This window comes from Pseudomonas sp. WS 5412, assembly GCF_012985615.1.
GTDB classification, from domain to species: Bacteria; Pseudomonadota; Gammaproteobacteria; order Pseudomonadales; family Pseudomonadaceae; genus Aquipseudomonas; species Aquipseudomonas shahriarae.
Genome location: NZ_JAARMB010000005.1, coordinates 1 through 56759 on the forward strand (window position 1 = coordinate 1; position 56759 = coordinate 56759).

The 56759-nt window shown below is 61.1% G+C and carries 51 protein-coding genes and 1 pseudogene (1 of these 52 running past the window's edge); 15 read left to right on the forward strand and 37 right to left on the reverse strand.

Features of this window, described 5'->3' with window-relative positions:
- Window positions 1-117, forward strand: a pseudogene (locus HBR94_RS28590) (IS110 family transposase); the annotation flags it as partial.
- Between the two features lie 82 nt (window positions 118-199).
- On the opposite strand, the gene HBR94_RS08585 reads toward HBR94_RS28590, so the two are convergent.
- The 5 genes from HBR94_RS08585 to HBR94_RS08605 all read right to left on the reverse strand — a co-directional run bounded on the left by HBR94_RS08585 (window position 200) and on the right by HBR94_RS08605 (window position 7478).
- Window positions 200-1225, reverse strand: a complete 1026-nt coding sequence (locus HBR94_RS08585) for a putative 2-aminoethylphosphonate ABC transporter substrate-binding protein (protein WP_170044512.1) — start codon at window positions 1223-1225, stop codon at window positions 200-202.
- 26 nt (window positions 1226-1251) lie between these two features.
- Window positions 1252-2976 carry a putative 2-aminoethylphosphonate ABC transporter permease subunit gene (locus tag HBR94_RS08590; protein WP_170044513.1) on the reverse strand — a complete coding sequence of 575 codons (1725 nt, stop codon included), beginning with the start codon at window positions 2974-2976 and terminating at the stop codon, window positions 1252-1254.
- Between the two features lies 1 nt (window position 2977).
- The gene (locus HBR94_RS08595; protein WP_057440403.1) at window positions 2978-4042 is read right to left on the reverse strand and encodes a putative 2-aminoethylphosphonate ABC transporter ATP-binding protein; all 1065 of its coding nucleotides are present in this window, start codon (window positions 4040-4042) and stop codon (window positions 2978-2980) included.
- A 237-nt stretch (window positions 4043-4279) separates the two neighbouring features.
- Window positions 4280-5143, reverse strand: coding sequence for a LysR family transcriptional regulator (locus HBR94_RS08600; protein WP_057440404.1), 864 nt, complete (start codon window positions 5141-5143; stop codon window positions 4280-4282).
- 16 nt (window positions 5144-5159) lie between these two features.
- Window positions 5160-7478: a heavy metal translocating P-type ATPase gene (locus HBR94_RS08605; RefSeq protein WP_170044514.1), complete on the reverse strand. Its 2319-nt coding sequence runs from the start codon at window positions 7476-7478 to the stop codon at window positions 5160-5162.
- A gap of 85 nt (window positions 7479-7563) precedes the next feature.
- On the opposite strand from HBR94_RS08605, the gene cadR reads away from it, so the two are divergent.
- Window positions 7564-8013: a Cd(II)/Pb(II)-responsive transcriptional regulator gene (gene cadR, locus HBR94_RS08610; RefSeq protein WP_057440406.1), complete on the forward strand. Its 450-nt coding sequence runs from the start codon at window positions 7564-7566 to the stop codon at window positions 8011-8013.
- Between the two features lie 114 nt (window positions 8014-8127).
- Here the strand turns inward: cadR and HBR94_RS08615 are convergent, their stop codons facing one another.
- Both HBR94_RS08615 and lgt read right to left on the reverse strand, forming a co-directional pair.
- On the reverse strand, window positions 8128-9099 hold the full coding sequence (locus HBR94_RS08615) for a thymidylate synthase (protein WP_057960909.1): 972 nt from the start codon (window positions 9097-9099) through the stop codon (window positions 8128-8130).
- A gap of 51 nt (window positions 9100-9150) precedes the next feature.
- Window positions 9151-9963 carry a prolipoprotein diacylglyceryl transferase gene (lgt, locus tag HBR94_RS08620; RefSeq protein ID WP_057440408.1) on the reverse strand — a complete coding sequence of 271 codons (813 nt, stop codon included), beginning with the start codon at window positions 9961-9963 and terminating at the stop codon, window positions 9151-9153.
- A 213-nt stretch (window positions 9964-10176) separates the two neighbouring features.
- Between lgt and HBR94_RS08625 the strand changes: the two genes are divergently transcribed.
- Window positions 10177-10923, forward strand: a complete 747-nt coding sequence (locus HBR94_RS08625; protein WP_115129222.1) for an NRDE family protein — start codon at window positions 10177-10179, stop codon at window positions 10921-10923.
- A 100-nt stretch (window positions 10924-11023) separates the two neighbouring features.
- On the opposite strand, the gene ptsP is transcribed toward HBR94_RS08625, so the two are convergent.
- Both ptsP and HBR94_RS08635 read right to left on the reverse strand, forming a co-directional pair.
- Entirely contained in the window at window positions 11024-13303 is a 2280-nt protein-coding gene (gene ptsP / locus HBR94_RS08630) for a phosphoenolpyruvate--protein phosphotransferase (RefSeq protein WP_057960910.1), read from the reverse strand.
- A 22-nt stretch (window positions 13304-13325) separates the two neighbouring features.
- Window positions 13326-13805 (reverse strand): RNA pyrophosphohydrolase, encoded by a 480-nt coding sequence (locus HBR94_RS08635; RefSeq protein WP_053128161.1) that lies wholly within the window; start codon window positions 13803-13805, stop codon window positions 13326-13328.
- Window positions 13806-13948: 143 nt separating this feature from the next.
- On the opposite strand from HBR94_RS08635, the gene HBR94_RS08640 reads away from it, so the two are divergent.
- The gene (locus HBR94_RS08640) at window positions 13949-14605 is read left to right on the forward strand and encodes an HAD family hydrolase (RefSeq protein WP_169960097.1); all 657 of its coding nucleotides are present in this window, start codon (window positions 13949-13951) and stop codon (window positions 14603-14605) included.
- A gap of 112 nt (window positions 14606-14717) precedes the next feature.
- On the opposite strand, the gene HBR94_RS08645 is transcribed toward HBR94_RS08640, so the two are convergent.
- Together HBR94_RS08645 and ilvA are read right to left on the reverse strand one after the other, a co-directional pair.
- On the reverse strand, window positions 14718-15131 hold the full coding sequence (locus tag HBR94_RS08645) for a DUF2269 family protein (RefSeq protein ID WP_057960912.1): 414 nt from the start codon (window positions 15129-15131) through the stop codon (window positions 14718-14720).
- A 40-nt stretch (window positions 15132-15171) separates the two neighbouring features.
- Window positions 15172-16686 (reverse strand): threonine ammonia-lyase, biosynthetic, encoded by a 1515-nt coding sequence (gene ilvA / locus HBR94_RS08650; protein WP_057440412.1) that lies wholly within the window; start codon window positions 16684-16686, stop codon window positions 15172-15174.
- 136 nt (window positions 16687-16822) lie between these two features.
- Here ilvA and rpiA point away from each other — a divergent pair, with 136 nt between their 5' ends.
- Window positions 16823-17494, forward strand: a complete 672-nt coding sequence (gene rpiA / locus HBR94_RS08655; RefSeq protein ID WP_057960913.1) for a ribose-5-phosphate isomerase RpiA — start codon at window positions 16823-16825, stop codon at window positions 17492-17494.
- Window positions 17495-17856: 362 nt separating this feature from the next.
- Window positions 17857-19803 carry an autotransporter domain-containing protein gene (locus HBR94_RS08660; RefSeq protein ID WP_115129440.1) on the forward strand — a complete coding sequence of 649 codons (1947 nt, stop codon included), beginning with the start codon at window positions 17857-17859 and terminating at the stop codon, window positions 19801-19803.
- 7 nt (window positions 19804-19810) lie between these two features.
- Here HBR94_RS08660 and HBR94_RS08665 read toward each other — a convergent pair whose 3' ends face one another.
- The 4 genes from HBR94_RS08665 to HBR94_RS08680 all read right to left on the reverse strand — a co-directional run bounded on the left by HBR94_RS08665 (window position 19811) and on the right by HBR94_RS08680 (window position 24127).
- The gene (locus HBR94_RS08665; protein ID WP_057960915.1) at window positions 19811-20731 is read right to left on the reverse strand and encodes an SdiA-regulated domain-containing protein; all 921 of its coding nucleotides are present in this window, start codon (window positions 20729-20731) and stop codon (window positions 19811-19813) included.
- Window positions 20732-20851: 120 nt separating this feature from the next.
- Window positions 20852-21778 carry an SdiA-regulated domain-containing protein gene (locus HBR94_RS08670; RefSeq protein ID WP_170044515.1) on the reverse strand — a complete coding sequence of 309 codons (927 nt, stop codon included), beginning with the start codon at window positions 21776-21778 and terminating at the stop codon, window positions 20852-20854.
- Window positions 21779-22042: 264 nt separating this feature from the next.
- Entirely contained in the window at window positions 22043-22708 is a 666-nt protein-coding gene (locus HBR94_RS08675; RefSeq protein ID WP_170044516.1) for a fumarylacetoacetate hydrolase family protein, read from the reverse strand.
- A 24-nt stretch (window positions 22709-22732) separates the two neighbouring features.
- The gene (locus tag HBR94_RS08680) at window positions 22733-24127 is read right to left on the reverse strand and encodes an FAD-binding oxidoreductase (RefSeq protein ID WP_057960917.1); all 1395 of its coding nucleotides are present in this window, start codon (window positions 24125-24127) and stop codon (window positions 22733-22735) included.
- A gap of 205 nt (window positions 24128-24332) precedes the next feature.
- Between HBR94_RS08680 and serA the strand changes: the two genes are divergently transcribed.
- Window positions 24333-25562, forward strand: a complete 1230-nt coding sequence (gene serA, locus HBR94_RS08685; protein WP_029289418.1) for a phosphoglycerate dehydrogenase — start codon at window positions 24333-24335, stop codon at window positions 25560-25562.
- 63 nt (window positions 25563-25625) lie between these two features.
- On the opposite strand, the gene HBR94_RS08690 is transcribed toward serA, so the two are convergent.
- Window positions 25626-26063: a DUF4399 domain-containing protein gene (locus HBR94_RS08690; protein ID WP_057440418.1), complete on the reverse strand. Its 438-nt coding sequence runs from the start codon at window positions 26061-26063 to the stop codon at window positions 25626-25628.
- Between the two features lie 134 nt (window positions 26064-26197).
- On the opposite strand from HBR94_RS08690, the gene HBR94_RS08695 reads away from it, so the two are divergent.
- The gene (locus HBR94_RS08695; RefSeq protein WP_057440419.1) at window positions 26198-26827 is read left to right on the forward strand and encodes a transporter substrate-binding domain-containing protein; all 630 of its coding nucleotides are present in this window, start codon (window positions 26198-26200) and stop codon (window positions 26825-26827) included.
- Between the two features lie 34 nt (window positions 26828-26861).
- Here the strand turns inward: HBR94_RS08695 and HBR94_RS08700 are convergent, their stop codons facing one another.
- Window positions 26862-27356 carry a DUF523 domain-containing protein gene (locus tag HBR94_RS08700; protein WP_057440420.1) on the reverse strand — a complete coding sequence of 165 codons (495 nt, stop codon included), beginning with the start codon at window positions 27354-27356 and terminating at the stop codon, window positions 26862-26864.
- Window positions 27357-27358: 2 nt separating this feature from the next.
- Window positions 27359-27991 (reverse strand): 2OG-Fe(II) oxygenase, encoded by a 633-nt coding sequence (locus HBR94_RS08705; RefSeq protein WP_057440421.1) that lies wholly within the window; start codon window positions 27989-27991, stop codon window positions 27359-27361.
- Between the two features lie 131 nt (window positions 27992-28122).
- Here HBR94_RS08705 and HBR94_RS08710 point away from each other — a divergent pair, with 131 nt between their 5' ends.
- Window positions 28123-28875 (forward strand): DUF2059 domain-containing protein, encoded by a 753-nt coding sequence (locus HBR94_RS08710; RefSeq protein WP_057440422.1) that lies wholly within the window; start codon window positions 28123-28125, stop codon window positions 28873-28875.
- Between the two features lie 41 nt (window positions 28876-28916).
- Here the strand turns inward: HBR94_RS08710 and HBR94_RS08715 are convergent, their stop codons facing one another.
- A complete protein-coding gene (locus HBR94_RS08715; protein ID WP_170044517.1) occupies window positions 28917-29858 on the reverse strand; it encodes an alpha/beta hydrolase in 942 nt (313 codons plus the stop codon).
- A gap of 111 nt (window positions 29859-29969) precedes the next feature.
- Between HBR94_RS08715 and HBR94_RS08720 the strand changes: the two genes are divergently transcribed.
- Window positions 29970-30545 carry a DUF6436 domain-containing protein gene (locus tag HBR94_RS08720; RefSeq protein WP_170044518.1) on the forward strand — a complete coding sequence of 192 codons (576 nt, stop codon included), beginning with the start codon at window positions 29970-29972 and terminating at the stop codon, window positions 30543-30545.
- 27 nt (window positions 30546-30572) lie between these two features.
- Window positions 30573-32942, forward strand: coding sequence for a penicillin acylase family protein (locus HBR94_RS08725; RefSeq protein WP_170044519.1), 2370 nt, complete (start codon window positions 30573-30575; stop codon window positions 32940-32942).
- Window positions 32943-32967: 25 nt separating this feature from the next.
- Here the strand turns inward: HBR94_RS08725 and HBR94_RS08730 are convergent, their stop codons facing one another.
- Entirely contained in the window at window positions 32968-33933 is a 966-nt protein-coding gene (locus HBR94_RS08730; RefSeq protein ID WP_170044520.1) for a GlxA family transcriptional regulator, read from the reverse strand.
- A 258-nt stretch (window positions 33934-34191) separates the two neighbouring features.
- Between HBR94_RS08730 and HBR94_RS08735 the strand changes: the two genes are divergently transcribed.
- Window positions 34192-34833 carry an HD domain-containing protein gene (locus tag HBR94_RS08735; RefSeq protein WP_057960922.1) on the forward strand — a complete coding sequence of 214 codons (642 nt, stop codon included), beginning with the start codon at window positions 34192-34194 and terminating at the stop codon, window positions 34831-34833.
- Window positions 34834-34963: 130 nt separating this feature from the next.
- On the opposite strand, the gene HBR94_RS08740 is transcribed toward HBR94_RS08735, so the two are convergent.
- The 8 genes from HBR94_RS08740 to HBR94_RS08775 all read right to left on the reverse strand — a co-directional run bounded on the left by HBR94_RS08740 (window position 34964) and on the right by HBR94_RS08775 (window position 44205).
- Window positions 34964-35848: an ABC transporter permease subunit gene (locus HBR94_RS08740; protein WP_057440425.1), complete on the reverse strand. Its 885-nt coding sequence runs from the start codon at window positions 35846-35848 to the stop codon at window positions 34964-34966.
- Window positions 35845-36726, reverse strand: coding sequence for an ABC transporter permease subunit (locus tag HBR94_RS08745; protein WP_169851359.1), 882 nt, complete (start codon window positions 36724-36726; stop codon window positions 35845-35847). The genes HBR94_RS08740 and HBR94_RS08745 overlap by 4 nt, the downstream gene beginning before the upstream one ends.
- Before the next feature lie 35 nt (window positions 36727-36761).
- The gene (potA, locus tag HBR94_RS08750; protein ID WP_029289449.1) at window positions 36762-37904 is read right to left on the reverse strand and encodes a polyamine ABC transporter ATP-binding protein; all 1143 of its coding nucleotides are present in this window, start codon (window positions 37902-37904) and stop codon (window positions 36762-36764) included.
- A 67-nt stretch (window positions 37905-37971) separates the two neighbouring features.
- Entirely contained in the window at window positions 37972-39066 is a 1095-nt protein-coding gene (locus HBR94_RS08755) for a polyamine ABC transporter substrate-binding protein (RefSeq protein WP_057440426.1), read from the reverse strand.
- 241 nt (window positions 39067-39307) lie between these two features.
- A complete protein-coding gene (locus HBR94_RS08760) occupies window positions 39308-40420 on the reverse strand; it encodes a polyamine ABC transporter substrate-binding protein (protein ID WP_057440608.1) in 1113 nt (370 codons plus the stop codon).
- A gap of 178 nt (window positions 40421-40598) precedes the next feature.
- Entirely contained in the window at window positions 40599-41963 is a 1365-nt protein-coding gene (locus HBR94_RS08765; RefSeq protein WP_057960974.1) for an aspartate aminotransferase family protein, read from the reverse strand.
- Window positions 41964-42018: 55 nt separating this feature from the next.
- On the reverse strand, window positions 42019-43377 hold the full coding sequence (locus HBR94_RS08770; protein WP_029289457.1) for a glutamine synthetase family protein: 1359 nt from the start codon (window positions 43375-43377) through the stop codon (window positions 42019-42021).
- A 39-nt stretch (window positions 43378-43416) separates the two neighbouring features.
- Window positions 43417-44205 (reverse strand): gamma-glutamyl-gamma-aminobutyrate hydrolase family protein, encoded by a 789-nt coding sequence (locus tag HBR94_RS08775; RefSeq protein WP_170044521.1) that lies wholly within the window; start codon window positions 44203-44205, stop codon window positions 43417-43419.
- A gap of 278 nt (window positions 44206-44483) precedes the next feature.
- On the opposite strand from HBR94_RS08775, the gene HBR94_RS08780 reads away from it, so the two are divergent.
- Complete coding sequence (locus tag HBR94_RS08780) at window positions 44484-45860, forward strand: glutamine synthetase family protein (protein ID WP_170044522.1); 1377 nt, start codon at window positions 44484-44486, stop codon at window positions 45858-45860.
- A gap of 210 nt (window positions 45861-46070) precedes the next feature.
- Window positions 46071-46703, forward strand: coding sequence for a TetR/AcrR family transcriptional regulator (locus tag HBR94_RS08785; protein WP_057440428.1), 633 nt, complete (start codon window positions 46071-46073; stop codon window positions 46701-46703).
- Window positions 46704-46810: 107 nt separating this feature from the next.
- Here HBR94_RS08785 and HBR94_RS08790 read toward each other — a convergent pair whose 3' ends face one another.
- The 8 genes from HBR94_RS08790 to HBR94_RS08825 form a co-directional block, all read right to left on the reverse strand.
- Window positions 46811-47026, reverse strand: a complete 216-nt coding sequence (locus HBR94_RS08790; protein ID WP_003213899.1) for a TOBE domain-containing protein — start codon at window positions 47024-47026, stop codon at window positions 46811-46813.
- 27 nt (window positions 47027-47053) lie between these two features.
- Entirely contained in the window at window positions 47054-47860 is an 807-nt protein-coding gene (ssuB, locus tag HBR94_RS08795) for an aliphatic sulfonates ABC transporter ATP-binding protein (RefSeq protein ID WP_115129236.1), read from the reverse strand.
- A complete protein-coding gene (ssuC, locus tag HBR94_RS08800) occupies window positions 47857-48645 on the reverse strand; it encodes an aliphatic sulfonate ABC transporter permease SsuC (protein WP_029289469.1) in 789 nt (262 codons plus the stop codon). The genes ssuB and ssuC overlap by 4 nt, the downstream gene beginning before the upstream one ends.
- A gap of 9 nt (window positions 48646-48654) precedes the next feature.
- Window positions 48655-49803 (reverse strand): FMNH2-dependent alkanesulfonate monooxygenase, encoded by a 1149-nt coding sequence (gene ssuD, locus HBR94_RS08805; protein ID WP_057440430.1) that lies wholly within the window; start codon window positions 49801-49803, stop codon window positions 48655-48657.
- Between the two features lie 25 nt (window positions 49804-49828).
- The gene (locus tag HBR94_RS08810) at window positions 49829-50797 is read right to left on the reverse strand and encodes a sulfonate ABC transporter substrate-binding protein (protein WP_057440431.1); all 969 of its coding nucleotides are present in this window, start codon (window positions 50795-50797) and stop codon (window positions 49829-49831) included.
- Window positions 50798-50890: 93 nt separating this feature from the next.
- Entirely contained in the window at window positions 50891-51484 is a 594-nt protein-coding gene (gene ssuE, locus HBR94_RS08815) for an NADPH-dependent FMN reductase (RefSeq protein ID WP_057440432.1), read from the reverse strand.
- Between the two features lie 316 nt (window positions 51485-51800).
- On the reverse strand, window positions 51801-52439 hold the full coding sequence (locus HBR94_RS08820; protein ID WP_057440433.1) for a peroxiredoxin: 639 nt from the start codon (window positions 52437-52439) through the stop codon (window positions 51801-51803).
- Between the two features lie 281 nt (window positions 52440-52720).
- Window positions 52721-54046, reverse strand: coding sequence for an OprD family outer membrane porin (locus HBR94_RS08825; RefSeq protein ID WP_057960930.1), 1326 nt, complete (start codon window positions 54044-54046; stop codon window positions 52721-52723).
- A 369-nt stretch (window positions 54047-54415) separates the two neighbouring features.
- Between HBR94_RS08825 and tauA the strand changes: the two genes are divergently transcribed.
- A complete protein-coding gene (tauA, locus tag HBR94_RS08830) occupies window positions 54416-55402 on the forward strand; it encodes a taurine ABC transporter substrate-binding protein (RefSeq protein ID WP_170044523.1) in 987 nt (328 codons plus the stop codon).
- Between the two features lie 133 nt (window positions 55403-55535).
- Here tauA and argA read toward each other — a convergent pair whose 3' ends face one another.
- A protein-coding gene (argA, locus tag HBR94_RS08835) for an amino-acid N-acetyltransferase (protein WP_032858930.1) crosses the window boundary here: on the reverse strand, window positions 55536-56759 show its 3' portion. Its footprint extends 75 nt past the window's final position; 1224 of the gene's 1299 nt are visible here — the last part of the coding sequence; its start codon lies beyond the right edge, outside the window — the gene reads right to left on this strand; the stop codon is at window positions 55536-55538.

Sequence of the window (56759 nt, forward strand, 5' to 3'; positions counted from 1 at the left end):
ACGACTCAAGCCCTGGTCATCATTGGCCGCAAGCTGGCGCGCATCGCCTTTTCGCTCATGAAAAACCTGAGCGAATACCAGTCAAAAGCGGTTTTGGGGGCTTCCCCAAAACCATAGAATCTCCCACAGGATGAATTGTGAACACCTTCAAATGTGGGAGCTGGCTTGCCGGCGACGAGGCCATCAGCCCCAACGAATATTATTGACCTGCCACTTTCTCCGACTTGCCGTCATAGCGCTTACGCCATTCAGCCAGGATGTTATCGCGGTTTTTCGAGGCCCAGGCAAAGTCATTCTTGATCAGGCGCTGCTCATAGTCCGCCGGCAATTCTGTCTGCGGCTTGGCAATGCCCGGCTGGGCCAGCACGGCGAAGTTTTCCTTGTACAGCTCCATCGCTGCGGGGCTTGCAGAGAAATCGGCGAGCTTCTGTGCCGCTTCCGGGTGGGCCGTGCCCTTGATCACCGCAGTGGCTTCGATGTCCCAGCCCAGGCCTTCCTTGGGCAATACGATATCCAGTGGCGCGCCCTGGCGCTTGAGCTGCACCGCCGGGTATTCGAAGGAAATGCCGATTGGGAACTCACCGGAAGCCGCCAACTTGCATGGCTTGGAACCGGAGTGCACGTACTGGCCGATGTTCTGGTGCAGGTCATCCATGTACTGCCAGCCCTGCTTCTCGCCGAAGGTCTGCAACCAGGCGCTGACGTCGAGAAAACCGGTGCCGGACGACGCCGGGTTAGGCATGACGATCTTGCCCTTGTACTCAGGCTTGGTCAGGTCTTGCCAACTGATCGGCTTGCTCAGGCCCTGTTTCTCGGCTTCGACAGTGTTGAAGCAAATGGTCGCAGCCCACACGTCCATGCCGACCCAGGCCGGTGGGTTGGCGGCGTCGCGGTAGTTCTTGCCAATTTTGTCCAGATCCTTCGGCGCATAGCTTTGCAGCATGCCTTGCTGATCGAGGATCGCCAGGCTGGAGGCCGCCAGGCCCCACACCGCATCGGCTTGTGGGCGGGCTTTTTCTGCCAGCAGCTTGGCGGTGATGATGCCGGTGGAGTCGCGCACCCACTTGATCTCGACGTCCGGGTTGACCGCTTCGAAGGCTTTCTTGTAGGTCTTCAGCTGCTCGGCTTCAAGGGCCGTGTACACGGTCAACTCGGTCTTGGCAGCAAAGGCATTCAGGCTGAACGCGGTGAGCACAGCAGCGGCGAGGGCCAGGGGCTTGAACATGGTGCGTTTCCTTGTGTGGGGCAGAGTTATTGACCGGGCGCGGTTTGGCGCCAGGCCTGGGAGCGGCGCAACAAGCCGCGTGAGGCCCACGCCAGCAGCAGCGAGACGCCGGCTGAAGTGAACAGAATCAGGGTCGACATGGCCGCCGCGCCGCCCACGTTGCCGGCGTCGTCCATGTTCAGCACCGCCACCGCCGCAAGGATGGTGTCGGGGCTGTAAAGAAAGATCGCCGCAGATACGGTGGTCATCGCCGAGACAAACAGGTAGCGCAGGATATCCAACAGCGCCGGCAGGCAGATCGGCACGGTGACCCGCAAAAAGTGGCGGTACAGCGGCGCCTTGAGCGACAGCGCGGCGGCTTCGAACTCGGCGTCGAGTTGGCGCAGGGCGGTGGTGGCGGTCATTTGCGCGGTGGTCAAATAGTGAGCAATGGTGCACACCACCAGCAGCGTCATGGTCCCGTAGAGCACATGCAGCGGGTTGCCGTTGAGGTTGAAAAAGAACACGTAGCCCAGGCCCAGCACCAGGCCAGGCACCGCCATCGGCACAAAGCTGAGCATGCGCAGCGCCAGGTTCAAGCCCTTCTGCCCCTTGGTCTTTTCCATCAGGTAAGCGCCGGTGAAGATCAGCACGCTGCCAATCAGTGCGGTGCAGATCGCCATGGTCAGGCTGTTGCGATAGGCCAGCCAGCCGCCGCCAGCGGTGTCGTTGAACTGGTAGTGGTTGAGCGACAGCGACAGGTTGTACGGCCAGAACTTCACCAGCGACGAGTACACCGCCATGCCGAACACCAACAGCAGCACCGCGCAGATCAGCAGCACAATCGCCAGGTAGCAGCCATCACGCAGACGCGATGGCGCCGGCTGGAACACCTGGGCGCGGCCGCTCATGGAGTCGCCGTGGCGCCGGCGCAGCCAGGTATCCACCGCGAAACTGAGCAACGCCGGCAGCAGCAGCACCATGCCGATCAAGGCGCCGCGACCGAACTGCTGTTGGCCAACCACGGCCTTGTAGGCCTCCAGCGCCAGCACTTGATAGTCACCACCCACCACCACCGGTACGCCGAAGTCCGTGATGGTCAGGGTGAACACCAGGCAGAACGCGGCGAACACGGCCTGGCGCGTCGCCGGCCAGGTGATGCTGCGAAACGCCCGGGCCGGGCTGGCGCCCATGCTCGAGGCGGCATCGAACAACCGCGCATCCGCCAGGGACAGCGCCGACAGCAGGATCATCAGCGCATGGGGAAAGGTGTAGATCACTTCACCGAGGACAATCCCCCAGAAGCCGTAGATGTTGTCGGACAGCAGGCCGCGCAACATGCCCTGGTTGCCGAACAGGTACACCAGGGCGATGCCCGGCAGCATCGACGGCGCCATCAGCGGCAGCAACGACAGGCCGCGCCAGAGGGTCTTGCCGGGGATCAGCGTGCGTTGCAAGGCGTAGGCAAACAGGTAGGCCAGGGGTACGACAATGATCGCGACGCTCAGGGAGACCTTCAGGCTGTTGCCCAGCAGCCAGTGGAAGTTGGCGCTGGTCAGCAGCTCACGCGCCGCCACCAGGCCGCCGCCCTGGCCGTCTTCGGCGCTGAAACCGCGCCAGAAGATCGCCAGCAGCGGCAGCAGTACGGCGAGGCCCAACAGGCACAGCAGCAGTAGCTTGCCGCCCAGTACGAAGATACGGTCGCCGATTTGCGCACGGGCAGCCTGACGCGCCACACGGCCGGGTACTGGCAGGGTCATATCAGTGGCCATCTCAGGCAAACACCTGCAGGCTGCGCGGCGGCAGCGCCACCCAGATATCCTGGGCGCCCAGGCGTGGCATGGCTTCCGGCGCCAGTTCGGCCAGCAGCGGATGGCCGGGCAACTGGTCCAGTTCAAAGCTCATGCGGCAACGGTTGCCGAGGAAGGTGATCTCGCGGACCTTGGCCGGGAACAGGTTTTCTTCGTGTACCGGCGGGTTGACGCTGATCGCTTCCGGCCGGCAGAACAGGCGGCCCGACGCGGCCTTGCCGCTGTCTTCGGCCAGGCGCACATTCATCCCGCCAACCTGGGCGTGGCTGGCGCTGTTGCGGCTGAAGGGCAGCCAGTTGCCCTGGCCGACAAACTCGGCCACGAACGGGGTGGCCGGGCGGTCGTAGATCTCTTGAGGGGTGGCGTACTGCTCGACCTTGCCGTTGTTCATCACGGCGATGCGGTCGGCCATCAGCATGGCCTCGTCCTGGTTGTGGGTGACCATCAGGGTGGTGATGCCCAGGCGGCGTTGCAACTGGCGCAACTCGGTGCACAGGTGCTCGCGCACCCGGGCATCGAGGGCCGACATCGGCTCATCCAGCAGCAACAGCGACGGGGCCGGCGCCAGGGCACGGGCCAGGGCGACCCGTTGCTGCTGGCCGCCGGACAGTTGGCCGGGGTATTTCTTTTCGCTGCCGGTCAGGCCCACCAGCTCCAGCATCTGCGCCACGCGTTTGCGCACTTCATCGCGACCGCTGCCGGCCAGGCCGTAGCCGATATTGGCCTCGACGCTGAGGTTGGGGAACAGCGCGTAGGACTGGAACAGAATGCCGTAGTCCCGCGCCTGGGGTGCCAGTAGGGAAACGTCACGATCACCCAGGTACAACTCGCCGCTGTCCTGGCGCTCCAGGCCGGCGATGCAGCGCAGCAAGGTGGTCTTGCCGCAGCCCGAGGGGCCGAGCAGGCACACCAGTTCACCGGCGGCGACGTCCAGGGACACATGGTCCAGGGCAGTAAAGGCGCCAAAGCGCTTCTGGATACCACGCACCGTCATCGGCGCGCCGGGGTTGAGCTGGGCTGTGTTCATGGTGGCACCTCATCAAACTGATGAAGGCCATGCTAGGCAGCAAATGCGTCCCTGGTGTGGCAGGAAGGCAAAAGCGGGTGATAGTGGTATTGGTGGATTTGGGTAGGGGTAAAGCCATGGGGTGTTGGGTCTACCGCTATCGCAGGCAAGCCGGCTCCCACATTTGGAGCTGTGAATACCTTCACATGTGGGAGCTGGCTTGCCTGCGATGGCGATTTCAAAACCACCCAAAATCTTTCAGAGCGGCGACATTTCCTGCGCCAACCCCAGAAACGCCGCCGGCAACCGCGCACCTTTACGCTCCTTGAGGCAGTACAGGTATTCAGGAATCTGCGGCGCATTCTCGATGGTCAGCACCCGCAGTTGCGGGTCATGGGGCACTTCCTGGCGGGCGATGATGCTGATGCCGATATTGCGCAGCACCGCCTCGCGGATCGACTCACGGCTGCCGATTTCCAGCAGCGGCCCATAACCCACGCCAGCGCCTTTGAGCATCTCTTCGGTCAAGCGCCGGGTGGTCGAACCTGCCTCGCGCATCAACAGGGTATGCCCCGCCAGCGCACTGAGCGGCACATGTTCCAGCACGGCCAGCGGATGATTGCGATGCACCGCCAGCACCAGCGGGTCGGAGCCCAGCACCCGGCGGATCAGGCGCGGGTCTTCCAGCAATTGCGAGGAGGCGGCGACGTCCACCCGGTAATCATCCAGTGCTTCGAGGACCTGCTGGGAGTTGCCGATTTCCACTGCCACTTCCACGTGGGGCAAGCGTTCGCGGAAGGTTTTCACCAGGTCGAGGATGTAATAGGGCGCGGTCGCGGCGATGCGCAACGTGCCCTGGACCTGGCCGCTGTTGCGCAGGAAAAACTCGATATCCGCCTCCTGCTGCAACAGCGCCTTGACCATCGGCAACAGCCGCGCCCCTTCGTCGCTGACGGTGAGGCGGCGGCCACCGCGATAGAACAGCTCAACCGAGTACTGGCTTTCCAGATGGCGGATCTGGGTGGTCACCGTAGGTTGGCTCAGGCCGAGTTTTTTCGCCGCCTGGGTAATGCTGCCCAGGCGGGCGACCATGTAAAACGCCTTCAACTCGGCACTCAGCACACCACCCTCTCATCGACTATTTGCGCAACAGGCGCAGACCATTGAATACCACCAGCAGGCTCACGCCCATGTCAGCAAACACCGCCATCCACATGGTGGCCATGCCCATGAAGGTGACGGCCAGGAAGATCGCCTTGATCACCAGCGCCAGGGCGATGTTCTGCTTGAGGATACTCGACGTTTGTCGCGACAAGCGTATGAATGCCGGAATCTTGCGCAAATCATCGTCCATCAGCGCCACGTCGGCGGTCTCGATGGCCGTGTCGGTGCCTGCTGCGGCCATGGCAAAGCCAATTTCGGCGCGGGCCAGGGCCGGGGCGTCGTTGATGCCATCGCCGACCATGCCGACCCGGTGGTTTTTCCCGTACAGATCCTCGATAGCCTTGAGCTTGTCGGTGGGCAACAGATCGCCCTGGGCCTGGTCGATGCCCACCTGGGTGGCAATTGCCTGGGCGGTGTGGGTGTTGTCGCCGGTGAGCATCAGGGTCTTGATGCCCAGGTCGTGCAACTGCTGGATGGCTTCGCGACTGCTGTCCTTGACCGTATCGGCCACGGCGAACAGCGCCAGCGGGCCGGATTTGTCGAGCAGCAGCACCACGGACTTGCCTTGTTTTTCCAGGGCGAAGAGTTTTTCTTCAAGGGCCGGCGAGCACAGGCCCAGCTCTTCCACCAGGCGGTGGTTGCCCAGGTGATAGACCTCACCGTTGATCTCGCCACGGACCCCGCGCCCGGCCAGGGCCTCGAAGTTATCCACAACCTGCAGCAGGAGTTTTTTATCCACAGCCGCATTGGCGATCGCCAGCGACACTGGGTGGTCGGAACGCGCGGCCAGGCTGGCGGCCAGGGCCGGCGCGTTGTCTTCTACATTGGGGAACAACGCCAGGTAGTCGGTCTGCACCGGCTTGCCGTGGGTGATAGTGCCGGTCTTGTCCAGGGCCAGGTAGTCGAGCTTGTAGCCGGCCTCCAGGTACACGCCGCCCTTGATCAGGATGCCTTTGCGCGCCGCCGCCGCCAGGCCGCTGACGATGGTCACCGGGGTGGAAATCACCAAGGCACAAGGGCACGCGACCACCAACAGCACCAGGGCGCGGTAGATCCAGTCAAACCACACCGCGCCCATGAACAGCGGCGGGATCACGGCCACGCCGAGGGCAAACAGGAACACCGCCGGGGTGTAGATTTTCGAGAAGCTATCCACAAAGCGCTGGGTCGGCGCCCGCGAGCCCTGGGCCTGTTCCACTGCGTGGATGATGCGCGCCAGGGTCGAGTTATTGGCGGCAGCGGTCACCCGGTATTCCAGGGAACCGGCCTGGTTGATGGTGCCGGCGAAGACTTTATCGCCCACGGTTTTCTCGATCGGCAGGCTTTCGCCGGTGATCGGCGCCTGGTCGATGGTGGACTGGCCGGCGGTGACTTCACCATCCAGACCAATGCGCTCGCCGGGGCGTACCCGCACGATGGCACCCAGTTCAATGGTCTTGACCTCTTGTTCGACCCAACTACCGTTCGCCTGACGCACCGTGGCCTGCTCCGGGGTCATTTGCATCAAGCCACTGATGGCATTGCGCGCACGGTCCAGGGACTTGGCCTCGATCAGCTCGGCCACGGTAAACAGGAACATCACCATCGCCGCTTCCGGCCACTGGCCGATCAGGATCGCACCGGTCACGGCGATGCTCATCAGCGCGTTGATGTTCAGGTTGAGGTTTTTCAGGGCAATCCAGCCCTTTTTGTAGGTGGTGAGGCCGCCACTGAGGATCGACACCAGCGCCACCAGCGCCACCACCCAGGTCGGAGCCGCGTCGGTGAAATGGATCACCTCCGCCGCCAGGGCGCAAAAGCCGGACAGGGCCAGCGGCCACCAGTGCTTCTTGGCCGGTGGTGCGGCGGCCGGCACGCCCTCCTCGATCGGATCGGCCTGCATGCCCAGGGACTTGATGGCCTCGACGATCGGCGCGGTGCTCGGCAGGTCGTGGGTGACACCGAGGATGCGGTTGATCAGGTTGAATTCCAACTGCTGCACACCGGCCATCTTGCCCAGTTTGTTCTGGATCAGCGTTTGCTCGGTGGGGCAGTCCATGGCCTCGATGCGGAAAGTGCTCAGGCGCGCGTTGGCGCTGGTTGTTTGCGTCAACGTCACCAACGAGGGGGCTGCCGCGCCGGAACAGCAGGAGCCGCCGCCATGATCATGCTCTTTCACAGGGGCAAGCTTTTGCGCGTGATCATGATGGCTGTGGTCATGATCATGGCCGTGGTCGTGATGGCTATGATCATGGTCGTGATCATGATCGTGGCTGTGGTCGTGCTTGTGCGGGGTGCGCAGGGATTCGCTCATTGTGTCGCGTCCATGAAGGTGCCTGTTGCCAAGTAAAGACCCTGTAGCCACTATAGGGTCAAGCACCCTTTTGGAGATTGCTGCGATGAAGATCGGTGAATTGGCCAAACTGACCGACTGCCCGGTGGAGACCATCCGTTACTACGAGAAGGAAGGCCTGCTGCCGCCACCGGCGCGCAGCGAGGGCAACTACCGCCTGTACACCCAGGCCCACACCGAGCGCCTGACGTTTATCCGCAACTGCCGCAGCCTGGACATGACCCTGGAGGAAATCCGCAGCCTGCTGGGCCTGCGCGATAGCCCCCAGGACCAGTGTGAAAATGTAAATGCGCTGATCGACGAGCATATCCATCACGTCAAGGCGCGGATTGATGGGTTGCTGGCCTTGCAGAAACAGTTGATCGACCTGCGCCAGCGCTGTGGCGAAGGGCCGGAGATCGACCAGTGTGGGATTTTGCAGCGGCTGGAGGTCAGTGGGAGTGTGGCGGCCAGTGAGGCGGAGCATTCACATGTGGGTCGTAGTCACGGGCATTAGATAATGGGGTGACTGAGTTGACGCCATCGCAGGCAAGCCAGCTCCCACATGTGCCTGAGTACTCGGTCACTTGTGGGAGCTGGCTTGCCTGCGATGCAGACGATGCGGTCTCGACTAGACCGCCATCGGCGCCGTCATCGGCGCATGGTGCTCATAGCCTTCCAGCGAGAAATCGCTCGGTTCGATCAGCTCCAGCCACTCCGGCTGGTACACCCCGGTCTTGGCAAACTCCGGCACGCGCTCGCTGATCACCAGCTTCGGCGCGGCGAAAGGCTCGCGCTTGAGCTGTTCGTTGAGCATGTCCAGGTGGTTTTCGTAGACGTGCGCGTCACCGATGAAATAGGTGAACCAGCGCGGCGTGTAGCCAGTCAGGCGGCCGATCAGGCTCAGCAGTGCCGCGCCTTCGGTGAGGTTGAACGGCGTGCCCAGGCCCAGGTCGTTGGAGCGGATGTAGAGGGTCAGGGAAATCTCCCTGGTCTCGACATTCGGGTGGAACTGGTACAGCAGGTGGCACGGCGGCAAGGCCATTTCATCGAGCTGGGCGCAGTTCCAGCCGTGGAACAGGATGCGCCGGCTGCCCGGGTCCTTGATGATGGTGTCGACGCACTGGCGGATCTGGTCGATGGCCTTGTACAGCACCACGTAGGCCTGACCGTCTTCCTCGCCTTCGGCGATCTGGCGATAGCCCTGGGCCAGGGTCTGCTCGATAGCGGCCTGGTTGCTCAACGGGATCTGCTTGTACGCCGGCCATTTGCGCCATTGCACACCGTAGATCTCGCCCAGGTCGTCCTCGCCCTGGCGGAACGGGTTGGCCAGCCACTGCGCGTTTTCGTTAGCGTTCTGGTCCCACACCTTGCAGCCCAGGGCGCGGAATTCGGCGGCGTTGTTCACCCCACGCAAAAAGCCACACATCTCGCCAATCGCCGACTTGAAGGCCATTTTGCGAGTGGTGATGGCTGGGAAACCTTCCTGCAGATCAAAGCGCAACATCGCACCGGGGAAGCTGATGGTGTTCACGCCAGTGCGGTTGGCCTGCTTGGTGCCGTTGTTAATGACGTGGGAAACCAGCTCGAGATATTGCTTCATGACATTACCTGTATCGGTGAAGCCGAGGCCCTCAGGCCCCGGCGTTCGAATTTATAGCGCGCTGGTCTTGATCGCCTGCGGGCGGTTGTAAGCCCACCAGAGCAGGCCCAGGCCAGCAAGAATCATCGGAATGCTGAGAACCTGACCCATGGTCAGCCAGCCGAACGCCAGGTAGCCCAACTGCGCATCCGGCACCCGCACGAACTCGACGATGAAACGGAAAATCCCGTAGAACAGGGCGAACATCCCCGAAACCGCCATGGTTGGGCGGGGTTTGCGCGAGTAGATGTAGAGGATCAGGAACAGCGCCACGCCTTCCAAGGCGAACTGGTACAACTGCGACGGATGGCGCGCCAACTGCGCCGGGTCGCTGAACGGCGGGAACACCATGGCCCACGGCACGTCGGTCGGCTTGCCCCACAATTCGGCGTTGATGAAGTTACCGATACGCCCGGCACCCAGGCCAATCGGCACCATCGGCGCGATAAAGTCCATCAGTTGGAAGAATGACTTGCCATTGCGTCGGCCAAACCACCAGGCCGCGAGCATCACGCCGATAAAACCGCCGTGGAACGCCATGCCGCCCTTCCACACCTCGAAAATCAGGGTAGGGTTGGCCAGGTACGCGCTCAGGTCGTAGAACAACACATAACCCAGGCGCCCGCCGACAATCACGCCCATCGACATCCAGAACACCATGTCGGAGAGCTTCTCCTTGGTCCAGGTCGGATCAAAGCGGTTCAGGCGTCGGGAAGCCAACAGCCAGGCGCCGCCGATGCCGATCAGGTACATCAACCCGTACCAGTGGATTTTCAGCGGACCGATGGCCAGGGCCACCGGGTCGATCTGCGGGTAAGGCAGCATTGCGACTCCTCGTTAAATCATTCGTTATTGCGCACGGACCTTGCCGGTGGACGATTAAGCCTGCGTTACAGCGGCTCGATCAAATGAAGAAGTTCGCACCCGCGCCAAGCAGCCTGGCATGTTAACGGATGGGAGGCATCTGGCCCAACTTGGATACGATGGATAGCCGGCGGTTCTATGGGTAGAGTGAGCAAAACACAAAAGGATCGCCTTATGTGCCTGATTGTTTTCGCCTGGCGGCCGGGCCATGCCCAGCCCCTGATCGTCGCGGCCAACCGTGACGAATTCTACGCCCGGCCCAGCCTGCCCTTGGCCCAGTGGCCCGATACACCGCAGGTGTATGCCGGTCGCGACCAGGAAGCCGGGGGCACCTGGCTGGGGATCGGCGCCGACGGACGGTTTGCCGCGCTGACCAATATCCGTGACCCGCACCAGCCACCGGCGCGCAAGTCCCGGGGCGAGTTGGTGGCGCGTTTTCTCCACGGTTCCCTGCCGATTGACCACTATTTAGCCGATGTTAACGGCAGATCAATTGAATATGCCGGCTTCAACCTGCTGATTGGCACGCCGCAAGAGCTGTGGCACTACAACGCCAATGAGTCGACGCCTACCCAACTGACGGCCGGGATCTATGGCTTATCCAATGCCGGGCTGGATACGCCCTGGCCAAAGCTGCTCAAGGCCAAGGCAGCACTGGCCCAAGTGCTGGATGATCCGCACCCTGAAGCCTTGCTGGGGATTTTGAGCGACCCACAGACCGCACCCTTTGCCGAACTGCCGGATACCGGTGTCGGGTTGGCCACGGAAAGTCTGTTATCGAGTGTGTTTATCGCCAGCCCCAGTTACGGGACGCGAGCGAGTACCGCGCTGATTGTGCATGCCGATGGGCTGCGGCACATGGTCGAGCGCAGCTTTGGGCCCCATGGCGGGCGGCTGGGCGAGGTGGAACTGAGGATTTAGTGGAGACTGGGCCACCGTCATCGCAGGCAAGCCAGCTCCCACCGTTTGAAATACATTCCAAGTGTGGGAGCTGGCTTGCCTGCGATGGCCCCCCCTCGGTCTAGAGGGTTTTGGTCGCAGACGGATTGATCATCCGCGCCAACCCCAGGCTTTTCAGGGCCAACTGCAGCGAGCTGTGGATAACTTGCGGGTTGTCGATGGTCATCAATTCCGCCAGCAGATCCTTGGCCTTGCTCAGGTTGATCTGGCGCAGCATCCACTTGACCTTCGGCAGGTTGGTGGCGTTCATCGACAGGCTGTCAAAGCCCATGGCCATCAACAGCACCGCCGCCGCCGGATCACCGGCCATTTCCCCACAGATACTCACCGGCTTGCCTTCGGCATGGGCATCGCGCACCACGTTCTGCAAGGCTTGCAGCACCGCCGGGTGCAGGTAGTCGTAGAGGTCGGCCACCCGTGGGTTGTTGCGGTCCACGGCCAGCAGGTATTGGGTCAGGTCGTTGGAGCCCACCGACAGGAAGTCCACCTGCCGTGCCAATTCCTTGGCCTGGTACACCGCTGCCGGGATTTCGATCATCACGCCAACCGGCGGCATCGGCACGTCGGCGCCTTCGTCGCGCACTTCGCCCCAGGCCCGGTGGATCAGGTGCAGGGCTTCTTCCAGCTCGTGGGTGCCGGAGATCATCGGAAGGAGGATGCGCAGGTTGTTCAGGCCTTCGCTGGCCTTGAGCATGGCGCGGGTCTGGACGAGGAATATTTCGGGGTGGTCGAGGGTAACGCGGATGCCGCGCCAGCCAAGGAAGGGGTTGTCTTCCTTGATGGGGAAATAAGACAGTGACTTGTCGCCGCCGATATCCAGGCTGCGCATCGTCACCGGTAACGGATGGAAGGCGGACAGTTGCTCGCGATAAATCGCCAGCTGCTCCTTCTCGCTCGGGAAACGTTGGTTGATCATGAACGGCACTTCGGTGCGGTACAGGCCCACCCCTTCAGCGCCACGTTGTTGCGCACGCGCCACGTCCGCCAGCAGGCCCGTATTGACCAGCAGCGGTACACGGTGGCCGTCGAGGGTCACGCAGGGCAGTTCGCGCAGGGCATCGAGCCCCTGGGACAGCTGGCGCTCCTCCTCGACGATTTCGGCGTATTGCTTGCGCAGCACTTCGCTGGGGTTGGTATACACCTCACCACGGTGCCCGTCGACGATCATCGAGATGCCGTCGACCTTGGAATACGGCAGGTCCACCAGGCCCATCACCGTCGGGATGCCCATGGCCCGGGCCAGGATCGCCACGTGGGAGTTGCCCGAGCCCAACACCGAGACCAGGCCCACCAGTTTGCCTTCCGGCACTTCGCCGAGCATGGTGGCAGTCAGCTCTTCACTGATCAGGATGGTGTTGTCGGGGTAGACCAGGTTGGTGGTGCGGTCTTCCTGCAGGTAGGCCAGCAGGCGCCGACCGAGGTCGCGCACATCCGAGGCGCGCTCGCGCAGGTAGGCGTCGTCCATCAGTTCAAAGCGGTTGACGTGATCGGTGACCACCTGGCGCAGCGCGCCCTGGGCCCACTGGCCGGTCTTGATCACGGTCTTGACTTCGTTACCCAGGGACGCGTCGTCGAGCATCATCTGGTACACGTCGAACAGCGCCCGTTCCTCGGGGCGCAGCTGGGTGGCCAGCTTGGTCGACAGGTTGCGCATGTCGGCGCGCACGCCTTCCAGGGCGGTCTTGAACAGTTTGATTTCTGCGTCGATGTCGTCGACGGACTTGTCCGGCACCACGTCCAGGTCGGCCGGGGGCAGCATGACCACCGCAGTACCGACCGCCGCGCCAGGTGAACCCGGCACGCCGACGAACTTGGCTTCCTGGATCCCCTTGCCCTGGCGCCCCAGGCCGCGAATCGAGCCGGTGGCTTCGGCATGGGCGATCACCCCGGCCAACTGCGCACTCATGGTCACGAGGAAGGCTTCTTCACCTTCATCGAACTGGCGGCGCTCTTTCTGCTGGATGACCAATACGCCGACAACGCGGCGGTGGTGGATGATCGGTGCGCCGAGGAATGAGGCGTAGCGCTCTTCACCGGTTTCGGCAAAGTAGCGATAACGCGGGTGATCGGCCGCGTTTTCAAGGTTCAGGGGTTCTTCACGCGTCCCCACCAGGCCCACCAGACCTTCATTGGGCGCCATGCTGACCTTGCCGATGGAGCGCTTGTTCAAGCCCTCCGTGGCCATCAGCACAAAACGGTTGGTCTCGGGGTCCAGCAGGTAAACCGAGCAGACCTGGCTGCCCATGGCTTCCTTGACGCGCAACACAATAATCCCCAACGCCGCCTTGAGATCCTTGGCGGAGTTAACTTCCTGGACGATCTTGCGCAGCGTATTGAGCATGGCTCGGGGTCGAACTCCGTCGTCAGTCGCGCGATAAAAGGCGCGGGGCAAGCTCTTTGAGAGCGCGACGATAAACCTCGCGCTTGAATGTCACCACCTGGCCCAACGGATACCAATAACTGACCCAGCGCCAGCCATCGAACTCCGGTTTACCGGTCAAATCCATCCGCACCCGCTGCTCGTTGGAGATCAGGCGCAGGAGAAACCACTTTTGCTTCTGGCCGATGCACAGCGGTTGGCTGTGGGTACGCACCAGGCGTTGCGGCAAACGATAGCGCAACCAGCCTCGGGTACAGGCCAGAATTTGCACATCTTCGCGCTCCAGGCCGACTTCTTCGTTCAACTCACGGTACAGGGCGTCTTCAGGGGTTTCGTCGGGGTTGATCCCACCCTGGGGAAACTGCCAGGCATCTTGGTTGATTCGGCGAGCCCATAGCACCTGTCCGGCATCATTCGTAAGAATAATCCCGACATTTGGACGGAAACCATCGGGGTCGATCACGGCAACAACCTCGCAAACGCATGTCGCCGCATTGTTCCACAAAGCTTGTTGCAGCGGCAACGAGGCTGCTTACCTTATGTGCACTCTTGTGAAAAGACCGTATTCTGGACGCCTTTTTACAGACTTTTCAGCGAGTAACCGCAATGCGCCTGGCTTTATTCGACTTGGACAACACGCTTTTGGGCGGCGACAGTGACCACGCCTGGGGTGATTACCTGTGTGAACGCGGCATCCTCGATGCCGTTGCCTACAAGACCCGCAACGACGAGTTCTACCAGGATTACCTGGCCGGCAAGCTGGATAACGCCGCGTACCTGAACTTCAGCCTGGAAATCCTCGGCAGCACCGAGATGGCCCAGCTCGACGAATGGCACCGCGACTTCATGCGCGACTGCATCGAGCCGATCATCCTGCCCCAGGCCGTGGAACTGCTGGCCAAACACCGCGCCGCCGGTGACACGCTGGTGATCATCACCGCCACCAACCGCTTTGTCACCGCGCCGATTGCCGCACGGTTGGGGGTTGAAACCCTGATCGCCACCGAATGCGAGATGGCCGATGGCCGCTACACCGGGCGCAGCACCGATGTACCGTGCTTCCGTGAGGGCAAGGTGACGCGCTTGAATCGGTGGCTGGAAGAAACCGGCTTTAGCCTGCAAGACAGCTATTTTTACAGCGATTCGATGAATGACCTGCCGCTGCTGGAGCAGGTGACTCATCCGGTGGCGGTGGATCCGGATGCGAATCTGCGGGCCAAGGCCCAGAAGCGTGGTTGGCCGGTGATTAGCCTGCGCGGCTGATAAAGCTTTCGCGAGCAAGCCCGCTCCCACATTTGATCGGGTTCCACCTCTGGAATGCAATCGAATGTGGGAGCGGGCTTGCTCGCGAATGAAGGCGACCCGGTTTCAAGCCTTAAACGGGTTTGGCGCCCATCAACCCGGCAATCGCCACAAACCCCACCAGGCTGACAATCGCCAGGGCCAGGGTGAACTTCGCACTGCCCGTACCGCCCAGCCGCAGGCGATTGAGGCGCACCACCAGCCAGAACCAGGCCAGCGCCGCGACGCTGTAGATCACGCTGGAACCCAGGATCCACGTCTGCCCCAACGGCCAGCCGACCAGGTGCACCAGCCACCAGCCGGTAAACGGCATGCTCACCAGGCTTACGCCCATCAACAACCAGACAAACAGCCATGGCCGATGCAACGTAACCGCCGGGCCAGCGGCGCGCTTGCGCCAGCTCAGCACGGCCAGGGCCAGGCCACTGGCCAACAGCAGCACCGTTGCCACCATGTGGATCGTCTTGAGGGTTGTCAGATATTCCATGCTCTCGATTCCTTAAAGGCCGCCCAATCAGCGTAGTCGCTCAACCGAGGAACAGCTGATAGGCCGGGTTGTCGCTTTCATCCCAATACGGGTAACCAATCGCTGCCAACGCCGCCGGCACCAGATGGCGCTCGTTGGCCGGCACTTGCAGCCCGGCGACCACACGGCCGTCGGCCGCGCCGTGGTTGCGATAGTGGAACATCGAGATGTTCCAGCGCCCGCCCAATTTGTTAAGAAAGTTGAACAAGGCCCCCGGACGCTCCGGGAACTCGAAGCGGAACACCAGCTCATTGCTGACGTGCGCCGCGTGGCCGCCGACCATATGGCGGATGTGCAACTTGGCCAGTTCGTTCTCGGTCAGGTCCAGCACCGGGAAACCCTGCTCGCTCAGGCTGGCAATCAGCGCGCTGCGCGGGTCGGTTTCCGGGTGGGTCTGCACCCCGACAAAAATGTGCGCTTCGCTGCCGGAATGGTAGCGGTAGTTGAATTCGGTGATCTGGCGCTTGCCCACAGCCTCGCAGAAGGCCTTGAAGCTGCCCGGGCGCTCGGGAATGGTCACGGCAATGATCGCCTCGCGACCTTCACCCAACTCGGCGCGCTCGGCCACATGGCGTAGGCGGTCGAAGTTGACGTTGGCCCCGGAATCTATGGCGACAAAGGTCTGGCCACTGACACCACGGGTTTCTACATACTTCTTGATCCCCGCCACGCCCAATGCCCCTGCAGGCTCGGTGATGGAGCGGGTGTCGTCGTAGATATCCTTGATCGCCGCGCAGATTTCATCGGTGCTGACGGTGATCACTTCATCCACATAGTCCTTGCAGATATCGAAGGTGTGCTGACCGATCTGCGCCACCGCCACGCCATCGGCAAAGATCCCCACGGCCGGCAGCACCACGCGTTCGCCCGCGGCCATGGCAGCCTGCAGGCAGTTGGAGTCGTCCGGCTCGACGCCGATGATCTTGATCTCCGGGCGCAGGTACTTCACATACGCCGCGATACCGGCAATCAGGCCACCACCGCCCACTGGGACGAAAATCGCGTCCAGCGGCCCCGGGTGCTGGCGCAGGATCTCCATCGCCACGGTGCCCTGCCCGGCAATGGTGTGTGGATCATCATAGGGGTGAATGTAGACGTAGCCTTTTTCGTCGACCAGCTTCAGCGAATACGCCAGCGCTTCCGGAAAGGAGTCGCCATGCAGCACCACTTTGCCGCCACGGGAGCGTACGCCTTCGACTTTGATTTCCGGGGTGGTCTTGGGCATCACGATCGTGGCCTTGACCCCCAGCACCTTGGCCGCCAGGGCCAGGCCCTGGGCATGGTTACCCGCCGAGGCGGTGACCACGCCACGGGCACGTTCTTCGGCCGTCAGTTGGGTCAACTTGTTGTAGGCGCCGCGAATCTTGAAGGAAAACACCGGCTGCAAGTCTTCGCGCTTGAGCCAGACCTTGTTGCCCAGGCGCTCGGAGAGCTGGCGGGCGGTCTGCAACGGGGTTTCCACGGCAACGTCGTAAACGCGCGAGGTGAGGATCTTTTTGACGTACTGTTCGAGCATCGGAAAGCATCACTGGGCGGGTTGGGCAGGGCCGAGGAGTCTAACCCGCCTTTTGGCCGGACGACCACACGAATCCAGAGGTTTTGTTGGGTTATACTCGCGCCCCTCTTTACTCCCCGCCCGTTCCGGAGCCCGCATGACCCAGGATCAACTCAAACAGGCAGTGGCCCAGGCCGCCGTCGATTTAATCCTTCCTAAACTCGACGATAAAAGCATCGTCGGCGTCGGCACCGGCTCCACCGCCAATTGCTTCATTGACGCGCTGGCCTTGCACAAGGGCGCATTCGACGGCGCCGTGGCCAGCTCCGAAGCCACCGCCGCGCGCCTCAAGGGCCATGGCATTCCGGTGTACGAACTCAATACCGTGAGCGACCTGGAGTTCTACGTCGACGGCGCCGATGAAAGCGACGAGCACCTGAACCTGATCAAGGGCGGCGGCGCAGCCCTGACCCGCGAGAAAATCGTCGCGGCCGTGGCCAAGACCTTTATCTGCATCGCCGACGCCAGCAAGCTGGTGCCGGTACTGGGCAACTTCCCGCTGCCCGTCGAAGTGATCCCCATGGCCCGCAGCCACGTGGCTCGCGAGCTGGTGAAACTGGGCGGCGACCCGGTGTACCGCGAAGGTGTGCTGACCGATAACGGCAACATCATCCTCGACGTGTTCAACATGCAGATCACCAACCCGGTGGAGCTGGAGACCCAGATCAATGCCATCGTCGGTGTGGTCACCAATGGCTTGTTTGCGGCACGGCCTGCGGATGTGCTGCTGCTGGGGACCCGTGAAGGCGTGAAGACCCTCAAGGCCTAAGTACACACAGAACCCCTGTGGGAGCGGGTTTGCTCGCGAATACGGTGTGCCAGTCACCGATTTTGCTAGCTGACACACCGCATTCGCGAGCAAGCCCGCTCCCACATTTTTGACCGCGCTCCATCCGATGGACATGTAACAAAAACGCTACTTTTCGCAGCAACCCCTCCCCCGCTTGCCCCAATCTGTGCGCCAGGTCACGGCAGCCCCCGCCGCATCTGGTATCAAATCCGTTACAACTTATAGCCAGGCGACCCCCACTTCCAACAACGCGCCAATTCGCGCTTGCCCCATGGAATGAGGCGCGCATTGTGCAATCGGTCCCGCCGAGCCACTCCCTCAACCACCTCAAGGAAGACCTTGTGATCAAGCCCCTAGCCCTCGCTGTCAGCGTTGCCTGTGCCCTGCTGTCGACTCAATCCCATGCCTACGACTATGGCGAGCACGCCAATGTCACCCTGGAAAAGCTGATCACCGACTACCCCGGCCGCTATCGCGGCACGGCCAACTTCGCCGGGGCCGCCGACTGGATGCAGAGCCAGATGGGCAGCGCCTATGACATCAGCCGCCAGGATTTCACCTGGAATGGCGGCAGCCGCGCCTCGCAGAACGTGGTGGCCTACGCCGCCGGCACCAAACCGCAGTACGTGGTGATTGGCGCGCACTTCGATACCTACTTCGGCCGCCCGGCCCTGCAAGGCCTGGACGACAACGGTTCCGGCGCCAGCGTGCTGACCGAAGTAGCGAAGAACCTTGGCGGCCTGCAACTGGAAAACGGCTTGCAGATCGTCGGCTTCGGCGCCGAAGAGGAAGGCTTGCGTGGCTCCAAGGCGTTTGTCGATTCGTTGAGCGCCAGCCAGCGCGCCAATATGCTGGCCATGATCAACCTCGACAGCCTGATCACCGGCGACATGATGTACGCCCACGCCGGCCAAAACAGCACCGCCAACCCGGCCCTCGCCTCATTGCGCGAGCACACCTTCCAGATCGCCAAGGAGCTGAACATCAACCTGTTCACCAACCCCGGCCTGGACGCGCAATACCCCGCCGGCACTGGCTGTTGCAGTGACGGCGAAGCCTTCGAGGGGCTCAATATCCCAATCCTGTATGTGGAAGCCACCAACTGGGAACTGGGTGCCCTGGACGGCTACACCCAGACCGACAACCCGGCGATCCCCGGCGGCTCGACCTGGCACGACCCCACCGAAGACAACAAGACGGTCCTGACCAACGCCTTCGGCCAGGAACGCATCGACCAGCGCCTGCGCGACTATTCGCGCCTGCTCAGCCGCCTGGTGCTGGAGCTGACCAATGCCGACTTGATGGCCTCCACCAGCTCGGGCGGCGCGGTTGCGCGCAATATGCAGGACAACCTGCAGCGCCAGCACCAAGCCATGGTGCGCCTGCATGACCGGCGCTGGCTGACCCTGCAATCGGCCAGCCGTGAAGTGGGCAGTTTCGATGGCGAGATCGGCGTGGACGGCGAATACAACCCAGACAGCGGCTTCGACACCGCCCCCAACCCCGAGGCCCGGCGCCTGGGCCTGCATGCCCTGGGCGACTATCAACTGAGCAGCAGCCTGAACATCGGCGCCAGCCTCAGCTACCTCAACGGCCGCGACAAGCTGGAACACCGTGGCAAGCTGCAAAGCGACACCTGGCAAGCTGCGGTCTACGCCCTGTTGAACGATGGCGGCCCGACCTGGCTGGCCGGCGACCTGAGCGTGGGCCACAGCAGCTTCGACTCAAAACGCAACCTGCTGATCCAGGCCAATGGTGGCCCCGTGCTGCTTAACCAGCAACTGACTGGCGAGACCGACGCCCTGTCCCTGGGTGCCCGAGTGCTCGGCGGTTATGACTTCGATCTGGGCGCGATCAAGACCGGACCGTTTGCCGGGCTCGATTACAGCCACTCGCGCATCGACAAGTTCCACGAGAAGCAGAACCTGCGCACCGCCCTCGAATATGAAGAGCAATCCTTCGACTCCCTGGAAGCCAGCCTTGGCTGGCGTGTGCGCGGTGCCGTGGCCCTGCCTTACGGCCTGAGCCTGATGCCCTACGGCGACATCGCCTGGGTCAAGGAATTGGCCGACGGCCGCCTCGACGACCTCGACCTGACCGCCCGCGCCGACGGCCAGGCCCGCACCGCACGCCTGGGTTCAGTGGACAAGAGTTTCGGCCGCGCGCAGGTCGGCAGCCAATTGGCGATCACCCCGCAGCTTGGGGTGTACGCCGAAGTGAACGGCCGCCTGGGCCATGCCGAAGGCAGCCAGACCGGCTATTCGCTGGGTGTGCAATGGATGTTCTGATCCGCGCCTACCGCTGCTCGGGCTTTTTCTTGAAGACATAGAACAGGTTCGGCTCACTCACCAGGTACAACGTGCCATCGTCATCCATGGCGATACCCTCGGCTTGGGGCACACGTTTTTTCAAGCCATTGCGCCCCTTGAGCAGCGACAAGCTGCTCAAGGGGCGACCGTCGATATCCAGTTCCAGCACCAGGTACGACTCATCGGACAGCGCCAGTAAATGGCCGCTGCGCTCGTCGTATTGCAGGCTGGACAGGTCGCGTACAAACAGCCCGGCATCGCGTCGGGGGTTGTTGACTACGTGGACCGAGTAGGTTTTTTCCGGTTTGAAATGGGGAAAGCCGTGCACTTCGTAGATCAACATCGGGTCCCGCTCCTTGGCGACAAACAGGCGCTTGCCCACCGAGTCATACGCCAGCCCTTCAAAGCCTTTATTGCCCTTCAGGTGCACACCCAGGGTCATCTGCTCGGCCTCGGCCGCGTCGAGAAACTGCGTGTCGTCCTCCAGGTGAATCTTGATCAGCCGCTGCTGACGCTCATCGCTGACCACATAGGTGTTCTCGCTGATGAACTCCACCGCTTCGGCATCGCCAAACCCCACCAGGTTGATACGCCGCAGGATCTTGCCGTCCAGGGACAGTTCAACCAGTTCGGCGTTTTGATTGGTCACGGTAAACAGGCTCTTGCGCACCGGGTCGTAGGTCAGCGCCGAGACATCATCATCCAGGCCCTCAATCACCTGGGCTTCCAGCACCACCTCATAGTCCGCCAGGCCAATGGAGCGTTCATCCAGCGGCTGGCGCCAGGTCTGCCAGTTGAACCAGGCGCGCTCGAATAATCGAAACTGCTGGGCGACCACGCCCACGGCAACCAGGGCGATCAGCAACAGAATAAGAAGGGCAGGTTTGGGGCGGGCAAATCGGCGCATGGGGGCTGGCTCAAAGTCAAAACTGGCAAATGAATATCACAGCCGTCTGAATTTAAACTTAAACGCAGCTCAATGTCTGGGGAATGCCGCGCATAGAGAAGAGTCCGACGTATTAGTCGGCTATTTCTGCTTATCGAACCGATAAAACAGATTGGGCTCGCTGACCATGTACAGCGTGCCGTTTTCGTCCATGGTCACGCCTTCGGCGCGGGGGATCGTATTTTTCAGGCCATTGAAGCCGCCCAGCACGGTCATGAAGCTGACCTGTTGACCCTTTTCGTCCAGCTCCAGCAGCAGATGAGAGTCGGCGGACAGCACCAACAGGTGGCCGGTACGCGGATCGACACTCAAGGCCGAGAGATTGCGGATATCCAGTTCGGAGCTGGGCAACTTCTGCTTGTCGCCCGCCAGGACCTGGCCGCCGTCGCTGGCCCAAGTAAACAACTGCGCCGGACGCTCGATACCCAGCACCAGCTGTTGATTGCGTTTGTCCCAGGTGATGGCCTCGAATGCCTTGTTCTGGTTCTCGGAGGGGCCCAGGTCGTAGCTTGGGAAGTCGGCGAAAGCCAGTTGGCGCGTGTCGGCATCCACCTTGACCAGCGTCACGTTGTGCCTGCGCTCATCCACGATGCCCAGCACGCCGTTTTCCATGACCGTCACGCCTTCCGGGTTGCTCCAGCCCACCAGGGGAATCTTGCGCAGCACATCGCCCTGCAGGCTGAGTTCTACCAGGAACGGGTTGCGACCCATCACTGCGAATAAGGTTTTGGTCTGCGGGTTGTAGGCCAGGTCCGACGCTTCGTCCTTTTCCATGCCGGGCAATGGCTTGGCGTCGATCACCGCCTGGTAGTCCGGAAGCCAGACGCTTTCTCGGCGTTCGACCGGGCTTTCAAAGCGCTCCAACACCCATAACGCGCCCCGGTCATCCCAGTGCATCAACCAGGAAACCCCATACATGATCACCCCGGCCAGCAACAGCCAGGAGTACCAGCGCATATTCAGGCGCGGGCGCGGGGTGGGATTCGCAGAAGAAAGGGGTACGGCCATGGAGGCATTCCAGATAATCGGCTGTCGGTGATGGCCCAGGGCTCAGAGCGCCTGGGTGCCATATGGCCGAGGATTATCCGGATGGCGTGTGAAAAAAATGCAAAACCCCGATGTGCGCAGTACGCACAAATAATCTGTGTACGGGCTTGTGTGGGAGCCGGGCTTGCCCGCGATGCAAGCACCGTGGTGTATCAGGCACACCGCGGTGATGCTATCGCAGGCAAGCCAGCTCCCACACAAGCCGGCTCCTACAGAGAGATGGGGTTAGCGTACGGCGCTTTCGAAGCGACTGACACCCGGCAGTTCCAGCACCAGTTCGTCACCCACTTGCAGCGGGCCTACGCCCACAGGGGTGCCGGTCAGGATCACATCCCCGGCCTGCAACGAGAAGCAACCGGCCATGTGCTGGATCATCGGCACGATCGGGTTGAGCATCTGCGCGCTGTTACCGTCCTGGCGCACCTGGCCATTGATGCTCAGGCGAATGCCGATATCGGTAAAGTCCGGGAAGGTGCTGCCCACCACGAACGGGGCAATGACCGCCGCGCCGTCAAAGGACTTGGCGATTTCCCACGGCAGGCCCTTGGCCTTGAGTTCGGCCTGCTTGTCGCGCAAGGTCAGGTCCAGGGCCGGGGCGAAGCCGGAGATGGCGTCCAGCACTTCTTCACGGCTCGGGGTTTTCGACAGGGGTTTGCCGATCAGCACCGCGATTTCCGCTTCGTAATGCACCGAACCGCGCTCGGCTGGAATGGCAAAGCCGCCTTCCAACGGCACCACGCAACTGCCCGGTTTGATAAACAGCAGAGGCTCGGTCGGCACCGGGTTATCCAGCTCCTTCGCGTGTTCGGCGTAGTTGCGCCCGATGCAGACCACTTTACCCAGTGGAAAGTGGATGTTGGTGCCGTCGACGTACTTGTGCTGATAGCTCATGGCCCGCTTCCTCTTTCGTGATGGTTAAACAGCGAAGATCTTGCCCGGGTTCATGATCCCGTTCGGGTCGAACACCGCTTTCACTGCCTTCATATATTCGATTTCAACCGGGGAACGGCTGTACGTCAGGTAGTCGCGCTTGGTCATGCCCACGCCATGCTCGGCGGAGATCGAGCCGTTGTACTTCTCGACGGTCTCGAACACCCACTTGTTGACGGTGGCGCACTTGGCGAAGAACTCGTCCTTGGACAGGTTTTGCGGCTTGAGGATGTTCAAGTGCAAGTTGCCATCACCGATATGGCCGAACCAGACAATTTCGAAGTCTGGGTAGTGTTCGCCGACGATTGCGTCGATTTCCTTGAGAAATGCCGGCACTTTCGACACGGTGACCGAGATGTCGTTCTTGTACGGCGTCCAGTGGGAGATGGTCTCGGAGATGTACTCGCGCAGCTTCCACAGGTTGTGCAACTGGGTTTCGCTCTGGCTCATCACGCCATCCAGCACCCAGCCCTGCTCGACGCAGTGTTCGAAGGTTTCCAGGGCGTGGTTGGCCACTTCTTCGGTAGTGGCTTCGAATTCCAGCAGGGCGTAGAACGGGCACTCGGTGTCGAACGGTGCCGGCACATCGCCACGGCCGAGAACTTTGGCCAATGCCTTGTCGGAAAAGAACTCAAAGGCGGTCAGGTCCAGCTTGCTCTGGAACGCGTGCAGTACCGGCATGATCGAGTCGAAGTCAGCAGTGCCCAACACCATGGCGGTGAGGTTTTTCGGCGCCCGGTCCAGGCGCATGGTGGCTTCGACCACAAAGCCCAGGGTGCCTTCGGCGCCGATAAACAGCTGGCGCATGTCATAGCCGGTGGCGTTCTTGATCAAGTCGCGGTTCAGTTCCAGCACATCGCCCTTGCCGGTGACGACCTTCATGCCCGCCACCCAGTTGCGGGTCATGCCGTAGCGAATGACCTTGATCCCGCCGGCATTGGTGCCGATATTGCCGCCAATCTGACTGGAACCGGACGAGGCGAAGTCCACCGGGTAGTACAGGCCGTTTTCTTCGGCGACGTTCTGCAACTGCTTGGTGACCACACCCGGCTGGCACACGGCGGTGCGATCGGTGAGGTTCACGTCGAGGATCTGGTTCATATAGTCGAACGACACCACCACTTCGCCATTGGCCGCCACGGCGGCCGCCGACAGACCGGTACGCCCACCGGATGGCACCAGCGCCACCTTGTGCGTGTTGGCCCAGCGGACAATGGCCTGCACCTGTTCAATGGTCTTGGGGAAGACGATAGCGGTCGGGGCGGGGGCGAAGTGCTTGGTCCAATCCTTGCCGTAAGCCTCCAGGGAGTCGGCATCGGTCAGCACTTTGCCGGGCTCAACCAGGGTCTTTAGCTCATCAATCAGGGCAGGATGGGTCATCGACAGAACTCTCGAACAATTCATGGTCATCCTGAGAACGCTTCACGTCGCAGGAATGAGTGTTTAGCGGGGCGCGTATGCTAGCATACCGCCCCCGCAGGACAGAGCCCAAGGGCGTTTCTGCGGTGACGGCTTTCCTGCCGTCCGGGTCAGCTTAAGCGATCCGATTCCCTGCCATTTTTCTCCGGGATACAGGTTTACGCAGATGAGCAAGACTTCTCTCGATAAGAGCAAGATCAAGTTCCTTCTTCTGGAAGGCGTCCACCCATCGGCCGTCGACGTCCTAAAGGCCGCCGGGTACACCAGCATTGAGTACATCACCAGTTCTCTGCCGGAATCCCAGCTCAAGGAAAAGATCGCCGACGCGCACTTTATCGGCATTCGCTCCCGCACCCAGTTGACCGAAGAGATCTTCGACCACGCCAAGAAGTTGGTGGCGGTCGGCTGTTTCTGCATCGGCACCAACCAGGTCGACCTCAATGCAGCGCGCGAGCGCGGTATCGCGGTGTTCAACGCCCCGTACTCGAACACCCGTTCCGTGGCGGAGCTGGTGTTGGCGGAAGCCATCCTGCTGTTGCGCGGTATCCCTGAGAAGAACGCTTCCTGCCACCGTGGCGGCTGGATCAAGAGCGCGGCCAACTCCTTCGAAATCCGCGGCAAGAAGCTGGGTATCGTCGGTTACGGCTCCATTGGTACCCAACTGTCGGTACTGGCTGAAGGCCTGGGCATGCAGGTGTTCTTCTACGACACCCTGACCAAGCTGCCGTTGGGCAACGCCACCCAGGTGTCGAGCCTGACCGAACTGCTGGGCATGTCCGACATCGTTACCCTGCACGTGCCGGAAACCGCTGAGACCCAGTGGATGATCGGCGAGAAAGAAATCCGCGCCATCAAGAAGGGCGGGATCCTGATCAACGCCGCACGCGGCACCGTGGTCGAGCTGGATGCCCTGGCCGACGCGATCAAGGACAAGCACCTGATCGGCGCCGCTATCGATGTGTTCCCGGTGGAGCCGCGCTCCAACGACGACATCTTCGAAAGCCCGCTGCGCGGCCTGGACAACGTGATCCTGACCCCGCACATCGGCGGTTCCACCGCTGAAGCCCAGGCCAACATCGGCCTGGAAGTGGCAGAGAAGCTGGTCAAGTACAGCGACAACGGTACGTCGGTGTCCTCGGTCAACTTCCCGGAAGTGGCCCTGCCGGCTCACCCTGGCAAGCACCGCCTGCTGCACATCCACCAGAACATCCCGGGTGTGATGATGGAGATCAACAAGGTTTTCGCGGAAAACGGCATCAACATCTCCGGTCAGTTCCTGCAGACCAACGAGAAGGTCGGCTACGTGGTGATCGACGTCGACGCCGAGTACTCGGACCTGGCGCAAGAGAAGCTGCAGCACATCAGCGGCACTATTCGTAGCCGCGTGTTGTTCTAAGGTTTCAAGCGTGTACGAAAAAGGGAGCCCCGAGGGGCTCCCTTTTTTTCGTCTGAACAAATCTTACTTGACGGTAACGGTGATCACTTTTGAGGCTACAGTAGGCTCGAACTGACGATGCAGGTTATCGCCCGCCACCAGTTGCAGGGTGTGCTTGCCTGGGGCCAGGGTCAGCTCGGTCTTGGTTTGCGCCTTGCCGAAGTGGATCACGGTATCGGTGGCCGGAATCGGCTGGCTTGGGTCAGGCAATTGGGTCTGGTCGACCAGCAGGTGGTGATGGCCTGCGCCTGGCACCTGTTTGTCGATGGGTTCCAGGTCCATGCCTTTGATGCCGAACTCGACGGTGAAGGTCTTATCGACCGTAGCACCATCCTTGGGTGAAACAATGAACACTTCAGCACCCTTTGGCGCCGGTGTACGTGGGATATCTGCGGCAGACGCCAGCATTGAAGCCCCCAGCAGCAGGCTGGCCAGGGTTGCACGAGACAAAATGGCTTTCATTAACTTCTCCAGTTTTTCTGTGAAATCTGTAGGGTTATGACAACTTAGTGACGAAACGTTGTCCAAGGCACTCGACACCATAGCAAAGCGAGCCTTAACCGCGTCTCGCACCTTCGAATTCTTTAGGAGTGACCATGCGTTTTCTGCCTGGCCTGTTACTTGTGCTGCCTTTGCTGAGCCCCCTGGCTCACGCCGAACTGTTCGACGACGTGTTTGACCGTGGGGAGCTGCGCATTGCCCTGGAAGCGGACACGCCGCCCTTCAACTTCAAGGAAGGCGACAAACTCACCGGTTTTGAAGTGGAACTGGGTGAGTTACTGGCTCGGGAAATGGACGTACGCGCCTCCTTTATCACCACCGACGACAGCGACTTGCTGCCCGGCGTGGAAAGCGGCAAGTACGACGTGGCGATCAACCACATCGCTGTGACTCCTGAACTGCAGGATCGTTTCGATTTCAGCGCGCCGTATAGCTATTCCAGCGCAAGCTTGATTGCACACAAGCAGCAAAAGCCCCTGCTGGGCAGCCTCGATGCGCTCAAAAGCAGCCAGTTCATAGCCAAGGCGCAGCCCGTTGAAGGTGTGGACCTGCGCCGCCCGGTGAATGCCAACGCGACGTTGACCCTGGCGATCCCCTTCCAGAAGGGCAACCCGGCGTTCAAATCGAGCCTGGATAAAGCACTGGAGCGGATCAAAGCCGATGGGCGGCTGACGGCCCTGTCGGAAAAGTGGTTTGAGGCTGACACCAGCAAACCCACCCAATAAGCAATGTGGGCACAAGCCCACCCTCCCATTGGATCTAGGTCGGGTTTGAGAGCTGGGCCAGGGCGGCAGCCGCCTCAACCAGCTCCAGCTCGCTGAACACCAGTACCCCATGGCGCTTGAGCAACGCCGCCGTCACGCCTTCGCCCGTGACTTTCACCCCACTGAAGGTGCCGTCATACGTCAGCAGGTTGCCGCATGACGGGCTGTTGGCCTTGAGTACGGCGATGCGGATGCCATGAAGCTGCACCAAAGCCAGGGCCTGGCGCGCGCCGTCAAGGAAGGCTTCGCTGAAGTCCTCGCCATTGGCGGTCAACACTTGGGCGCGGCCTTCCCACACATCCATGCCCTGCCCGCCCGGAATCTCGGCAGATGGCCGTGGGGTAGGCAGGCCACCGGCCACTTCCGGACACACCGCGACCACTCGGCCCTCGGCTTGCCAGGTCGCCAGTTGGTCAAACGGCCCGCTGGCCCCACCGTCGTAACGTACGCGATGCCCCAGCAGGCAGCGGCTGACCAGAATCTTTTGCATGCTCAAAACGGCTCGTTGCCCCGCCGGCGAAACCAGCCGGTCAGGGACAAGCGTTCGCGGTGGGCAGGCAGGACTTCATGGGGCACTTCCCCCGACAGGAACACCACCAGGCAACCGCCGGCGGGGTCCACATCGTGCTCAACGCCGTCCTTGAGGTACATGCGTAACTGGCCGCCGTGCTCGGGCAGCCAGTCCTGGTTCAGGTAGACCACCGCCGAGACCATGCGCCGGTCATCGTCGCGAAAACGGTCGAGGTGCTTGAGGTAAAACGCCCCCGGCGGGTACATGGCGAAGTGGCATTCGAACTCTTCCAGGCCGAGGAACAGCCCACGGTTCATCGCCAGCCGCAGGCTGTCCATCAACGCCAGATAGCGGTCACAGATAGCTGCCTGGCCGGGCTCCAGCCACTGGATATGGTCGCCACGGATCCCCTCGCGAATCTCCTGGGCCGGGCCGCGTCCGACAGCGGCCGGTGCCAATTCACCTTCAGCGGCACGTTTATGGCACTCAGCCGCCAGTTCCAGGGTCAGAGCCTCTGGCAGGAAGATGTTCTGCTGCGACCAGCCCTTCACGGCCAGGTCGTCGACAATGCGTAGCAGCAGCGGGTCATCAGGGGATATTTGCATGGCGCGCATAGTATCCATACGCCTGGCAAACCGACAGCGCCGCCTAGCGCCTAAACACACTTTAGTCAGGTGACTGATAGGACTTCTCGACAAATCCTACGCCCGACACGGACAATAGTGGCCGACTGACAGGAGTCCCTATGCGTCGTTTGTTTTTATCCTTGCTGATGTTCTGCGTATTGCCCGCCTGGGCAGACAGCCATGACCAGTTGTATGCGGTCGCCGGCTGGCCGGAACAACGCGCGCATTTTAATGACGCCTTGAGTGCTGCCCAGCAGCGCTACCGCAACAGCTTGCCGCCGGCGGTGTACCAGGCGCTGGTGGACAACAGCAATAAACGCTTCGCCCCCAAGGCCATGGATCAGCGCGCCGAAGCCCAGTTGCGCCAGAACCTGGCGGACCCCAAACCGGCGCTGGCGTTTTTCCAATCGCCGCTGGGGCGCAAGATTGTCGCCGCCGAGTTGCTGGCGACCCGCCGTGACCAGTTGGCCAAGAACGCCCAGGGCTTGCCGCAGATCCAGGCCGACGCCACCCGCAGCCTGATCATCGGCCACCTGGCCCAGGCCCTGCCCGCCCGCGAAGCCGGGGCCGAGGTCAGCCTGGCGATTGCCGGCGTGGCCGCAGACAGCCTGAGCCAGATGATCCCCGGCCTGTTGGGCGGCGGTCAGGCGCAAAGCATGCTCAACGGCCAGCGCGAGCGCTTGATGCAGCAGATCGGCAATGACCTGAACAACACTTTGCTGTACGTCTATCGGGATCTGTCGGACCCGGAGCTGGAAGAGTTCGCCACCTTTGCCGAATCGCCAGAAGGCAAGGCTTACTACCAGGCGGCACTGGCGGCGATCCGCGCCGGGCTGGCGGTGGGGCAAAGCACTTCAAGCCTGGCGCCGTAACAATCTGCGAGCGGGTTTGCCTGCTCCCAGATTTGATTGCGTCAGGTCAGATGGTCGCTGAGAAACTTGAAGTATTCCTCGCGAATTTGCGGCAGTTCATTGGCCAGATGATGCCGGCCCTTGGGCAACATCAGGATCTGCGGCTGATCAAACTTGCCGCGCAGCACCTGCAGATTGTGCTGCCAATCCACCGTCATATCCTCCTCGCCCTGCACGATCAGGGGCCGTCGCGTGCTGCGCGGCGCAGCCTCGATGCGTTTGATCCAGCGCGCCAGCGCGCCCACCCAGGCGGTCGGCAACTGCCGGGGCTGTAGCGGATCGGCTTCGAGGAACGGACGGAACGCCGGGTCATTGCTGTTATCGCTGAAACGTCGGGCGATGCCTTTGACGAACGGCTTGAGCAGGTAATAGCTCAGTTGCGACCAACCCCAGGCACGCGGCCGCACCAGTGGCGACAACAGGAAGGTCTGGCCTTGCGCCGGGCTGCTGGCGCCCTGGTTGAGCAGATGGTCCACCACAATCGCCCCGCCAGTGCTTTGCCCGAACAGATGCCAGGGCTTGGGCAACTGCAGCGCGTCGGCCTGTGCGAACAAGCCCTGCACCACATGCTGGTACACCGCGAAGTCGTCGATACTGGCGCGCTCACCGCTGGACAGGCCATGGCCCGGCAAATCGCAGGCAATCACCACGAAGCCCTGGTCCAGGCCCCACTCCACCACGCTGCGGTACAACCCCATGTGGTCGTAAAAACCGTGGAACATAAACAGTGTTGCCACAGGTTGCGCCGGCCACCAGACCTGGCTGACCACCTCGAACCCATCCACTTCGAAGCGCCCCAGGCGGCTGGCCACCGGGTTTTTGCGCGCGGCCAGGTCCAGCCCGTAGAAGCGCTGGTAGACCCTGGCCTCAGCCGAAAGCGGCTGCGCGTCCACCAGGGGCCGCAAGCTTTCGCGCAGATGATCGGGGTCAAAGGTAACGGGCATAAGTACTTCCAGACTAGGGCTTCACAGCAGTGAACAGATGAATATCGAGTCGCGATATTCATCTGTCAGGGCAAGCATGGCAAGCTACGCCACCGTCGAGGATTGTTCTGAATGCGAAAACCCTACCGCTCTGCCCTGCTCGCCAGCCTGATCCTGCTGATCTGCGCCGCCGTGCTGTGGGCCGCGTATGACTGGTTCCAGGGCCGCTACCTGCGGGCATTCAGCGAACATACGGCGGTGTTCTCCGGCGACCTGCTGCGCCTGCCCGCCGACCTCGCCGGCCCCGGCCCGATCCGCCTGGTGCACTTCTGGGACCCGGCCTGCCCGTGCAATGTCGGCAACCAGCAGCACCTGAGCGAACTGATCGAGCAATACGCGCCCCAGGGCGTGGAGTTCTATGCCCTGCAAAAAGCCGGCAGCCACGGCCAACTGCCCGAGAACCTCGGGGCGATGAAAATCATCACCGCCCTGCCCGGCGCCGACCAGGTACCCGCCAGCCCAGCGGTAGGCATCTGGGACCGCAACGGCAAACTGGCGTATTTCGGCCCGTACAGCGAGGGCCTGACCTGTAATTCGAGCAACAGCTTTATCGAACCGATCCTGCAGGCGCTCAACGGCGGCCGCGCGGTGAATGCGACCCACACCCTGGCGGTGGGCTGCTATTGTTCCTGGCCAAAAGGCTCCTAGCCCAACTTCTAATAATAAGGATCGTTCATGAAGCGCGTCTTGTCGGGTCTCGCGGCCCTGCTGGTGTTGATCGCCCTCGGGGCTGGCTGGTACGTCTACAGCAAGCAACCGACCCGCCAGGGCACGGTGGAGCTGGCCAACCTGCAAGGCTCGGTGACGGTGCGCTACGACGACCGTGGGGTGCCGCATATCCGCGCCGAGAACGAGGCCGACCTGTATCGCGCCCTGGGGTATGTGCACGCCCAGGACCGCCTGTTCCAGATGGAAATCATGCGCCGCCTGGCGCGCGGTGAGCTGGCCGAGGTGCTCGGCGCCAAGTTGCTCGACACCGACAAACTGTTCCGCAGCCTGCGCATCCGCGAGCGCGCCACCACCTACGCGGCGCAGATGGACCGCCAGTCACCGCACTGGAAGGCCCTGCAAGCCTATCTGGACGGGATCAACCAATATCAGGACCGCCACGCCAGCCCCATGGAGTTTGACGTGCTGGGCATCCCCAAGCGGCCGTTCACCGCCGAAGACACCATCAGCATCGCCGGCTACCTGGCCTACAGCTTTGCCGCAGCTTTTCGCACAGAGCCCTTGCTGACCTACGTGCGCGACCAACTGGGCAGCGACTACCTGAAGGTGTTTGACCTCGACTGGAAACCCAAGGGCGACCTGAGCCTGGCCGCCGCCGACTGGCAGGGCTTGAGTGCCATCGCCCGCCTCAGCGAGCAGGCCCTGGCCGACAATGGCCTGCCGCAGTTCGAAGGCAGCAACGCCTGGGCCATCAGCGGCAACCGCACCAAGAGCGGCAAGCCGTTGCTGGCGGGCGACCCGCATATCCGCTTCTCGGTGCCGTCGGTGTGGTACGAGGCGCACCTGTCGGCGCCCGGCTTTGAACTCTACGGTTATCACAACGCCCTGGTGCCGGTGGCGTTCCTGGGCCACAACAAAGCGTTCGGCTGGAGCCTGACGATGTTCCAGAACGATGACCTCGACCTGATCGCCGAGCAGGTCAACCCGGACAACCCCAACCAGGTGCGCTACCACGACCAGTGGGTCGACATGACGACCAGCGAGCAACAGATCGCGGTCAAGGGCCAGGCCCCGGTGACGCTGACCCTGCGCCAGTCGCCCCACGGCCCGATCATCAACGACGTGCTCGGCGCCAATGCCGGCACCACGCCGATTGCCATGTGGTGGGCGTTCCTCGATACCGAAAACCCGATCCTCGATGGTTTCTACCAGCTCAACCGCGCCGACACCCTGGCCAAGGCCCGCATGGCAGTGGCCAAGGTGCATGCGCCGGGGCTGAATATCGTGTGGGCCAATGCCAAGGGCGATATTGGCTGGTGGGCTGCAGCGCAGTTGCCGATCCGCCCGGCCGGGGCCAACGCCGGATTCATCCTCGATGGCAGCACCGCCCAGGCCGACAAGCTGGGTTTCTACCCTTTCAGCGCCAACCCCCAGGAAGAAAACCCGGCCCGTGGCTACGTGGTCTCGGCCAATGCCCAGCCAGTGTCGCCTACTGGCGTGCAGATCCCCGGCTACTACAACCTGGCGGACCGTGGCCAACAGTTGAACGCGCAATTGAGCGACAACCAGGTCAAATGGGACCTGGACAACAGCCAGGCCCTGCAACTGGGCACCACCACCGCCTACGGGCCACGCCTGCTGGCGCCGCTGTTGCCGGTGCTGCGCGAGGTGGTCAAGGATCCCGCCGAACTCAAGTTGCTGGAACAGTTGGCCGCGTGGAAAGGTGATTACCCGGTGGAGTCGATCCCGGCCACGCTGTTCAACCAACTGTTATACGACCTGACCGACGCGGCCTTTCGTCCCAAGCTGGGTGACGAGATGTTCAAGACCCTGATCACCACCCGTGTGGTCGACGCCGCCTTGCCGCGCCTGGCCGCTACTGCCGATTCGCCGTGGTGGAACGGGCAGCGCGCCGCGACCGTCAAGCGCGCCTGGGACAACAGCCTGGCCCATCTGAAAAGCACCTTCGGCGACGACCCGGCACAATGGCAGTGGGGCAAGGCCCATACCCTGACCCACGGCCATCCACTGGGCATCAAGCAGCCGCTGGACCAGATCATCAATGTCGGGCCGTTTGCCGCACCGGGCAGCCACGAAGTGCCGAACAACCTGTCGGCAATCATTGGCCCGGCACCGTGGCCGGTGACTTACGGCCCGTCCACCCGACGCCTAGTGGACTTCGCCGACGCCGCTCACGCCCTGACCATCAACCCGGTGGGCCAAAGCGGCGTGCCATTCGACAAGCACTATGCCGATCAGGCCGAGACCTATATCGAAGGCGGGTACGAACAGGCGCATTTTGATGAAGAAGAGGTCCAGGCCAATACCCGTGGCACCCTCAAACTGTTGCCCGCCCGCCCCCCACAACAGCCCTGAAGAAACACACTAAACATGTGGGAGCTCAAACCGGCGCCGCAAAGTTGAGTCGGAACTGCTGCGACGTCACCCCCAGCCGGCGATTGAACACACTGCGCAGGTGCTGGGCGTCGCGAAAGCCGCATTGGTAGGCCACGGTCTTCAGCGGCGCCGTGCTGCTTTCCAGTAGCACCCGCGCCGCATCCACCCGCGCCCGCTCGACAAACTCCGCCGGGGTGATCTGCGCTTCACGGGCAAATACCCGCGAGAAATTGCGCGCACTCATATTGGCCGCGCGGGCCAGGTCAGCAATGCCCAGGTCGCCGGTCAGGTTCGCCAGCACATACAACTGCACCTGTGCCACGGCTGAGGAGGCTTCGGCGTGGGGCGTGAGAAACGGGCTGAACTGCGATTGGCCGCCGCTGCGCTGGGTAAACACCACCAGGCGCTTGGCCACGCTCAACGCCACTTGCGGGCCGTGGTCCTGGGCCAGCAGGTACAACGACAGGTCGATACCCGCCGTGACCCCGGCCGACGTGTAGAGGTTGCCGTCCTGCACGTAGAGGCGGTCGGCGTCGACCTGAGTCGAGGGGCACAGGCGCGCCAGATCAGCCGCGTCGCTCCAGTGGGTGGCAACGGTTTTGCCATCCAGCAATCCGGCCCGGGCCAGCATGAAGGCGCCGTTACAGATCGAACCGAAGCGCCGGGCCCTGGCGCTGGCGTCCTGCAGCCACTGATTGAACGCCGGGCCGAAATCCTCGAAGGGCAACTGCGGGCCGCCAGCGACCAACAGCAGGTCATAGGCTTGCAGGGCTTCGCTGTAATGGGTGTGGGCCTGCAATGACAGGCCGTTGGAACAGGCGATCTGGCCCTGGACCTGGCCGATGACTTCGAGCTGGTAATGATCCTCCGGCGCCAGGAAGCGATTGGCCTCGCAGAACACATCCATGGGACCGGTCACATCCAGTGACTGGACGCCGGGAAAGATCAGGATCGCGACGGTCTTGTGCATGGGTAAACCTTCCTCTGGACTGTCGCAAAACCCTGTGGGAGCTGGCTTGTCTGCGATGGCATCACCTGGGTATACCTGATGTACCGAGGCGATGCTATCGCAGGCAGGCCAGCTCCCACATTGGATCGTGTACAACCATGGCGCGATATGAAGGCACATTGGCCGGGATCGCGCCCCTGCGGCGGTGGTTGCCTGGCAACTGGGCGATCAGACTGCACTCATCAGCGCCAACCCCGCGCTTTCTTGAGGATCATGACCATGAGCACCACCATCGCCGGCATCCAAATCCCCGACAGCGCCCTGGCCAAGGCCACCACCGAATACATCCGCGACATTGAATCCGACCTGCTCTACCACCACTCCCGCCGGGTGTTCCTGTTTGGTGCCTTGAGCGGCGAGCGCAAGCAGATGGCCTATAACCCGGAACTGCTGTACGTCGGCGCGATGTTCCATGACCTGGGCCTGATGGACGGGCACCGCAGCGATGACGAGCGTTTTGAAGTGGACGGCGCCAACGCGGCCGCCGCCTTTCTCAAGCCCTATGGCTTGAGCGATGACGATATCGAGCAAGTATGGCTGTCCATCGCCCTGCACACCACGCCAGGCGTGCCCAAGCACCTGCGCCCTACTGTCGCCCTGGTGACCGCTGGCGTGGAGATGGACGTGCTGGGCATGGACTACGCCGCGTTTACACACGTGCAGCGCGAGGCGGTGGTGCATGCGCATCCACGGGGTGAAGGGTTCAAGGAGTGCATCATCTGCGCGTTTGCCGACGGGTTGCGCCATCGCCCGCAGACCACGTTTGGCAACGTGAAGACCGATGTGCTGGTGGATCAGGAGCCGGGGTTCAAGCCGATGAACTTTGTCGAAGTGATTCGCCAGTCGCCGTGGACGGCTTAATCAACTTGAAATGCAATCAAATGTGGGAACTGGCTTGCCTGCTATAGCGGTGGTTCAGTCACATCTTCAGTGACTGACACTCTGCTATCGCAGGCAAGCCAGCTCCCACATTTTAAGCCTGTTTCGGCAGTTAGACCGGTGCTGGCGCCCGGCGTACATCCGGCTGTTTCCAGCCATCCGCTGCCGCTTCTTCGATGGCTTGCTGGATGGCCTTCTTGCGCCGCTCTTCAGCACGGCGGCTGAAGAACCACACCAGGAACGTCACCAGCGACACCGCCAGCAAAATCAGGCTGGCCACGGCGTTGATCTCGGGTTTGACCCCAAGGCGCACCGCCGAGAACACTTCCATCGGCAAGGTGGTCGAACCCGGGCCCGAGACGAAGCTGGCCAGTACCAGGTCATCCAGGGACAACGCGAAGGACATCATGCCGCCCGCCGCCAGCGACGGCGCGATCATCGGGATGGTGATCAGGAAGAACACCTTCCACGGCCGCGCACCGAGGTCCATGGCCGCCTCTTCGATCGACAGGTCCAGCTCACGCAAGCGCGCCGACACCACCACCGCCACATACGCCGCACAGAACGTGGTGTGGGCGATCCAGATGGTGACGATGCCACGCTCCTGGGGCCAGCCGATCATCTGCGCCATGGCCACGAACAGCAGCAACAGCGACAGACCGGTGATCACTTCCGGCATCACCAGCGGCGCGGTCACCAGGCCGCCAAACAGCGTACGGCCCTTGAACTGGCTGATACGGGTCAGCACGAACGCTGCCAACGTACCCAGCGCCACCGCGGCCACCGCCGTGTAGCAGGCGATTTCCAGGGAGCGCGCCACCGAGCCCATCAACTGGGTGTTGTCCAACAGGCCCACGTACCACTTGATCGACCAACCGCCCCACACCGTCACCAGCTTCGATTCGTTGAACGAATAGATCACCAGGATCAGCATCGGCAGGTAGATGAACAGCAGCCCTACGACCAGCATGAAGCTGGAGAAACTGAAGCGCTTCATACCTTGCCCTCCATCTCTTTGGCTTGGCTGCGGTTAAACAGAATGATCGGCACGATCAGGATCGCCAGCATCACCACCGCCAGCGCAGAAGCCACCGGCCAGTCACGGTTGTTGAAGAACTCTTGCCACAACACTTTACCGATCATCAGGGTTTCCGGGCCGCCCAGCAGTTCCGGGATCACGAACTCGCCCACCACCGGGATGAATACCAGCATGCAGCCGGCGATGATGCCGTTCTTGGACAGCGGCACGGTGATTTTCCAGAAGCTGTTGAAGGTGCTCGAACCCAGGTCCGACGCGGCCTCCAGCAAGCTCTGGTCGTGCTTCACCAGGTTGGCGTACAGCGGCAGGATCATAAACGGCAGGTACGAATAGACCACGCCGATATACACCGCGATATTGGTGTTGAGGATCTGCAACGGCTCGTTGATCAGGCCCATGGACATCAGGAAGCCATTGAGCAAGCCGTTGTTGCTGAGGATGCCCATCCACGCATACACGCGGATCAGGATCGCGGTCCAGGTCGGCATCATGATCAGCAGCACCAGCACGGTCTGCATCTCTTTGCGCGCACTGGCGATGGCGTAGGCCATCGGGTAGCCGATCAGCAGGCACAAGGCCGTGCTGAAAAACGCCATCTTCAACGAGCCCAGGTAGGCGGCGATGTACAGCTCGTCGCCGGCCAGCAGGCTGTAGTTGGCCAGGTTGAGCACCACCTCCAGCTTCTGCTCGATGTAGGTGTAGATCTCGGTGTAGGGCGGGATCGCCACGTCGGCTTCGGCAAAGCTGATCTTCAGGACGATGAAGAACGGCAGCATGAAGAACAGGAACAGCCACAGGAACGGAATCCCGATGACCACCTGCTTGCCGCTGGGAATTATTCGGTGCAATCGCCGTTTGAATTTCTTCATGTTCATGAGCGAAGTACCACGCCGCTGTCGTCTTCCCACCACACGTAGACCTGGTCACCCCAGGTCGGCCGCGCGCCACGGCGTTCGGCGTTGGCGACGAAGGACTGCACAAGCTTGCCGCTCGGCAGCTCGACGTAGAACACCGAATGGCCGCCCAGGTAGGCGATGTCATGCACCTTGCCGCTGGACCAGTTGTGCTCGCAGGTTGGCATCTCGGTGGTGACCAGCAGCTTTTCCGGGCGGATAGCGTAGGTCACCGATTTGTCTTCCACCGACGTGGCGATGCCATAACCCACGTAGATATCGCGGTCCAGGTCGGCGCACTTGAGCACTGCGTGGCCTTCGGCGTCATCCACCACCACGGTGTCGAAGATGTTGACGTTGCCGATGAACTCGCACACCAGGCGGCTGGTGGGGGTTTCGTAGATGTCGATCGGGCTGCCGATCTGCGCGATCCAGCCCAGGTGCATGATCGCGATGCGCTCGGCCATGGTCATGGCCTCTTCCTGGTCGTGGGTCACCATCACGCAGGTCACGCCGACGCGCTCGATGATTTCGACGAGTTCAAGCTGCATCTGCGAACGCAGCTTCTTGTCCAGGGCGCCCATCGGCTCATCGAGCAGCAGCAGTTTCGGGCGCTTGGCCAGGGAACGGGCCAGGGCCACCCGCTGACGCTGGCCGCCAGACAACTGGTGCGGCTTGCGCTTGGCGTACTGGCTCATCTGTACCAGCTTGAGCATCTCGGCCACGCGGGCCTCGACTTCGGCCTTGGGGATCTTGTCCTGTTGCAGGCCGAAGGCGATGTTCTGCGCCACGGTCATGTGGGGGAACAAGGCGTAGGACTGGAACATCATGTTGATCGGCCGCTCGTAGGGCGGCATATCGGTGATATCAACACCGTCGAGGAAAATCCGCCCTTCGGTCGGGCGCTCGAAACCTGCGAGCATGCGCAGCAAGGTGGATTTGCCCGAACCCGATCCGCCGAGCAAGGCGAAGATCTCGCCTTTCTTGATTTCCAGGGACACATCGTCCACGGCAATCGTCTCGTCGAACTTCTTCGTGACCCGGTCGATTTTGACCAACACCTTTTTCGGTGTCTGGTCGCCCTCGAGGGCTTTCTTATAGGCGCCGGAGGCAACTGCCATTTACGAAACTCCCAGAAAAAAAGAGTGCAGAACGTCCAATACAGACGAACCTTAGATAGTGTGAGCCTTACTTGCCCGTCTTGACCTTGGTCCAGCTACGGGTCATCAAGCGTTGCACTTTCGGTGGTAGCTCGAAGTTGACAAACGTCCGGTCGAGAACCGCCTGCGGTGGGTAAACCGCTTCGTCGGTGCGTATTGATTGCTCCATCAACGTATCCGACCCAGGGTTAGGGTTGGCGTAGCCGACGTAATCACTGACCTGAGCGATCACTTCAGGTTGCAGTAAATAGTTGATGAAGGCGTGGGCCTCCTTGACGTTGGTCGAGTCCTTGGGGATCGCCAGCACGTCAAACCACAGGTTGCCGCCTTCTTTCGGAATCGCGTAGGCGATGTTTACGCCCTTGCCAGCCTCGCTGGCGCGGGCCTTGGCCTGGAACACATCGCCGGAGAACCCGGCGGCCACGCAGATATTGCCGTTGGCCAGGTCCGAGATGTATTTGGATGAGTGGAAGTAGGTCACGTAGGGACGCACTTTCAGGAGTTTTTCCTCAGCCTTCTTGTAGTCGGCCGGGTTGGTGCTGTTGGGGTCCAGGCCCATGTAGTTGAGCACCGCTGGCAGCATTTCATCCGCCGAGTCCATAAAGGACACGCCGCAACTGGCCAGCTTCTTCATGTTTTCCGGCTCGAACAGCACGGCCCAGGAGTCGATTTTGTCGACACCCAGCACTTCTTTGACTTTGTCGACGTTGTAGCCAATGCCGTTGGTGCCCCACAGGTAAGGCACGGCGTATTGGTTACCCGGGTCGTTCTTTTCCAGGCGCTTGAGCAGCGCCGGGTCGAGGTTGGCGTAGTTGCTCAACTGCGCCTTGTCGATTTTCTGGAACGCGCCCGCCTTGATCTGCTTGCCCAGGAAGTGGTTGGACGGCACCACCACGTCATACCCGGTGCGCCCGGCCAGCAATTTGCCTTCCAGGGTTTCGTTGGAATCGAACACGTCGTAGACGGGCTTGATGCCGGTGGCCTTTTCAAAGTTGGCCAGGGTGTCGGGGCCGATATAGTCCGACCAGTTATAAACATGCACAGTCGAAGCCGCCTGCACGCTGACTGCCAACGTGAGACCCGCCCCTACCAGCAAGGCTTTGCGAAATAAAGAAATTGGCAAGTGGAGGTCCTCTTAAATAGTTGGGCCCAAAGTTGTTGCCCGACAACAAAACCGGCGCGCAACTTACCCTCGATAAACCGATCCGGCAAAGCTTTCTGTCATTTAATGGGTGGGAGCGGGCTTGTGTGGGAGCGAGCTTGCTCGCGAAGGCGGCGTGTCAGCCTGCATATGTCTCTACTGACACGCCGCTTTCGCGAGCAAGCCCGCTCCCATCCAACCCCCCTCCCACACCTATCAAGGCTTATTTACCCGACTTGATCTTGGTCCAGCTGCGCGTCAGCAGGCGCTGGGTAGCGGCCGGCAGATCGCTGATTGCATACAGCTTGGCTTTCACTGCATCCGACGGATAGATGCTCGGGTCACCCGAGATATCCTTGCTCACCAGCGGCGTGGCAGCCTTGTTACCGTTCGGGAAACGTACGCTGTTGGTGATTTCAGCCATGACTTCAGGTTTGAGCAGGTAGTTCATGAACTGGTAGGCGGCGTCCAGGTTCTCGGCATCTTTAGGGATGGCGACCATGTCGTAGAAGCTGCCTGCGCCTTCCTTGGGAATGGCGTAGGAAACTTTAACCTTGCCACCGGCTTCAGCCGCGCGGGATTTGGACTGTTCCAGGTCACCCGAGTAACCCACGGCCACGCAGATGTTGCCGTTGGCCAGGTCCGAGATGTACTTGGAGGAGTGGAAGTAACCCACCGAAGGACGGATCTTGAGGAACAGCGCTTCGGCTTCAGCCAGTTGCTTCTTGTCCTGGCTGTCGGTCGGGTAGCCCAGGTAGTGCAGGGCCACCGGGATCATTTCGGTTGGCGAGTCGAGGAAGCTCACGCCACAGCTTTTGAGTTTTTCGATGTTCTCGGGCTTGAACAGCACATCCCACGAATCGATCTTGTCGACGCCCAGCGCAGCCTTGACCTTGTCCGGGTTGTAGCCGATGCCGATGGTGCCCCACATGTACGGGAATGCGTGCAGGTTGCCTTTGTCGCTGGCATCACCCACGGCCTTGAGCAGGTCGGTGTCGAGGTTCTTCCAGTTTGGCAGCTTGGACTTGTCCAGCTCCTGATACACACCGGCCTTGATCTGCTTGGCCAGGAAGTTGTTCGACGGTACGACGATGTCGTAGCCGGACTTGCCCGCCAGCAGCTTGGCTTCCAGGGTTTCGTTGCTGTCGAAAACGTCGTACACCACCTTGATGCCGGACTCTTTCTCAAAGTTGGCTACGGTGTCCGGTGCAATGTAGTCGGACCAGTTGTAGACGTGCAGCACTTTGTCGGCAGCCTGGGCCGTGCCTGCCATTGCGCCCATCAGGGACAAGGCCAGGAGGGTCTTGCCGGCGTTCTTCAAACCTAATGCCTTCATTCGGTCATGCTCCAATTTTTCTTTTTTGGGCCACATTTTTCTACGTTTCATGGCCCGTCGAAGGGCGACAAAACAGGGCGACAGTCTGGCAAGTTCAGGGGCCGGCTTTCAACCAAAGCCCCGCATTTATCATTACCCGAATGCAACAGCCGCAGCCGCTGCATCCTGAGCCTAGCACTTAGCCCTGCAATGCCGCCAAAGTCAGGTCCAGGCAATGGCGAGCCTTGGTCACCAGCTCGTCAATCTCGGCCTTGCTGATCACCAGCGGCGGCGAAATGATCATGGTGTCGCCCACGGCGCGCATGATCAGGCCATTTTCGAAGCAGAAGGTGCGGCAGATCATGCCCACGCCCTTTCCTTCATAACGCTTGCGCGTGGCCTTGTCCTGGACCAGCTCGATCGCACCCAACATGCCGACACCGCGCACTTCGCCCACCAGCGGATGATCCGCCAGCTCACGTAGACGCTTCTGCAAATACGGTGCCGTTTCGTCATGGACGCGGCTGACAATTTTTTCATCGCGCATGATGCGGATGTTTTCCAGGGCCACCGCAGCAGCCACCGGGTGCCCGGAATAGGTGAAGCCGTGGTTGAAATCGCCGCCTTCGTTGAGCACCGCCACCACTTCGTCGCGCACAATCAGGCCGCCCATGGGGATATAGCCCGAGGTCAGGCCCTTGGCGATGGTCATCATGTCCGGCTTGAGATCGTAGAAATCGCTACCGAACCACTCACCGGTGCGGCCAAAGCCACAGATCACTTCGTCGGCGACAAACAGGATGTCGTACTTGGCGAGGATTTCCTTGATGCGCGGCCAGTAGCTGGCTGGCGGCACGATCACACCGCCGGCGCCCTGGATCGGCTCGGCAATAAAGGCTCCGACGTTGTCCACGCCCAGTTCCAGAATTTTCTCTTCCAGTTGGTTGGCGGCCCACACCCCGAACTCTTCAGGGCTCATGTCGCCGCCTTCGCCGAACCAGTACGGCTGGGCGATATGCACGATGCCCGGGATCGGCAAGTCGCCCTGCTCATGCATATAAGTCATGCCGCCCAGGCTGGCGCCGGCCACGGTGGAACCGTGGTAGCCATTCTTGCGGCTGATGATGGTTTTCTTGTTCGGCTGGCCCTTGATCGCCCAGTAGTGGCGGACCATGCGCAACATGGTGTCGTTGCCTTCGGAGCCGGAGCCGGTGAAGAACACGTGGTTCATGCCGGCCGGGGCGATATCGGCGATGGCCTTGGCCAGTTCCAGCACCGGCGGGTGGGCAGTCTGGAAGAACAGGTTGTAGTAAGGCAGTTGTTTCATCTGCTTGGCGGCGGCGTCAGCCAGCTCATCGCGGCCATAACCGATGGCCACACACCACAGGCCGGCCATGCCGTCGAGGATCTTGTTGCCTTCGCTGTCCCACAGGTAAACGCCCTTGGCGTTGGTGATGATGCGCGGGCCTTTCTCTTTCAACTGCTTGAAGTCGCTGAACGGCGCCAGGTGATGATCGTTGCTCAGGGCTTGCCATTCACGGGTTTGCGGGTTGTTGCTGGACATACCAATCTCCAAAAAGTAGGTGAAGGTGCGGCCCATCCTGGCCGCACCCGGCGCATCAGACGGCGAAGAGCAGGAATTCCCGCTCCCACGAACTGATCACGCGCTTGAAGTTTTCATGCTCGGCCCGCTTGACCGCGACGTAGCCAGTGATGAATTTGTGACCCAGGTATTTCTCGATGGTCTTGCTGTTTTCCATGCGTTCCAGTGCATCTTCGATGGTCAACGGCAGGCGCAGGTTGCGTCGCTCGTAGCCACGACCGACCACCGGGGCGCTCGGGCTGATGCCTTCGACCATGCCGATATAACCGCACAGCAGGCTGGCGGCGATGGCCAGGTACGGGTTGGCATCGGCGCCCGGCAGGCGGTTTTCCACGCGGCGGTTCTGCGGGCCGGCATCCGGCACGCGCAGGCCCACGGTGCGGTTCTCTTCACCCCACTCCACGTTCACCGGCGCCGAGGTGTCGGGCAGGAAGCGGCGGAACGAGTTGACGTTGGGCGCAAACAGCGGCAACAGCTCGGGGATGAACTTCTGCAGGCCACCGATGTGGTGCAGGAACAGCTCGCTCTTGGAGCCGTCCTCATTGGAGAACACATTTTTGCCGGTGGCGATATCAATGATGCTCTGGTGCAGGTGCATGGCACTGCCGGGCTCGCCGGTCATCGGCTTGGCCATAAAGGTGGCAGCCACGTTGTGCTTGAGCGCGGCTTCACGCATGGTGCGCTTGAACACCAGGATCTGGTCGGCCAGGGACAGGGCATCGCCGTGACGGAAGTTGATTTCCATCTGCGCCGTGCCGTCCTCGTGGATCAGGGTGTCCAGGTCCAGCTCCTGCAGCTCGCACCAGTCGTAGACGTCTTCGAACAGTGGGTCGAATTCGTTGGCCGCTTCTATAGAGAAGGACTGGCGACCGGTTTCCGGGCGGCCGGAACGGCCAATCGGCGGTTGCAACGGGAAGTCAGGGTCTTCGCAGCGCTTGGTCAGGTAGAACTCCATCTCCGGCGCCACGATGGGCTGCCAGCCTTTGTCGGCGTAGAGCTTGAGGACTTTCTTGAGCACGTTGCGCGGCGACAGCTCGATCGGGTTGCCTTGCTTGTCGTAGGTGTCGTGGATCACCTGGGCGGTGGGCTCGATGGCCCAGGGCACCAGGAACACCGCGTTCTGGTCGGGACGGCAGATCATGTCGATGTCGGCCGGGTCGAGCAATTCGTAATAGATGTCGTCTTCGACATAGTCGCCGGTCACGGTCTGCAACAGAACGCTCTCGGGCAGGCGCATGCCTTTTTCGGCAATGAACTTGTTGGTCGGCGAGATCTTGCCCCGGGTGATCCCCGTGAGGTCGCCAATCATGCATTCGACTTCTGTGATCTTGTGGTCTTTCAACCAATCGGTGAGCTGGTCGAGGTTGTTACTCATAAATGCCTCTGGGCTGGGTTTCCTGACATCCATTAAAGGTCAGGCGCTGTTTGACGCGTGTGCGTCTCTTTGTTTCGCCCGCGTTCGGCAGGCATCGCCAAATGCCTGGAAGATCGCGAGGTAGTACGGGTTGGAGCTTACCTGCCATTCGGGGTGCCATTGCACTCCTAATGCAAAAGCGTCTGCAAATGCCTTGCCCTGTTTGAGCGAAAAAGCCTCGATCAGGCCATCCGGCGCGGTCGCTTCGACCTGCAGGCCCGGCGCCAGGCGCTCAACGCCCTGGCTGTGGATCGAATTGACCTGGATCGTGGCCGGCAAGCCCAGGCCCGCCAATACCCCGCCCGGCGTGATCGCCACGGCGTGCGCCGGGCCGTACTGGATATCCAGCGGCTGGGTATCGTCTTCGCGGTGATCAAGCATACCCGGCAACTCATGAACCTTCTGGTGCAGGCTGCCGCCCAGGGCCACGTTCATTTCCTGGAAGCCCCGGCAGATCCCCAGCACCGGCACACCTGCGGCAATCGCAGCACGAATCAGCGGCAGGGTGCTCTGGTCCCGTGCAGGATCATGAGCAGTCCCGGGCGCGCTGGCCGGACCGTCGTAATGAAAGGGTTCGATATTGGAAGGGGAGCCGGTAAAGAGAATGCCATCCAGACCGTCAAGAATATTGGCCGGTTCGAACAGCTCCGCCAGGGACGGAATAATCAATGGCAGGCCCTTGGCAGCGACTGCCACGGCGCGGACGTATTTGTCGCCACTGATGTGATAAGCATGCAGACCAACCTGTTTGGAGCAGGCGGTGACGCCGATTAACGGCAGGCCAGACATGAAGCACCCCGGTATTATTGCTGTTATGGGTTTGAATCGAGCTTAGCCTTGTTCATTTTTTTACACAACACCCCCGTAAAAAATACAACACGGCCCGCTCAAGCCTGCTAGTCCCAAGCCGGTCAAACTGGCAAAACTGCCCAAAAAAGCCGCAAAAAACCCCTCAAGGCGCTTTTTTAGGGCAAAAAAGGCCTCGCTTGACTTCGGCAAGCCGTTCGGGTTGACTGAAACCAGAAAAGATCAATGATTGATATTTTTAACAACAAAGGTGTTGCATCATGTCGGTACCCCCGCGTGCCGTTCAGCTTAACGAAGCGAACGCGTTCCTTAAGGATCATCCTGAGGTTCTGTACGTAGACCTTCTAATTGCGGATATGAATGGTGTGGTGCGCGGTAAGCGCATCGAACGCACCAGCCTCCACAAGGTTTACGAGAAAGGCATCAACTTGCCGGCCTCTTTATTTGCCCTGGATATCAATGGCTCAACGGTGGAAAGCACCGGCCTGGGTCTGGACATCGGTGATGCTGACCGAATCTGTTATCCAATCCCCGACACCCTGTGCAATGAACCCTGGCAAAAGCGCCCTACCGCGCAACTGCTGATGACCATGCACGAACTTGAAGATGAACCTTTCTTCGCCGATCCGCGCGAAGTGCTCCGCCAAGTTGTAACCAAGTTTGACGACATGGGCCTGACCATCTGCGCCGCCTTCGAGCTTGAGTTCTACCTGATCGACCAGGAGAACGTGAACGGCCGGCCACAACCTCCCCGCTCGCCGATTTCCGGCAAACGCCCGCACTCGACACAGGTCTACCTGATCGACGACCTCGACGAATACGTCGACTGCCTCCAGGACATTCTGGAAGGTGCCAAAGAGCAAGGCATCCCGGCTGACGCCATCGTCAAGGAAAGTGCCCCGGCGCAGTTCGAAGTGAACCTGCACCACGTCGCCGACCCGATCAAGGCGTGCGACTACGCGGTACTGCTCAAGCGTTTGATCAAAAACATTGCCTACGACCATGAGATGGACACCACCTTCATGGCCAAGCCTTACCCAGGCCAGGCCGGCAATGGTTTGCACGTGCATATTTCGATCCTGGACAAAGACGGCAAGAACATCTTTGCCAGCGAGGATCCCGAGCAGAACGCCGCATTGCGTCACGCGATCGGCGGTGTGCTGGAGACCCTGCCTGCACAAATGGCCTTCCTGTGCCCCAACGTCAACTCCTACCGTCGTTTCGGCGCACAGTTCTACGTGCCGAACTCGCCGTGCTGGGGCCTGGACAACCGCACCGTGGCGATTCGCGTACCGACCGGCTCGTCCGACGCCGTCCGTATCGAACACCGCGTGGCCGGCGCCGATGCCAACCCTTACCTGCTGATGGCTTCGGTCCTGGCAGGCGTGCACCACGGTCTGACCAACAAGATCGAACCTGGCGCACCGGTGGAAGGCAACAGCTACGAGCAGAACGAGCAAAGCCTGCCGAACAACCTGCGTGATGCCCTGCGCGAGTTGGACGACAGCGAGGTGATGGCCAAGTACATCGACCCGAAATACATCGATATCTTCGTCGCCTGTAAGGAAAGTGAGCTGGAGGAGTTTGAACACTCCATCTCCGACCTTGAGTACAACTGGTACCTGCATACCGTGTAAGCGGATGCTGCAACAAATGAACGCTGCAGGCTTATGGCCTGCGGCGTTTTTTATGGCCTGCTATCTCGTTCCCACGCTCTGCGTGGGAATGCAGCCCGTGACGCTCTGCGTCACAACAGCGGACGCAGAGCGTCCTAAGAGGCGTGCCCACGCAGAGCGTGGGAACGATCAAGGTCGCGTACAATGCCCGCTGCCCTGTAGGAGACATCCATGACCCGCCCCGCCGCCCCTCGCAAACCCCGCGCCCGCAGCCAGGCCCGGATCGACGCGATCCTCGATGCTGCCCGCACCTTGCTGGCCGCCGAAGGCGTGGCCAGTCTGTCGATCTACAGCGTGGCCGAACGGGCGCAGATTCCGCCGTCATCGGTGTATCACTTTTTCGCCAGCGTCCCGGCCTTGCTCGAAGCCCTGACCGCTGACATTCACGCCGCCTTCCGCGCCGCGCTGCAAGCCCCCATCGACCACGACAGCCTGCACCACTGGCGCGACCTGTCGCGCCTGGTGGAGTTGCGCATGCTGGCGATCTACAGCAAGGACGCCGCCGCCCGCCAACTGATCCTCGCCCAGCACGGCCTCACCGAAGTGACCCAGGCCGACCGCCAGCATGACCTGGAGTTGGGGGACTTGATGCAGCAAGTGTTCAACCGTCACTTTGAAGTGCCGGTGCTGCCGGCGGATGTGGACGTGTTTGCCCTGGCGCTGGAGCTGAGCGACCGCGTGTATGCACGCTCGGTACATCAGCATGGGCAGATCACCCCGCGCATGGCGGAGGAAGGGATGCGGGTGTTTGATGCGTATGTGGGGCTTTATTTGCCGGTGTTTTTGCCCAAGCGCCCTCAATGATCGTTCCCACGCTCTGCGTGGGAACGATCATTGAGGGCGCTCTGCGTCCGCTCTTGTGAAGCAGAGCGTCACGGGGTGCATTCCCACGCGGAGCGTGGGAGCGATCATCACAGTTTAGCGATCGACACCTCGGTGGATTTCACAAAGGCAATCACTTCACTGCCAATCACCAGCTCCAGCTCTTTCACCGAGCGGGTGGTGATCACCGACGTGACGATACCGGACGCGGTCTGCACGTCGATTTCCGACAGTACGTCGCCTTCGACGATTTCCTTGATGGTGCCTTTGAACTGGTTACGCACGTTGATCGCTTTGATAGTCATGGTGTTATTCCTCAAGGGACAAGTGAGTTAGTGCGCCCAACGCAACTGCGTAGGCAACGGTGAAACAGGTTCCGGCTCAGGCGGCGTGCCGGGCAGTGACAACACACGGTTAAGCACTTCGGTTTCCAGGGCCGCCAGGCGATGGGAGCCACGGACCCGCGGGCGCGGTAGTTCGACGTGCAGGTCGAGGCCGATTTCGCCGTCTTCGATCAGGATCACCCGATCGGCAATGGCCACGGCTTCGCTGACGTCATGGGTCACCAGCAACACGGTAAACCCGTGTTTGCGCCACAGGTTCTCGATCAGTTGCTGCATCTCGATCCGGGTCAGGGCATCCAGCGCGCCCAAGGGTTCATCCAGCAGCAACAAGCGCGGTTGGTGAATCAAGGCGCGGGCCAGGGCCACCCGTTGTTTCTGGCCACCGGACAACGCCGCTGGCCATTCATCGGCACGCTCGGCCAGGCCGACCGCTTCCAACGCCTCCAGGGCCTGGGGTCGCCAGTTGCCCTTAAGGCCCAGGCCGACGTTATCAATGATCTTTTTCCACGGCAGCAGGCGCGCTTCCTGGAACATCAGCCGCGTGTCTTCCAGGGCTTCGCTCAACGCTGCAGAGCCGGCCAGCAACTCGCCGCTGCTGGCTTCATCCAGGCCGGCCAGCAGGCGCAGCAAGGTACTTTTGCCGCAGCCACTGCGCCCGACCACGGCGACAAATTGACCCGCCGGAATATGCAGGTCGATGCCCTTGAGCACTTCCCGCGCGCCAAATGCCTTGCGCAACGTGCGCACTGCCAGCGGGATGCCCCGCAGCAGACGTGGAGGTTGTTGGGCGGTCATGCCGCACCTCCTTTATGCACTTGATAGGCCGGATGCCAGCGCAGCCAAACCCGCTCCAGGCCACGCGCGGCAAGGTCCGCCAACTTGCCGAGTACCGCGTACAGCACAATCGCCAGCACCACCACGTCAGTTTGCAGGAACTCCCGGGCATTCATCGCCAGGTAGCCAATACCGGAACTGGCAGAGATGGTTTCTGCAACGATCAGCGTCAGCCACATAAAACCCAGGGCAAAACGCACCCCCACCAGGATCGAGGGCAGGGCCCCGGGCAGGATCACCTGGCGAAACAGGCTGAAGCCCGATAAGCCATAACTGCGTGCCATCTCCACCAGCGCCGGGTCGACGTTGCGGATACCGTGATAGGTGTTGAGGTAGATCGGGAACAGCGTGCCGAGGGCGACCAGGAAAATCTTCGCCGTTTCATCAATGCCAAACCACAGAATCACCAGCGGGATCAGCGCCAGGTGCGGCACGTTGCGAATCATCTGCACCGAGCTGTCCAGCAGGCGCTCACCCCATTTCGACAGGCCGGTGATAAACCCCAGGGCCAGGCCGATGCCGCCGCCGATCACAAAACCGAGGCCGGCGCGCCAGCCGCTGATGGCCAGGTGCGTCCAGATTTCACCGCTGCTGACCAGGTGCACCCCGGCTGCAATCACCGCGCTGGGGGCCGGCAGAATCCGTGTCGACAACCAGCCCGCCGACACCGACAACTGCCACACCGCCAGCAACAGGATCGGCAGCGCCCACGGTGCCAGTCGATGCAAAATCCGTTGACTGTTCATGACGGCGCCTCAGCTCTGCGACGCGGCTTTGGGAAGAATGTCGTTGGCCACCATTTCGCCAAACGGGCTGACGTAGCCGGCGCTTTTCGGCAGCTCGGGACGTTCGATATCCAGGTGCGGGAACAGCAGCTCCGCGACCCGGTACGACTCTTCCAGGTGGGGATAGCCGGAGAAGATAAAGGTGTCGATGCCCAGGTCCGCGTACTCCTTGACCCGCGCCGCCACGGTCGGCCCGTCGCCCACCAGCGCCGTGCCGGCACCGCCACGTACCAGGCCGACGCCGGCCCACAGGTTGGGGCTGACTTCGAGGTTGTCGCGACTGCCACCATGCAGGGCGGCCATGCGTTGCTGGCCCACCGAATCAAAGCGCGCCAGGGATGCCTGGGCCCGCGCAATGGTGTCGTCGTCCAGATGGGAGATCAGTTTGTCGGCGGCTTTCCATGCCTCCTCGTTGGTTTCACGCACGATCACATGCAGGCGAATACCGAAGCGCACAGTGCGCCCGAGCTTGGCCGCCTTGGCCCGCACCTGTTCGATTTTTTCCGCCACCGCAGCCGGCGGTTCGCCCCAGGTCAGGACCATTTCCACTTGTTCGGCTGCCAGGTCCTGGGCCGCTTCGGAAGAGCCGCCGAAATACAGCGGCGGCCGAGGTTGCTGGATCGGCGGGTACAGCAGCTTGGCGCCTTTGACGCTGATGTGCTGGCCGTCGTAGTCCACGGTTTCGCCTTCCAGCACGCGACGCCAGATGCGGGTGAATTCCACCGAGGCCTGGTAACGCTCCTCATGGCTGAGGAACAGACCGTCGCCGGCCAACTCCTCCGGATCACCGCCGGTCACCAGGTTGAACAGCGCCCGGCCACCGGACAGCCGGTCCAGGGTCGCCGCCTGCCGCGCCGCCACCGTCGGGGAAATGATCCCGGGGCGCAGAGCGACAAGAAACTTCAAACGCTGGGTCACCGGGATCAACGAGGCGGCCACCAGCCACGAGTCTTCGCAGGAGCGTCCGGTAGGGATCAACACCCCGCCAAAGCCCAGGCGATCAGCGGCCTGGGCCACCTGTTGCAGATAGCCGTGATCCACGGGACGAGCGCCTTCAGCGGTGCCCAGATAATGGCCGTCGCCATGGGTAGGCAGGAACCAGAAAATAGTGAGGCTCATGGAGTTGTCTCCTGAAGAAATCGGATTACGGCGCTTTGGCAACGCTCGCAGGTGGCGTCCAGATCACGTCCTTGATGCTCAAGGGCTTGGGAATCAATTTGAGTTGGTAGAAGCTGTCGGCGATTTTCTGCTGGGCGGCGACCACTGCCGGGGTGAGGAACAGCGCACCGTAGCCTTGGCGCTTCACCGAAGTCAGGGTGATGTCAGCCGGCAGGCCGAGCAGCGGTGCGACTTGCTCAGTGACTTCCTGAGGGTTGGCCTTGGACCATTCGCCCACGGCGCGCACTTCCTCAATCAGCGCCTTGATCACCTCGGGGTGTTTTTCGGTGTAAGGCTTGGTGGCCAGGTAGAACTGGTGGTTATCGGCAATGCCGGTGGCGTCACGCAGGGTGCGGGCTTGCAGTTGCTTCTCGGCAGCCGCCTGGTAAGGGTCCCAGATGACCCAGGCGTCGACACTGCCACGCTCGAAGGCGGCACGGGCGTCGGCGGGTGGCAGGAACACGGTCTGTACGTCGGTGTATTTCAGGCCCGCGTCTTCCAGGGCGCGCACCAGCAGGTAATGCACGTTGGAGCCCTTATTGAGCACGACTTTCTTGCCCTTGAGCTCGGCCACCGATGTGATCGGCGAGTCCTTGGGTACCAGGATGGCTTCGCTGGTCGGCGCTGGCGGTTCGTAGGCCACATAGAGCAGATCGGCACCGGCGGCCTGGGCGAACACCGGCGGAGTCTCGCCGGTGACGCCAAAGTCGATGGAGCCCACATTCAGCCCTTCAAGCAACTGCGGGCCGCCGGGAAATTCGGTCCACTGCACGTTCACGCCCTGGTCCGCCAGGCGTTTTTCCAGGGTGCCCTTGGCTTTGAGCAGCACCAGGGTGCCGTACTTCTGATAACCGATCCGCAGGGTTTCTGCGGCTTGGGCTTGAACAATGGCGCCGAAGGACACAGCCGCAGCAAACAGTGCGACCAGGCCCCGACGCAAGATGACAGTGCGCATGGCGCTCTCCAAATTGACGATGAGGGTTGTGGCTGCACCTGCTTGGCCGTTGGCGGCTGAGTAAGGTGAGGGTTTCTGGTATTCGGGTTCGGCTTAGATGCTCCAGCGAGCACTCAACAAACGTTCATTCAACACATGGGGGTCCAGCGGTTGCGGGCGGCGAGCCATGGCGCTGTAGAACTGCTCGAGGGCTTCGCTCAAGCGTTGCTCAAGGATCGGCACCAACTGCGCCTGGGCACTGCCTTCGCCGTAGGCGATCTGGCTGTCTTCGGCAAAAATTCCGTGCAGCAGCTCCTGGGCTTTCAGCGCCGACAGTACTGGTTTCAAGGCGTAATCCACCGCCAGCATGTGGGCAATGCTGCCGCCGGTGGCCATGGGCAACACCACTTTGTGGGCTAGGGCCCGTTCCGGCAGCAGGTCGAGGACGGTTTTCAACGCGCCGGAAAACGAGGCCTTGTACACCGGCGTGGCAATCACCAGACCATCGGCATTGGCCACTTGGGCCAGCAGGTCGAGCACCTTCGGGCTGTCAAAGCGGGCATACAGCAAATCTTCGGCCGGGAAGTCCCGCACCTGATAACTCACCACTTCCACACCTTGCTGCTGCAACCAGCGCCGGGAATGATCCAGCAAGACCCCGGAGCGGGAACGCTGACTGGGACTGCCACCAAGTGTTACGACCAGCATCTGGAGTTTCCTTGAGCAAGTGTCGGCGGTTCGCAGTGCAGCGATGGCGCCAAGATGGAACAGACCATATCAGCAGATTTATATATCTATAAATCTTATTTATTCATTTGTTTATTCTTAAATTGCATATGAGAAAGAGCATTCGGCGGGCGAAAAAAAAGGCCGTCGAAACGGCCTGAAAACCCCTGCTATGTGAGTCCTGAAATGCGATTAACTTGTGGGAGCGGGCTTGCTCGCGATTGCGGCGTATCAGTCAGCACATTTCTTGCTGAACCACCGCATTCGCGAGCAAGCCCGCTCCCACATTGGATTCGGGTTACCGGTTGGGCTGCGGGGTCAGCCGCAGATAGGGCTTAACCGCACGATAGCCCTTGGGAAAGCGTTTCTTGATCTCTTCCTCATCTTTGAGCGAAGGCACGATCACCACCTCATCACCGTCCTGCCAGTTGGCCGGCGTCGCGACCTTGTAGTTGTCGGTCAGCTGCAGCGAGTCAATGACCCGCAGGATTTCATGGAAGTTACGCCCGGTGCTGGCCGGGTAGGTGATGGTCAGGCGAATCTTTTTGTTCGGGTCGATCACGAACAGCGAACGCACGGTGAGGGTGTCGTTGGCGTTGGGGTGGATCAGGTCGTACAGGTCCGAGACCTTGCGGTCGGCGTCCGCCAGGATCGGGAAGTTGACGACGGTGTGCTGGGTCTCGTTGATGTCCTCGATCCACTTGTGGTGGGAGTCCACCGGATCCACCGACAGGGCAATGGCCTTGACCCCACGGTTGGCGAACTCGTCCTTGAGCTTGGCGGTAAAACCCAGCTCGGTGGTGCACACCGGGGTGAAGTCCGCCGGGTGGGAAAACAACACACCCCAGCTGTCGCCCAGCCACTCGTGGAAACGAATCTTGCCAGCGCTGGAATCCTGTTCAAAGTCGGGGGCGATATCGCCCAGTCTGAGGCTCATGGTGTGGCTCCTGATGAGTGCTTATGGGAACCACTGTGCCTGTGCTGAAGAATTTTTAAAAAGAATAAATATCAATTTATTTAGACGATAAAGGAATATTAAAAGTCTGTTCACTGGACCGCGGCAGAGGCGTAGACCAACATGCACCCAAGGTTCGAGAAGGCCTTGAGACGCTGTAAAAAAGAGGGATTCAGGAAGGGCTTGCGGGGGTGAGCCTGACTTGTGCAAAACGAGCAAAAAAAAACCTCGCGTTTATCGCGAGGTTTTTTTCTTAACTTGGCTTACAGGAAGCTGTAAGTGTAGTTAAAGATCAGGCGAGTCTGATCCTGATCCTGAATGCCGGTACCGCTACCGCGGTAGACACCATGACGCAGCGTAGTACCGAAACCTTTCAGCGCGCCCTGTTGAATGGTGTAGTCGACACGCATATCGCGTTCCCACTCGGACTGATCGCTGCCACCGTTCTTGGCTTTGATGTTGTCGCCATGCAGGTAAGCAATCGAGGTTTTCAAACCTGGAACGCCCAATGCAGCGAAGTCATAGGAGTACTGGCCGAAGGTGGTGTTTTCACCCGCACGCACGAAGGAGTTGATCATGCTGTCGGTGAAGAGGTAGAAACTGGAACCCCCGGCACCTTCGTTACGGCCATTGCCGTCAACCACACCGCCCTGGTTCAACCAAACGAAACCGCCGTCATCGTTGACGCGCTGGTGACCGACCATGAACGCGCTGCCACCCAGGGAGTAGGTGAACATGGCGCTCCAGGTTTTGTTATTAACCTCGCCAGCATCCTTCGCGTAACCACCATTGTTGTTGAACTGGTAGCCAGCCTGACCGTTCTTACCGTCGGAGCTGCTATCGAAGTAGCGCACGTCGGTTTTGAACGACTGGCCTTCGGTGATCGGGTAGACGTGAACCAGACCCAGGAAGTGCTGCTTATAGAAGTCTTCCAGGTTGGCGTAGTAGTACTGCAAGGTCAGGTCTTTGGTGACCTTCCAGTCAGCACCACCATAACGGAACTGGTTGCTTTCCTGACTAGCACCGGCAACAGACAGGCCCGTGCTGTTGGTCGAAGCACGCCCGGTAGCGTGCTCAAGCTGACCGGCGTTGAACGTTACATTGTCGATTTCTTTGGAGGTGATAGTGCCACCGTCAAAGGTTTGTGGCAGCAGACGACCATCGCTTGCGATCACGACCGGCAGGTTTGGCGCCAGAGCGCCACCCAGGTGGGCTTCGGTCTTGGAGAAGCGAGCTTTTACGTTGGCGCTTGCGCTGCTCCAACTGCTCACGGCCGAACCGTCGGTGTCGCTTGGAACAAAGGAGTTGCTGTCTGGGTGGTGACCACGGCCACCGTCCAGGTGAAAGCCGACCAATGCCTGGGCATCGATACCAAAGCCAACTGTGCCCTCAGTGAAACCAGACTGGACGTTGAACTTCAGGCCAGTGGCCGTTTCGCGCTGGTCAGCACCGCCTTCGCGTTGATCGTTATCAAAATACAGGGTCCGAGAACTGACGGATGCCTTGGTGTCTTCAACAAAACCAGCGGCGCCTGCTTGCTGAGCCAAAACCCCAGCCGCGATGGCGAACGCCAATGTGGACTTCTTCATGTACCGCTCCTCTCGTTTCTAATTTTTGTAGTTCTTTGGTCTCGGGTCTGACGCCCTCGATCCACAGATGCGCGATTAGCGCCAGATAGTGACTGACAAGTCAATCGTAACCTTGTGTGTCTACTACTTTCGTCTAACCGCAGTTGATTTGGTCCTTGCAGGGTAATGAGTTTTTCATACACCCAAAAAGAATTATTTCATCCTTTTTCATACCATTCAGGAATAACACCTTCCATGGAGCAACCAGCCCGCAGTGGGGTATCGCTCCATAAGCTAATTCCTAAAGGGTATTTGTTGGCCATTTTTTAGATCGTTTAGTGTGAGCAGAATCCCGCACACGTCACTCACGATCAAAAAGGCGACGCCATCATGGCCAAACGCGCATCCTCTAGTCAATTTGTTACAGTTTTACTATCGCTTACACTTTCTATTGGCGTGCAGGCAGCCAACCTCACCATCGGCTACCAGACCGGCATCGATCCGAGCAAAGTGCCCCAGGCCGATGGCCTTTACGAACAAGCCATTGGCGAGAAAATCGACTGGCGCCGCTTCAACAGTGGCCCGGAAGTCATCACCGCGATTGCCTCAGGCGATGTGCAGATCGGCAATCTCGGCTCCAGCCCGTTGGCGGCCGCCGCATCCCGTAATCTACCCATTGTGGCGTTCATCGTATCGGCTCAAATCAATAGTTCTGAAGCTTTGGTAGTGCGTAACGGTAGCCAAATTGACGCACCCAAGGACCTGATCGGCAAAACCATTGCCACTCCTTTTGTCTCCACATCCCACTACAGCCTGCTCGGGGCCTTGAAACACTGGGGCCTGGACACCCGCCAGGTGAAAGTGGTGAACCTGCAACCGGCGCAAATTGCCGCAGCCTGGAAACGCGGGGATATCGACGGCGCCTTTGTCTGGTCGCCGGCCCTGGGAGAAATCCGCAAGACCGGCAAGACGTTGACCGACGCTACCGAGGTGGGCCAATGGGGCGCGCCGACGTTCGAGGTGTGGGTAGTGCGCAAGGACTTTGCCGAGAAACATCCGGAGGTCGTGGCCAAGTTTGCCAAGATCACCCTGGATTCGTTTGCCGACTATGCAGCCAATAAAAGCAGCTGGACGGTGGATTCCGCCCCGGTGCAAAAGATCGCCCGGTTGACCGGCGCAAACGCCGCAGACATCCCCGAACTGCTGGAAGGCAGCACCTTCCCCGATGCACAGGCGCAGCGAACCGAAGCCTTGCTCAATGGTGGGACAGCCAAGGCCATTGGGGAGACGGCGAAGTTTCTTAAGGAACAAGGGAAAGTAGAGACCGTGTTACCGGACTATTCGGCCTATGTGACCGGAAAATTCATCAAAGAATAAACCCGGACAAAGAATGTGGGAGCGGGCTTACTCGCGAAGGCGGTGTGCCAGTCAATAAATGCGCTGACTGACACACTGCCTTCGCGAGCAAGCCCGCTCCCACATTAGGTATTGGGTGTACCGAATACCGTGTTTACAGGGTCTTTTCGAAGATCTTTGAGTTACGCTGGAAGTTGTACAACGAGGCCCGCGCCGACGGCAGGCGATCCACGCTGCTCGGCACAAAGCCGCGCTCGCGGAACCAGTGGGCGGTGCGGGTCGTCAGCACGAACAAGGTCTTCAAGCCTTGGGTGCGGGCGCGGGTTTCGATGCGCTCCAACAGCTCATCGCCACGGCCGCCATGGCGATACTCCGGATTGACCGCCAGGCACGCCAGTTCGCCAGCATCCGAGTCGGCAATCGGGTACAGCGCAGCGCAGGCGATGATCATGCCTTCGCGTTCCACTACGCTGAATTGCTCGATTTCCCGCTCCAGCACTTCCCGGGAGCGGCGTACCAGAATGCCCTGTTCTTCCAGCGGGCTGATCAGGTCCAGCAAGCCGCCGACATCTTCAATCGCCGCCTCACGCACCAGCTCGAACTGCTCCTGGGCCACCAGGGTACCGCCGCCGTCGCGGGTAAAAAGCTCGGTCAACAGCGCACCGTCCTCGACATAACTGACGATATGGCTGCGCCCCACGCCCCCACGACAGGCCTCGGCCGCCGCATCCAGCAGTTCGGCCTGGTAATTGTTGCCCAGGCGCTGCAGGTGCGCCGGTACTTGTTGCGGGCGCAGTTCGCGCACCAGCCGGCCGTTTTCGTCGATCAGGCCCAGGTCTGCGCCAAACAGCAGCAACTTATCAGCGCCCAGGTCGATGGCAGCGCGGGTGGCCACATCTTCACAGGCCAGGTTGAAAATCTCCCCGGTCGGCGAATAGCCCAGGGGCGACAGGACGACAATGGAGCGTTCGTCGAGCAGGCGGTTGATACCCTTGCGGTCGACCCGGCGCACTTCGCCGGTATGGTGGTAGTCGATGCCGTCCAGCACGCCGATAGGCCGCGCGGTCACCAGGTTGCCGCTGGCCACCCGCAGGCGTGAGCCCTGCATCGGCGAGGACGCCATGTCCATGGACAGCCGCGCTTCGATAGCGATACGCAGGTGGCCGACCGCGTCGATCACGCACTCCAGGGTCGCGGCATCGGTGATGCGCATCCCATCGTGGTAATGCGGGGTCAGGCCGCGAGCGGCGAGGCGGGTTTCGATTTGCGGGCGCGAACCATGCACCAGTACCAGGCGCACGCCGAGGCTGTGCAGCAGCACCAGGTCATGGACGATATTGCCGAAGTTGGGGTGATCCACACCATCACCCGGCAGCAT

Coding starts and splice junctions, on each gene's coding strand:
- HBR94_RS08735 (WP_057960922.1), top strand. CDS start 34,192: ATGAGCACCACCATCGCCGGCATCCAAATCCCCGACAGCGCCCTGGCC.
- HBR94_RS08820 (WP_057440433.1), bottom strand. CDS start 52,439: ATGAGCCTCAGACTGGGCGATATCGCCCCCGACTTTGAACAGGATTCC.
- HBR94_RS08595 (WP_057440403.1), bottom strand. CDS start 4,042: ATGAACACAGCCCAGCTCAACCCCGGCGCGCCGATGACGGTGCGTGGT.
- HBR94_RS08690 (WP_057440418.1), bottom strand. CDS start 26,063: ATGAAAGCCATTTTGTCTCGTGCAACCCTGGCCAGCCTGCTGCTGGGG.
- HBR94_RS08680 (WP_057960917.1), bottom strand. CDS start 24,127: ATGACCCATCCTGCCCTGATTGATGAGCTAAAGACCCTGGTTGAGCCC.
- HBR94_RS08785 (WP_057440428.1), top strand. CDS start 46,071: ATGACCCGCCCCGCCGCCCCTCGCAAACCCCGCGCCCGCAGCCAGGCC.
- HBR94_RS08775 (WP_170044521.1), bottom strand. CDS start 44,205: ATGTCTGGCCTGCCGTTAATCGGCGTCACCGCCTGCTCCAAACAGGTT.
- HBR94_RS08780 (WP_170044522.1), top strand. CDS start 44,484: ATGTCGGTACCCCCGCGTGCCGTTCAGCTTAACGAAGCGAACGCGTTC.
- tauA (WP_170044523.1), top strand. CDS start 54,416: ATGGCCAAACGCGCATCCTCTAGTCAATTTGTTACAGTTTTACTATCG.
- HBR94_RS08670 (WP_170044515.1), bottom strand. CDS start 21,778: ATGGCCGTACCCCTTTCTTCTGCGAATCCCACCCCGCGCCCGCGCCTG.
- HBR94_RS08625 (WP_115129222.1), top strand. CDS start 10,177: ATGTGCCTGATTGTTTTCGCCTGGCGGCCGGGCCATGCCCAGCCCCTG.
- ssuD (WP_057440430.1), bottom strand. CDS start 49,803: ATGAGCCTCACTATTTTCTGGTTCCTGCCTACCCATGGCGACGGCCAT.
- cadR (WP_057440406.1), top strand. CDS start 7,564: ATGAAGATCGGTGAATTGGCCAAACTGACCGACTGCCCGGTGGAGACC.
- HBR94_RS08725 (WP_170044519.1), top strand. CDS start 30,573: ATGAAGCGCGTCTTGTCGGGTCTCGCGGCCCTGCTGGTGTTGATCGCC.
- HBR94_RS08765 (WP_057960974.1), bottom strand. CDS start 41,963: ATGTCCAGCAACAACCCGCAAACCCGTGAATGGCAAGCCCTGAGCAAC.
- HBR94_RS08585 (WP_170044512.1), bottom strand. CDS start 1,225: ATGTTCAAGCCCCTGGCCCTCGCCGCTGCTGTGCTCACCGCGTTCAGC.
- HBR94_RS08605 (WP_170044514.1), bottom strand. CDS start 7,478: ATGAGCGAATCCCTGCGCACCCCGCACAAGCACGACCACAGCCACGAT.
- ssuE (WP_057440432.1), bottom strand. CDS start 51,484: ATGCTGGTCGTAACACTTGGTGGCAGTCCCAGTCAGCGTTCCCGCTCC.
- HBR94_RS08705 (WP_057440421.1), bottom strand. CDS start 27,991: ATGCGCGCCATGCAAATATCCCCTGATGACCCGCTGCTGCTACGCATT.
- ssuB (WP_115129236.1), bottom strand. CDS start 47,860: ATGACCGCCCAACAACCTCCACGTCTGCTGCGGGGCATCCCGCTGGCA.
- HBR94_RS08675 (WP_170044516.1), bottom strand. CDS start 22,708: ATGAGCTATCAGCACAAGTACGTCGACGGCACCAACATCCACTTTCCA.
- ptsP (WP_057960910.1), bottom strand. CDS start 13,303: ATGCTCAATACGCTGCGCAAGATCGTCCAGGAAGTTAACTCCGCCAAG.
- ilvA (WP_057440412.1), bottom strand. CDS start 16,686: ATGCTCGAACAGTACGTCAAAAAGATCCTCACCTCGCGCGTTTACGAC.
- HBR94_RS08695 (WP_057440419.1), top strand. CDS start 26,198: ATGCGTTTTCTGCCTGGCCTGTTACTTGTGCTGCCTTTGCTGAGCCCC.
- HBR94_RS08730 (WP_170044520.1), bottom strand. CDS start 33,933: ATGCACAAGACCGTCGCGATCCTGATCTTTCCCGGCGTCCAGTCACTG.
- HBR94_RS08665 (WP_057960915.1), bottom strand. CDS start 20,731: ATGCGCCGATTTGCCCGCCCCAAACCTGCCCTTCTTATTCTGTTGCTG.
- HBR94_RS08825 (WP_057960930.1), bottom strand. CDS start 54,046: ATGAAGAAGTCCACATTGGCGTTCGCCATCGCGGCTGGGGTTTTGGCT.
- HBR94_RS08640 (WP_169960097.1), top strand. CDS start 13,949: ATGCGCCTGGCTTTATTCGACTTGGACAACACGCTTTTGGGCGGCGAC.
- HBR94_RS08760 (WP_057440608.1), bottom strand. CDS start 40,420: ATGAAGGCATTAGGTTTGAAGAACGCCGGCAAGACCCTCCTGGCCTTG.
- HBR94_RS08715 (WP_170044517.1), bottom strand. CDS start 29,858: ATGCCCGTTACCTTTGACCCCGATCATCTGCGCGAAAGCTTGCGGCCC.
- HBR94_RS08710 (WP_057440422.1), top strand. CDS start 28,123: ATGCGTCGTTTGTTTTTATCCTTGCTGATGTTCTGCGTATTGCCCGCC.
- HBR94_RS08700 (WP_057440420.1), bottom strand. CDS start 27,356: ATGCAAAAGATTCTGGTCAGCCGCTGCCTGCTGGGGCATCGCGTACGT.
- HBR94_RS08770 (WP_029289457.1), bottom strand. CDS start 43,377: ATGAGTAACAACCTCGACCAGCTCACCGATTGGTTGAAAGACCACAAG.
- ssuC (WP_029289469.1), bottom strand. CDS start 48,645: ATGAACAGTCAACGGATTTTGCATCGACTGGCACCGTGGGCGCTGCCG.
- HBR94_RS08790 (WP_003213899.1), bottom strand. CDS start 47,026: ATGACTATCAAAGCGATCAACGTGCGTAACCAGTTCAAAGGCACCATC.
- lgt (WP_057440408.1), bottom strand. CDS start 9,963: ATGCTGCCTTACCCGCAGATCGACCCGGTGGCCCTGGCCATCGGTCCG.
- HBR94_RS08810 (WP_057440431.1), bottom strand. CDS start 50,797: ATGCGCACTGTCATCTTGCGTCGGGGCCTGGTCGCACTGTTTGCTGCG.
- HBR94_RS08590 (WP_170044513.1), bottom strand. CDS start 2,976: ATGGCCACTGATATGACCCTGCCAGTACCCGGCCGTGTGGCGCGTCAG.
- HBR94_RS08740 (WP_057440425.1), bottom strand. CDS start 35,848: ATGAAGCGCTTCAGTTTCTCCAGCTTCATGCTGGTCGTAGGGCTGCTG.
- potA (WP_029289449.1), bottom strand. CDS start 37,904: ATGGCAGTTGCCTCCGGCGCCTATAAGAAAGCCCTCGAGGGCGACCAG.
- HBR94_RS08615 (WP_057960909.1), bottom strand. CDS start 9,099: ATGAAGCAATATCTCGAGCTGGTTTCCCACGTCATTAACAACGGCACC.
- HBR94_RS08720 (WP_170044518.1), top strand. CDS start 29,970: ATGCGAAAACCCTACCGCTCTGCCCTGCTCGCCAGCCTGATCCTGCTG.
- rpiA (WP_057960913.1), top strand. CDS start 16,823: ATGACCCAGGATCAACTCAAACAGGCAGTGGCCCAGGCCGCCGTCGAT.
- serA (WP_029289418.1), top strand. CDS start 24,333: ATGAGCAAGACTTCTCTCGATAAGAGCAAGATCAAGTTCCTTCTTCTG.
- HBR94_RS08645 (WP_057960912.1), bottom strand. CDS start 15,131: ATGGAATATCTGACAACCCTCAAGACGATCCACATGGTGGCAACGGTG.